The following is a 57,671-nucleotide window of genomic DNA, read 5'->3' as shown; positions in this document are numbered from 1 at the left end:
ACCAAGTTCCAATCGACATCAGGACCAAGATAAAGAGTGTCGATTTAGCAACGATGTCACCTTCACGCCATAGTGCTTCTAAGCCATACGGGTTATAGACTTCTTTGGTTGCTGTAGGCATTGGTGGCGGTGCAGGTGTATTTGTTGTATTCGTAGTTTCTACTTGTGTTGTTGCAGTATTTGCAGATTCTTCAGCAAATGCAGCTTGCAGTGGGAGTAATGTACTTGTTACTAAAACTGTAGCAGATGCAAAAATACGTGCAGATTTCATCATTTTATTCATTCATATTCTCCAAATTTTTGTAGATTTATTAATCAAGTTTAAATTCGTATTCAAGTTCATACCAATCTTCAACTGGCTCACCATTTTTGAGTGCAGGTTTAAAAGTACATAAGCTGAATGCTTTACTTGCGGATTTATCTAAAGATTTAGTACCACTCGATTTTTTAACCTTCACTTGCTTTGCACTTCCATCTGTACCAACAAGAACAGAAATATGGACTGTGCCTATTTCTCCAGCCATTTCGGCCTCACGTGGATATGGTGGTTCTTTACATCCAACACTTCCTTCAGAAGCACCACGTGTTTCTCCAGCAGGTTTGGGTGCAGGCGCAGGTGCTGGAGCTGCTGCAGCTACAGGTGCTGGTGCTGCCACAGGACTAGGAGATGGGGAAGCTGTAGGCGTAGGTGTTGAAACGGCTTTAACTGTTTGAGTTGGTGCAGCTTTTTCAACGACCTTTTGTTCAGGTTGAGGGTCTGGTGTTTTGAGCACTTCCTTAACGAGTTTTGGTAATTCAGGTGGTTTTTCAATTGGTTTCGGTTTTTCTGGCTCAGGTTTTTTATCTTGAATAATGATTAATTCAACAGGTTCTTCTACAGTTTTCTCACCTTTTTTGGAAAGGCCAGTAATTAATCCGTAGAGTACAATGAGATGCAGAAGAATGACTGCCCCAATTCCGATCAGGCGTTTGCCGGAATTATTTTCTAATTCGGAAAAGCTTTTGCCCATTACTACTCCTGAAATGTGAGACAAACAATCAATAGTGAAATTGGCACTTGAGATATAAGTGTTTTTTGCATTTTTTATGTTTGACTAATTAATTAAATAAATAGTGCAAGTACGATTCCTATTGGAATCGTACTTGCAAATTTAGCTTTTAGAACTTGTAAGTACCGCGGACATAGAATGTACGACCAGTAGGATCGCTATAACGTGGGTCATAGCCATATTGGAAGTTATCTAAAACGTTCGATGCTGCAGGTTCTTCAGCAAAGATATTTTTGATACCACCAGTGAGCTCTAAGTTTTTAAATCCACTGTAAGTTGTTGCAATGTTATAAAGGGTGTAGTCAGGAACACGATGTTTGTCGAACTGTGCTTTCCCAGTTTGGTTTTGGTCGTCATAACCACGGAAGAACTGTTGTTCAAAAATCATTTTCCAGTTTTCATAACTCCAGTTTAGATTTGCTGTGTGTTTCCAACGTAAAACAGCTGGATCGTCATACACGCCAACTAAGCCTTCCCAAGCACCATCTTTTTCTTCTTGATAGTCATTTTTGATGACATAGGTACCATTAATGCCAAAGCCGAAACGACCTGTCGCGGTTAATGGTGAAAGATAATCTAAGCTAATGTCGATACCTTGAGTTTTAATACCCCCTGTATTCATTAGAATGGTATTGATGTATTCAATACGACCATCGGCACCACGCACGAATAATGAAGCATATTTCTCAGGATCTTCAAAAATTGAAGTTTCACCCACTTGGCCAACTAATTCTTCAATTTCAATGTTGTAATAATCAACAGCTAAAACTAAGTTTTTAATTGGTTCGTAAACAAAACCAGCGGTAAATGTTTTAGATTCTTCTGGCTGAAGATCTGGGTTACCACCTTGCATACGGTAGAACTGAGTATTACATTCGGTTTGATATTGAGTTGAGGTTGGTTTACCGCCTGGGCAAAGGACAGGGTCGTTATATTTTGCGCCAGTGTAGGTTTTACTTTGTTGCGCATTAATTTCCCAGAGGCTTGGAGCACGGAAACCAGTACTGTAGGTACTACGGAACATAAGTTGCTTCATTGGTTCCCAACGAATACCGACTTTTGGATTGAAAGTGTCGCCAAAATCGCTGTAGTCGTCATAACGTGCTGCAAGTTGAGCTTCAATTGTTTTGGTAATTGGAATTTGAAGCTCAGCAAAAGCGGCAGTAATATCTCGGTCACCTTTACTCAGAGGTTTGTCAGGGTCAATACCACTACCTGGTACAAGGCGTACTAACTCAGAGTTTACTTTTGCTTCCCAATCTTGAGTTGTAAAACTTCCACCAAATGCAAAACCAACATCACCAGCTGGTAAGGTGTAAATCGGGCGGCTCACGGTAAAGTCAAATGTTGTGGAATCAAGTGTTGCTTCGTTTGTTGTACCACTCACATTTAATGAGGTCCAAACGTTAGCATCTGCAGATGGACCAAATGGGTTGATTGTGCCGTCATTTAATCCTTCTTGTAGTTTGTTACGATTTAAGTATCCACTAACAAAGCTATCTGATGCTTCGCCTTTTGCGTAAGTTACGCCACCGTTGATATCCCAACCGTATGCTTCACCTTCAAGTCCAGCAAAAATACGATGAGATTCATTGATAGATTGTGAAACACGGTTGCCCGCTTGAGAGCGTAAGTAAAGTTGTAATGGATCACCACTTAGACCATCAACACCAGGGGTAATACCCTCGCCTGGATAATATTGACTGCTTTTAGGAATCGTGACAGAGCGACTATATACGTCTGGAGCAATAGAAGTCGTCACTTTGCTTTTTGCATAGACATATTCACCAATAGCGTTGAAGTTATCGCTAAGTTTGATGGTTGCACGACCAATTGCAGACAAGTCCTCAGTTTCTGGCTGAATACCAATTAAAGCTTGCGTATTGAGGAAGCAGAGTCCGCCATCTTCAGTGACATTGGTTAAATTATTACAATTCGCTGCACCACCATACGGGTTCGCTAATACACCTTCAGGATTTCCGTCAGCATCTAAAGGCCCGCCGTTTGGATCAAGAAAGTTAGCAGGGAAGCCATTTGCTGAACCTGCATCGATACCTAACTCAGGTAGAAGGCCACCACGACGGCTGACTTTACGGTCTTTTGCCATAATTTCTTTGGCTTTACGGTAGTCAATTGCGCCATAAACGTTAAAACCTTGTTCATCTAAGTCGCCATAGCCACCAAAAATCGAAACATCGTATTCTTCGCCGCCTTTATCCTCAGGTTTGAGCAAGCCACCGCTAATACCTAAACCTGTGTATTGCTTTTTGGTAATAAAGTTAATTACACCTGCGATTGCATCTGCACCATAAATTGCAGAGGCACCATCACGTAAAACCTCAATACGTTCAACCATTGCAAGCGGAATAGTATTTAAGTTGGTCTCAGATGTACTAAATGGGCTATAAGCCAAACGACGTCCATTAAGTAAGACGAGGGTTTTATCTGATCCTAAGCCACGTAAGTTCGCTGTTGAGCCTGACGTATTACTTGCACCAACGTTTTGCGCTGTACTGTAGCCCGCTTGGTTCGCACTAATTTTAGTTAAGGCTTCTTCAGTCGTTGTAACCCCTTGTTTAGTTAATTCTTCAACTTTAATCACCGTAATAGGTGAAGAACTTTGAGCAGAAACCCCTTTAATGGATGAACCAGTCACAGTTACTTTGGCTACTTTCGTTGGCTTTACTGTTTCTTCTTCATTTGTTTCTGCTGCATGCGCTAAAGATAAACACAGCATACTTAAACTAAGAGTACTTAATTTAAGTATTGTTTTGCTAAATGGTGTGCCCCCCACTGATTTAGCATTTTTTTTCTCTTTCATAGTAAAAGTATTCCTTTTTGTTGTAGTTAGCGATATTGCTTGATTCTTTTTAAGCAATTCAAGTGCCAAATTTATATTTAAATTTTATTTTCAAATATAAAATACTGATAAATATCTACATTATTGAGTTTAAAGTGGAGAACTTTAAGATGAACGGTAAGTATATTTTTTTTAAAGTTATCCTTTTAATTAGGTTTTATCAGGAATTTAACTTTTGATCAAAATTTTTTTTAAAAAACATGATTAGATGCAAATTAAACCTTAAAAAGTGTGAATTAATTCATATTTATGTGTTTGATTTATAAGATTAATCAGTGAAATAAATAAAAAATAAAAACATATAATTCATTGGTTTATATGCTGATGACTTGTCATTTCATCTGAAGGTGATCCATTATGAATCAGGAATGTATTATATTTGTGCAAAATATGCTTGGATGCGTTCAACAACAAGAGTTGAATTTTTGATAAAAACGAGCTTTACTCGGAAAGTCGCTATTAGTATAAATTTATCTTAAAAAATGAATTTAAAAGGATATTTAATTCAGATAACTTTCAACCAAGGAGTGGTGGCATGAATTTCGCTTTATATTAATTACTGTATTAAGTTCTACGTTTAAAACTTAATTTAAACTGGTTCATTTTATTTTAGTAAAGGTGGCTTTATTTAAAGTCTGCTTGCGGCTTTGTATTATTAAAAAATCATCAGAAAGGAAAAGGTTTGGAAACTAGAAAATTTAAAATAGCGCTCCTTGCATTATTAATTTCAACAGGGATGATGGCCGAGGTTCAAGCTTCTGCACAATCGAATAAAGTTTTAAATATTGCATTTGAAGCACCGGATGATGGTTTTGATATGGTCAAAACCTATAATTATTATAGTGGCAATATTGCGGAAGCCATTTTTGAACCCTTATTGAAATATGACTATCTAGCACGTCCTGTTGTTCTTGTTCCAAATACTATTGAAGCGATGCCAAAGATTGAACAAGAAGGAAAAGTCTATACCTTCAAAATCAAACGAGGCATCCATTTTTCAGATGATCCAGCCTTTAAGGGAAAAAAACGCGAGCTAGTTGCGCAAGATTACATTTACGCGATTCAACGAATTTTAGATCCAGCTAACCGTTCTCCGACCTATTCATTTATTGATGGCAAAATCTTAGGCGGGGATGCGGTCGTTGCGGATGCAAAGAAGTCAGGAAAATTTAATTACAATGCGGCTATTGCCGGCCTAAAAGCGATAGATCCTTATACTTTGCAAATTACTTTGACGCGCCCTGACTATAATTTTCAATATATTTTGGCCTATGTTACGTTTGGTGCAATTTCAAAAGAAGTTGTTGAATTTTATGGCAATAAAATTGCACAGCATCCTGTGGGAACAGGACCGTATCAGCTCAGTAAATATGTTCCACGTAGCAAGATAGAATTGGTTGCAAACCCGAATTATCGTGGTTTTGTCTGGAATTTTAAATCGACAGGCACCGCTTGGGACAATCAGTTAGTCAAAGAAATGAACGGGAAGAAAATGCCACAAATCGGCAAGGTTTCCGTCAGTATTATTGAAGAAGAACAGTCACGGTGGTTAGCATTTAAAACAGGGCAGCTAAATTTTGATAAATTGACCTCAAATGCTGTCCCACAAGCCTTAGATTCTCAAAATAAACTTAAGCCTGATATGCAAAAGCTCGGCATTAAGCATTATCCAAATAAAGACGCTGAAATCACCTACAGCATGTTCAATATGCAAGACCCGCTTGTCGGTGGTCAAAGCCTTGAAAAGATCGCTTTACGCCGTGCCATCAGCATGTCATACAATCAAGCTGAATCGATTAAACAGTTATATCAAGGGCAGGCCGTAAAGGCTGAAATGTTTTTACCAGAAGGCGTGAGTGGCTTTAATCCAAAATATCGCAGTAGTTTGGGATATAACCCATTGCTGGCCAATAAATTACTGGATCGATTTGGTTATAAGAAAGGTGCTGATGGCTATCGAACCTTGCCCGATGGTAAAGCGTTGACCTTAAAAATAAATACTGAAAATAGCTCTAAATCGGTGATTCAATCTGAGTTGTGGAAAAAAAATCTCGATGCCATTGGAATACGGGTACAGTTTAAGGTCAGTAACTTTGCTGATAATTTAAAAGAAGCAATGCAATGTAAATATATGATGTGGTCAGGAGCGTGGATTGCAGATTATCCTGAAGGGGAGAACTTTGCTCAATTACTATATGGGCCAAATTCAGGACAAGGGAATTTAAGTTGTTATCAATCTAAAGCTTATGACGCTTTATATAAACAAGCAATTGTGTTGAAACCTAAAGATCGTGAACCTTTTTATGAAAAAATGAACCGTCAAATTGAAGCGGATAACCCTTGGATTATCCATTCTACACGGATTCGTAATTGGTTAATTCACCCTGAAATTCAGGGGTATAAAACACATCCAATGATGAACACCAGTTGGCAATATCTCGATATTCAGCCTAGTAAAAAATAATTGAGTCAGGATTACAATGAAGCGAAATTCGAATTTTACGCTAACCAAATTTGCTACAGCGTGTTTGATGGGGGGAGTGTTGTTCAGTGCGATGCCGACATTAGCATTGGCAAAGAATCCAGCAGATCCAAATAAAGTTTTACGTCATATTTTCCCTGTCGCAGAAACAGGTTTTGACCCAGTTGGCGTGCATGATCTGTATTCTGCACATGTGAATACATCAATCTTTGAAACCTTATATACCTATGACTATTTAGCATCGCCGGCAAAGTTGGTTCCTAAAACGGCTGCTGCGATGCCAGAAATCAGTGCTGATGGTTTGACTTATACCATTCGCCTGCAAAAAGGCATTTTTTTTGCTGATGATCCTGTATTTAAAGGCAAAAAAAGAGAATTAACCTCGGCTGATTATGCATATACCTTTAGACGTTTAGTCGATCCACAACTTCGTTCACCAAACAGTTGGCTACTTGATGGTCGTATTTTAGGGATGGAGAAGGTTTTAGAAAAGGCAAAAAAAACAGGTAAGTTTGATTATGATGCGCCCATTGAAGGCATACAAACCCCTGATCGGTATACCCTTGTCATTCGTTTAAATTCTCCAGATCAAAACTTTCCAATGTTATTGGCTCATCAACCTGCCTCGGCCATGGCACGTGAAGTGGTCGAAAAATATCGAGACAAAGCGGGTTTTGTGATGGGTAAACCTGTGGGCACAGGGCCATATATTTTGACACGCTGGACACCTGGTTCACGAATTATTTTAAAGGCCAATCCAAACTATCGTGGCTTTGTCTGGGACTTTAAAGCATCAGATGCCAAAGATGAAAAGATTGTAAAAGCCATGCAAGGCAAAAAAATGCCGCAAATTGGCGTGATTGATATTCAGGTGATGGAAGAATCACAATCACGTTGGTTGACCTTTGCAAAAAATGAAGCGGATTTGTTGGTACTCGATGGAGATTTGTCGGTACAAGCCTTAAAAGATGGAGAGCTAAAGCCTGAGTTGGCTAAAAAAGGCATCCAAATGTCGCGGATTTCTGACCCCTCTATCGACTATCACTATTGGAATATGCAAAACCCTGTGGTTGGAGGTTTTAGTAAAGAAAAAATTGCATTACGTCGTGCAATGGCGATGGCTTATTCAGCAGATAATCAAATCAAAATTTTGATGAATGGTGATGCACAAAAATTACAAAGCCCAATTCCACTCGGCGTTGTCGGCTATGACCCGAATTATAAGTCGAGTATTCCATACTCAGTTAAAGCGGCAAATTTATTGCTCGATCGTTATAACTATAAAGTCGGCGCAGATGGCTGGCGTACTCAACCGAATGGTAAACCGCTAACGATTGAAATGACGATATCGGGCAATAGTAGCCGTAGTCAGCAGTTGGGTGAATTTTGGAAGAAAACTTTAGATAGCATCAAAATTAAAATGACAACAAAGTCGATGCCATTTGCAGAAGCTTTAAAAGCCGAAAAACAGTGTAAAACCATGTTTAAAGCATCTGCATGGATCGCAGACTATCCAGATGCAGACAATTTTATGCAATTGTTCTACGGCAAAAATATCAATGTCACCAACAACGGCTGTTCAAAAATTCCTGAATACGACCGTTTATATGAACAGACGCAGCGTATGAAACCGGGACCGGAGCGTGATGCAATCTATCGGAAAATGTCACGCATATTAGAAGTGTACATGCCTGTCCAAATTAATTATGCACGTTACCGTAGTGTGTTGTCGCAACCACGCGTGATTGGTTATAAAAAGCATCCAATTTTGGCAACAGAATGGATGTACATCGATATTGACCCGAAAAAATAAAATGGAACAAAACTGGAGAAATTATGAAAAATAAAGCTTTGAAACTCACCACCCTCAGTATGTTGATGATCGGCGCTAGCCAATTCGTTCAAGCCGAAGATTCAATACGGAGTACTTTGCCAAAGTTCCAAGCCAAAGAAATACCTGCGCTGTGTGATGCCAAAATTCAGCAAGTGAAAACAGATTTAGCGGCATTTGAGCAAAAAAAGATAAAAAATAATGCAAAAGCAGCACCTGTTTTGGCGGAGTGGGATCAAATTTTTGCCAAATTTGAAGATTTTTATGGACCAATCGGACTATATAGCAACGTCGATCCTGATGAGGTTTTACGTAAGGCTGCGGAAGATTGTGAAATTAAAATTATGGAGTTTCAAACTTCGGTTTATCAAAATCCAAAACTTTATGAGCAAATTAAAAAACTCAAAACCAATGACGAAATTGATAAAAAAATGCGTCAAGACATCTTGGATGGTTTTGAAAATACAGGGGTACAATTTACACCTGAAAAACGTGCTCGTTTGAAAGCTATCTTTGATGAATTAGCAAAAATTGAACAAGAATATGCGCGTAATGTACGAGATAATAAAGAAAAACTGGAGTTTACACCGGCGGAGTTGAAAGGCTTGCCAGACAGCTATATTTCGGGCTTAAAGAAAAATGAAAAGGGCAATTATTTGCTCGGTTTTGAATACCCAGAATACCGTCCATTTATGGAACTAGCAGAAAGCGATGATGCGCGTAAGCGTTACCAAACTGCATTCACGCGTCGTGGTACTGAGAAAAACTTAGTATTGTTAAAGCAAGCAATGGATTTACGTTATGAAATTGCGCAGCTCTTTGGCAAAAAAAGCTATGCCGAATGGGTGTTGCAACACCGTATGGCAAAAGACCCTGAAACAGTGAATAAGTTCTTAGCCGATGTTCATCAAACGGTGGCACCTTTAGAGAAAAAAGAAGTTGAGACTTTACGTGAGTTCAAAGCGAAAAGCCTGAAAATTCCACTCGAAAAAGCTGAAATCAATCGCTGGAGTGAGAGTTACTGGAGTGAAAAACTTCGCAAAGAAAAGTATCAAATCGATCAAGAAAAATTGCGTGACTATTTCCCAACCCAAGCATCTCAAGAATGGATTTTTGCCATTTCATCTGACCTTTATGGTATTGAATTTAAGCCTGCGAAAGTCGATGTTTGGCAGTCAGAAGTTGAATATTACGATGTAAAAGATAAAAAGACCGGTGAGTTGCTTGGTGGTTTATATATCGATAAATACCCACGTGAAGGGAAGTATGGTCATGCGGCTGTTTGGGGCGTAAAAGGTGGTAGTACCTTGACTAAGCGTAAACCGATTTCTGCTTTGGTGACCAACTTTAACCGTAAAGGTTTAAATAGTGATGAACTTGAAACCTTTGTTCATGAGTTTGGTCATGCCTTACACGGTATTTTGTCCAATACACGCTATGCATCTCAATCGGGGACTTCTGTAGAGCGTGACTTTGTAGAAGCACCTTCACAAATGTATGAAGAGTGGGCGCGTCGTAAAGAAACTTTATCTACACTCGCAAATTACTGTAATCCAGCGTGTCCACCTGTAGATGATGCACTGATTAATAAATTAAAAGCAGTTCATAGCTATGGACGTGGTTTGCATTATGCACGTCAAGCCTTGTATGCAAAATATGATATGGCACTTCACTCATCAGATGCTTTGAGTGTTAAACCCTTAGATGTCTGGAAGAAAATGGAAGGCGAGACAGCTTTAGGCTATGTCCCAAGCACTGAATTCCCAGGACAATTCAACCATATCATGGGCGGTTACCAAGTTGGCTATTATGGCTATATGTGGTCTGAAGTGATGGCACTCGATATGTTGTCTGCTTTCGGAGATAACCTAAATAACCCTGAAGTGGGACAACGCTACCGTAAAACGATCTTATCGCAAGGTGGTCAATATGAAGCCGAAAAACTGGTGCATGATTTCTTAGATCGTAAACCTGATAACAAAGCTTTCTTTGATGAAATTACTGGGCAACGAGTGAAGTAAGGACAACTTTATGCTGGCATATATCATACGGCGTATATGGCAGATGATCCCAACGATGTTGGGGGTTGTTCTGCTCATATTCTTCTTATTTAACTGGGTAGGTGGAGACCCTGCATATATTCTAGCAGGCAAAATGTCGAACCCAGAGCAAATTGAAAACATCCGACAACAGTTGGGGGTTGATCAACCCTACTATGTCCAATTGTGGATTTTCATTAAGCAGATTTTAACTTTTGATTATGGAATGAGTTGGAGTACAGGTGAGTCGGTGTCAGATATTATTTTGACCCGTCTAGGACCGTCACTGACGATTTTAATTCCTTTAACCATTTTGCAAACGATCATTTCAATTGGTTTGGCACTTGCTGTGGCTTCAGTTCGTGGCACATTAACCGATCGTATGATTATGATGCTTTGTACGATTGGTATGTCGATCAGTATTTTGGTTTATATTATTGTTTTTCAATACGTTTTTGCATATCAGTTGAGTTGGTTCCCTGTTCAAGGCTGGAGTGATCACTTTAGCGAAAACTTATTTAAATACGGTTTACTGCCTATCTTAATTATGTTGGTGGTAAGTATTGCGCCAACTTTGCGCTTATACCGCAGTTTTGTATTGGATGAAGTCAATCAAGACTATGTTCGAACTGCGCGCGCAAAAGGTGTGGGTGAAAGCCGTATTTTAGGTGTACATGTACTGCGTAACGCCTCAATTCCAATTATTACCGATGTCATGTCGAGTCTACCGGCACTGCTGATAGGCGCTTTCCTGATTGAACGATTCTTTGGTATTCCGGGTATTGGTCGTGAAGTCATTATTGCTGTTGAACGCAGTGACTTCCCTGTCATTAAGGCGATTACGGTCTACGTTGCAGCGGCTACAATGATTTTTAACTTAATCGCGGATTTGATTTATAAACTTGTCGATCCTCGCGTTCAGTTGAAGTAGGTGGCCTATGCTAGGAATATTCAATAAGACCAAAGCAACGGCATCAACACCTGCATCGACTGGCTTGTGGAAGTTGGCGATGCGACGCCTAAAAGCCGATAAATTAGCGATGGTGTCGTTGTTCGTTGTACTGTGTTATTTCGTGGTGTTGCTATTGTCGATGACAGGCTTGGTTGCATCCAATTGGAATAAAGAAGTGGCTGTGAGTTATGCACCTCCAAGTTTTATTGGGGCGGAACTTAATGAAACAGCCAAAACCAAAGCATCAGCAGAAGATATGGCATTGCCTGAAAATCCTGTTGATCCTTTAAAAGATGTAATTGCTGAACTGAATGCAGAGATTGCGACTGAGCAAGGTGGTACCAATGCAATTGACTACTATGGCGTTGTAGATCCATTAGCAGAAGATATGAAAGCGATTGATCAGCAATTGGGTGGCCATTTGTTAGATCAACAAAGCGAGCTAAAACAAACTTTACCGTTTGGTGCGGATAAATGGGGGCAGGATGTCCTGCAAAAAACCATTAAAGGTGCTGAAACATCTATTATTGTTGGCGTGGTAGCTGCATTACTTGCTGTCGTGATTGGGACAATTTTAGGGGCAATTTCTGGCTATTTCGGTGGTTGGGTCGATGATATTTTAAACTGGTTCTATAACATTTTTACCTCGATTCCGTATTTGCTCTTGGTTCTTGCGATTGCAGCTGTACTACAGCAAAAGGGGATCTTATCGATTGTCCTCATTCTAGGACTTACTGGGTGGACGGGGGTGTATCGTCTGATTCGTGCAGAGTATATGAAACATACTTCGCGTGAATATGTGCTCGCTGCCAAAGCGATAGGGGTGAGTCATTTCCGACGCATCTTTGTGCATATCTTTCCGAACGTCAGTCATATTGCATTGGTGCAAATCTCGATTTTAGTGGTGGCCTTTATTAAGTCGGAAGTGATTTTGAGCTTCTTGGGATTTGGTGTTCCTGTTGGGGTTGTGTCATGGGGCAGTATGCTTAATGAAGCACAAAGTGAATTGATTTTAGGTAAATGGTGGCAGCTTATCGCAGCATCTGTAGCGATGGCGGTTTTGGTTACAGCATTTTCGATGTTTACTGATGCATTGCGTGATGCATTAGATCCAAAATTGAAATAAGGAGGAGTAAAGGATGACGGAACAAAATCAAACTGTTAAACCAACGCTCCTCAGTGTTCAAAACCTGAAAGTGAGCTTTAAAGCCGAAGATAAAAGCTATATCGAAACGGTCAAAGGAATATCTTTTGACATTCCTGCCAATACAACTGTGGCACTTGTGGGAGAATCTGGCAGTGGCAAGTCGGTGACCTCGTTGGCAACTATGGGGCTGTTGCCACGTGATCAAAGCCGTATAGATGCAAGTAGTAAAATAGTTTTTGAAGGGCAGGATTTACTGAGTCTGTCTCCAAGAGAAATGCGTAATATCTGTGGTAAAGATATTGCGATGATTTTTCAGGAACCGATGTCGTCACTCAATCCAGTCTTTACGGTGGGTGATCAAATTGCCGAAGTATTACGACTTCATCTAGGTATGGGACGTAAGCAGGCAAGAGCACGGACTTTGGAATTATTGAAGGAAGTGGGTATTCCTTCTCCTGAAACGAAAATTGATGCCTATCCTAGCCAAATGTCAGGTGGTCAACAGCAACGTGTCATGATTGCTATGGCGATTGCATGTGAGCCGAAGTTATTGATTGCCGATGAGCCGACCACGGCACTTGATGTGACGATTCAAAAGCAAATTTTAGATTTACTTGAAGCCTTGCAAAAGAAACGTGAGATGTCGATGCTATTCATTACGCATGATTTAGCATTGGTAAGCGAAATTGCCGATCAGGTGATTGTTATGCGTCATGGAGAAATCCGTGAACAAGGCTTGGTCAATGAAGTGCTGGATCATCCTAAAGATATCTACACTCGAGCTTTGCTTAAGTGTCGTCCACAGATGTCAGAGCGTCCTTATAAATTACCGATGATCAGTGATTTTATGCGTCAAAATGGTGATGAGCTGATTGAGGATGTGCATTTATCTGAGGAAACCCGTAGACAACGAACGCGTGGTCTTACGGGTAATGAACAGATTATTTTAGATGTCAAAGACCTGAAAAAATCGTTCTATAGCCGCAAGGGTTTATTTGGTAAGGATGAGTATCAGGCGGTCAAAGGTGTCTCGTTTCAACTGGCGAAAGGTAAAACGCTCGGGTTGGTTGGAGAGTCTGGCTCAGGTAAAACCACAATTGGCCTTTTACTGATGCGTCTACAGGAAGCGACAGGTGGTCAGGCGCTGTTTGAAGGTCATGATATTTTGGCGATGAGTGACAAAGAATTTACTCAATATCAGCGCAAAATACAGATCATTTTCCAAAACCCATATGCTTCGCTCAATCCACGATTTACTGTGGGGCAAATTTTGATGGAGCCGATGCAAGTGCATCAGATAGGGAAGGATGATGCTGAACGCGAGCAAATGGCGTTTGATTTGCTTGAACGTGTCAGTTTGCCTGCCCAAGCATTTTATCGCTATCCACATGAGTTTTCTGGTGGTCAGCGTCAACGTATTGCCATTGCACGATGCTTGACCTTAAAGCCAGAAATTTTGATCTGTGATGAGTCTGTCTCTGCCCTAGATGTTTCGGTTCAAGCCCAAGTTCTGAATTTATTGCAAGATTTACAAGATGAATTTGGTTTGAGCTATATCTTTATTTCACATGATTTATCTGTGGTGAAATATATTTCTGACCAAATCATGGTGATGAACCATGGTGATATCGTTGAAATTGCAAACTCGGATGAGCTGTATCGATCACCACAGCATGAATATACCAAGCGTTTGCTGAGTGCGATTCCACAAACCACTGAACAATTTATTTAGTGTTGGTATAAAAAAACCGCTCAAATGAGCGGTTTTTTTATACTTAAGAAATTAAAATTTCTTAAAGCCTTTGTTGTTTCCGCTAAATGCACGACTTGGCACAGAGTCATTACGACGCTCACGATTGCCAAAATTGTCGTTACGACGTTCACGGTTACCGAAGTTTTCACTGTTGCGATCATTACGGTTATTGTTGAAACCGTCGTTGCGACGCTCTGAACGATTAAATCCATTGCCTTGGAAACCACCTTCAGTACGACCAGTACGACGTTCGCCACGATTGTCTTGATAACCATTGCTTTGTTGTGGCTGGTTTTCGTCACTGTCACGACGTTGTTGGCGTAAGTAACCACCACGACGTGCTGCCATTGGTTTGTCTTGCATACGTTCAGTACGACGTTTCGCCATACCAAACAGGCCAGTACCTTGACGTGGTTTAAGTTCAACTGACTTGGTTAAATTGTCGATATCTTGTTTATCTAGCTCGATCCAGCGACCAGTACGCAGTTCGCGTGGCAGAATTACTGAACCATAACGTGTACGTAAAAGACGACTCACTTTTAAACCTTGAGACTCGAAAATACGACGAACTTCACGGTTACGACCTTCTTTTACGACCACTTGATACCAACGGTTAATACCGTCACCACCAATTTCAGAGAATGACTCAAATTTTGCAGGGCCATCATCTAAAACAACGCCTTGTAACATGTTGTTTTTTAATTGAGGAGTAACTTCACCCATGACACGAACGGCATATTCACGTTCGATTTCGCTAGAAGGGTGCATTAAACGGTTCGCCAGTTCACCGTCATTCGTGAACAGCAATAGACCTGTAGAATTGATATCTAGACGACCCACCATCACCCAACGATCACCTGTAATTTGAGGTAATTGTTCAAATACCGTTGGACGGTTTTCAGGGTCATTTCGTGAACAAATTTCGCCTTCTGGTTTATAGTAAATCAACACACGGCGACGAATTTCGTCTTCAATTTGGAACTGAACTTTACGACCATCGATGCGAAGCTCATCACCCGGTTCAATACGTTCACCCACTTGGGCAACTTGCCCATTTACGCTCACACGACCAGCGGCAATGACTTCTTCCATATAACGGCGAGAACCCAAACCAACGCGTGCGAGCACCTTTTGCAATTTTTCACTCATGACAGCATAACCTTAGAAATTATCATCAACAGTTCACCTATTTATGACTTCGGTGCATTCGCATCGAGGGCCATAAAAGCTTCCTTGGCATCCTGCAGGGGAGGCAATTGGCCCAAAGAGGTTAGACCAAAAGCATTTAAAAATTGAGGCGTTGTAACTAACAACGCGGGTCGTCCTGGGAGTTCACGAAAACCAGATTCTTTAATCCAGTTCCAGTCAAATAACGTACGTAAAATTTGACTATTGTTGGTCACCCCACGGATTTGCTCAATATCTGCGCGGGTTACCGGTTGATGGTAAGCAATGACAGAAAGAGTTTCGAGCAAGGATGGCGATAAACGAGTTGGTCGTTCAGGCCAGGTCTGTGCAATAATATTACGATATTTTGCACGTACTTGAAAACGGAAACCTTGAGCGGTTTCAACAAGTTCAATTGATCTGCCGTGTTGCAGCATGGAAAGCTGCTGCAAATATTGGCGTAATTCGGTTTTACTGAAACGGTCTTGGAAAGCCTCTTTTAAACGGGCAATACTCACCGCCGCTTCACTGGCAAAAATAATGGCTTCAAGCTGCATCAAAATTTCATGCAGATTATCTTCTGAAGACACCGCAGTCATTTGTTTAAGTTCAGTGTTCATGCACGTGCTCCCTGAATTGCAAGCGGTGCTTCTACACCTGATGCGACAATTTGAACTTTTTGTTGGCGTGTCAGTTCCAACACGGCCATAAATGTCACGACAACACCCATGCGGCCTTGGCTTGGCTTGAGTAAGTCTTCAAAATCTAACACTTCACCTGACTCAAGCTTAGTTTCAATATAAGCAATACGTTCTTCGAGTAAGACAGGCTCTTGCAAAATTTGGTGGGTAACCGGTTCTGGTCGATTAAAAACACAGAGTATGGCATCACGAAGTAATTGAATGTCATAGCCATCATTGGTTTCGACAATCGTTCCTAAACTGACATTGGTATCGAAAGTATCTCGATCCAACACTGACATTTGACCTAATCTTTCCGCAGCTTGTTTGATGCGCAAATACGTTTCTAAACGGTCAATCAATTCTTGTTTAGGATCTTGTTCATGTGCCGCGGCCGATTTAGGTTTTGGCAATAATAGACGCGATTTTAAATCGGCCAATAGGGCTGCCATCACCATATAGTCTGCGGTTAATTCAATATCTAGCGATTTCATTGCATCCATATAGGACAAATATTGGGATGCAATCGGGGCAATATCGACTTGTAATAAGTCGAAGCCATTTTTTTGAATCAGGTAAATCAGAAAGTCGAGTGGTCCTTCGAAATGCTCTAATAGAATTTCAAATGCAGCGGGTGGAATGTACAAATCTTCTGGAATAGCTTCTTGCCACTCATCCAAAACGCGAATGTGTGGAGCATCTTCCATAGAATTATGGACAGTTTGGTTCATTGCAATTATAGGCCACGCGAATTTTCAAAGGCATGCAGACAGCTTTCGCTTCGATCTCACATCGAAAGTAAAAGCACAAAAGTTATAGGGAATAGTGTAATGGAAAAATGCGTTTAAAGAAATTACTGAACGGTTGAATTGGGTAAAAAACTTAAAATTTATAGGGAATAGGCTTTATTTATACATATGTAAAATTTTAAAGCTGTGATATCGATCACATCTTGTGTTAATTGTAAAAAATACACTCATCAATCCATGAACTCATTTAAGCTGTGATATCAGGATGATGGGCGTCCAGCATGAAATGATTTGAATGAATTGACTAAAAGAATATTTGCTATGCCACAACAATATAATCAATGGGGTCAGGCCGTAGGGATGACGTTGGCGCAGTTTGAACCTTGCCAGTTCAGGTGTAAAACCGAAGAGGGGCAATCTGTTCGACTTATTCCGATGTTGCCCGATCAGCTTGATGACAGTCTTTTACAGCGGCTATGGCAGACAGTACAACAAGAACCTGATGAACGCTGTTGGACGTATTTGCCTAATTCTCAAATTCAAAGCATGCAGCAATTGCGTGATTATTTTCAGCAATCCTTTCATTTTGCCGGTTCGATGCATTATGTCATTGAGGTTGGTGATGCCATTGTAGGATGGGTTGCTTTGCTTAATGTACGCCCAGCACATGCTGTCATTGAAATTGGCAATGTCTATTTTTCAAGTTTAATGAAGCAATCAACCGCAGCAACAGAAACTATTTATCTGTTGTTAAAAGCATGCTTTGCAGCGGGATATCGACGGGTGGAGTGGAAGTGTGATGACTTGAACACGCCTTCGAAAAATGCTGCCTTACGTTTTGGCTTTCAATTTGAAGGGTTGTTTCGTCAACATGTGATAGTGAAAGGTCGTAATCGTGATACCGCTTGGTTTGCGATGTTAGATCAGGATTGGCCAATGTTGTCTCAAGCATATGAAGCTTGGCTCAATACAAATAATTTTGATGAGCAGGGACAACAAAAAATTCACTTAAAAGAATTTATGCAGCTTTATTGCGCTTGAGCAAAAGTACACGATCAAGGCTTTGAACCTGTTAGTAAGACCCTTTGTTCAAGTGCAAATTCTATGATGAGTTGGCACTGTGCTTGCGAGCAGAGATTTTGACTGGATCGTCGTTTAAATAGCGATTTCACAGTTGATGTATGTAGAAAATAATGAAAAGCCTGAGGTGGTGATGTTGATGAAATTAAATTTTTATCAGATGCTGCCCTTAGTTGAGCCTTGGATTCTAAAGTCCAAGGCTCAGTGGCATATATAGCAAGATGATTAAGATTGTTTTGCTCGGAGACACTGAGGTCTATCGCATTTTGGAGCTTGAGTAAAATCTGAAATAAAGTCATCAGGTCGATTCCTTTATCGAAAGGTGCTTTAACCGCGTTTTGAGCAAATGACCTTTACATGCTGTGCCTCTGATAGGTAACAGCATACATTTTACAGTACATGCTATTCAAAGGCACTGACATCACCGACACCGCGGCGAATCACTTCAGGGTATTCACCTGCAAGGTTTACAACGCTAGTGGTATTTAAAGTACCTAAACCGCCATCAATCAATACATCTATTCGTTTGCCGATTTGCAGTTCAATTTCGTAAGGATCATCAATCGGTTCTTTTTGGCCTGGTAAAATTAAGGTCGATGTTAATAAAGGCTCACCGAGTTCTTTGAGTAATAATTGGCAAATCGGGTTGCTCGGAATACGCAGTCCAATGGTTTTCTTTTTAGGATGCATTAAACGGCGAGGAACTTCACTGGTCGCAGGCAAAATAAAGGTGGTGACAGCAGGGGTGTTATTTTTCAATAGACGATACATGGCATTGTCGACTTTGGCATACGTGGCAATGTCAGATAAATCTGCACAAATAATCGCATATTGATGTTTAGCATCGAGCTGACGAATTTGGGCAATGCGTTCCATGGCATTTTTGTTCCCAATCTGGCAACCGATGGCATAGGCGGCATCTGTAGGATAAACCACCACATCGCCGGCACGAATCCGTTCAACGGCCTGCGTAATTAAACGGGGCTGAGGATTTTCCGGATGTATTCTTAAATGCAACATGTCGTTTTCCTCTTATTATTAAAAGCTCTTGCCATTATGTCGCGGTCTATTTGCTTTGTGCAATGCGAAATGCAGTCAAATTGTATAATTTAATCAAGCATTTCACGTTGAAATTCATTCGCCTGTAACATTTTGCCAGCACGTGTACAGTGACAAATGCATTGGATAAAGCGCCAAGCATCGCGTGGAAGTTTGGCTTCGCCCTTAAAATAAGCCTGTAATTGTGCATAGACATTATCTTTAAAGCTGCTGCCATCTCCTCCTTCACCAGTGAGGTTATCGAGTGATACACGAAACTTACGTCCAAAGGCTTTGGCAAATAACCATTCGATCGCTTGGGGCTTAATCTCCACTTGTTCAAAGAGGGCTTGTTGCTCTTTGCTGCGACCATCTGGTGCATACCAATAGCCTAAATCGGGAAGTAAACGGCGTTGCTCGCCAGCAATAGTCCAATGACTAATTTCATGCAAGGCGCTATTGAAATAACCATGAGCAAATTGAATGCGGGCAGGGCCGTTTAAATCGGCAGGAAAGTACTCGGGCTCACAGTCACCTTTCACTAAGCACACATTCAGGTGGGAAAACCAATGATTAAAGTGTAAGATGAGCCAATCGACGTGTTCTGTTTCTGTGGAAAGTTTCTCCCAAGCCGAGAGTTGCACTTGGTCAGTTGAAATGTCAGAATCAAGCGTTGAAATTGTGCTCATAAGTGATGAAACATTCACTTCTGTTTGCGGCTGCAACAGATGCATAACTTAAGTTACCCAAATGGTCTGTCTAAATAAGTACAAAATTGTATCTTAATCTTTGACAGAGTACTGATGAATTTGTAGAATTGCCGCCTTAATTATGTCAGCAAATACCTTTCCGGCACAGATTGAGCCGTTTAAATGGGCTGAACAGGGCTTTAAATGGTCAGGAACACTGCCATTATCTCGCTTTGTTCGTATTGCTCGTGAAGCTGTTGGATCAATTGATGATCAATTGATTAACATAGACTGTAAGCTATCAATGGATGCTTATCATCGCATTGTATGGCTAGATGGTCATGTTGAAACAAATGTTCCAATGGAATGCCAGCGTTGTCTGGATACTGTTGAGATCCCACTTGTTTCAAGTTTTCATCTAGCTCTTGTAGATGACGAGTCACTGATAGAGCGCTTGGATGAGGATGCTGATTTCATCGTTTTAGGTGAAAGTGAAGCAACAACCAAAGGTTCATATGATGCGCCTGCGACTGCTGATTTACTCTCACTGATAGAGGATGAATTGTTATTGTTGATGCCTTTGTCACCTAAGCACGACGCTTGTGAACATAAGCATCAACCTGCCGCTGAAGAGCTTGTTGAAGAAAAACGGGACAACCCGTTTGATGTTTTGGCAGGTTTGAAGGGTAAACTTAACTAATTTTTGTGTTATACTCTTGAGTATAAGACAATCGAATTTGTTCTGATCCATTTTTTCGATCTTTGTAAGGAGCCATCATGGCCGTTCAGCAAAACCGTAAAAGTCGCTCTCGCCGTGACATGCGCCGTTCACATGACGCTTTAACCGAGAATGCATTAACTGTAGACCAAGCTACTGGCGAGACTCACCGTCGTCACCACGTATCTAAAGATGGTATCTACCGTGGTCGTCAATTATTCGCTAAAGCATCTGCTGAATAATTGGTGATGTATTAAGCGTCAAGCTTAGTAGAAAAAATGGGAGCGTTAAGCTCCCTTTTTTTGTACCGATTTTTTGTTGCATTTGGCAATTACCAAGACAAAAATTAAGTGTTAAATTTCCGTCCCTGAAACAAGCTTACATGGGATTGTGTTGAATAAATGTCCAAATAGCATAAATTCACCAGTCTTGATAAAGGATTTTTTTATGTCTGCTAAACAACTCGAGCAAGCAGCTCAAGCTACTAAAACTGCATTCGTGTTCCCGGGTCAAGGGTCACAGAAAGTCGGCATGCTCGCTGAACTTGCAGAACAGTTTAGTAGTGTGCAAGCAACATTTGCAGAAGCATCAGAAGCAGTTGGTTTTGATCTTTGGCAAATTGCTCAAAGTGGTGAAGGGTTAAACCAAACAGAATTTACTCAACCTGTACTCCTGACTGCCAGTATTGCTTTATGGCGTGTGTGGTTAGAGTTAGGTGGTGTTGCACCGAAATACCTTGCAGGTCACTCATTAGGTGAATACAGCGCCTTGGTTGCTGCAGGTGCGATGAGCCTAGGTGATGCCGTTAAATTGGTGAATCTACGTGGTCAGTTAATGCAAAGTGCTGTACCTGAAGGTCAAGGTGCAATGGCGGCAATTTTGGGTCTAGATGATGCAAAAGTCATTGAACTTTGTGCTCAAGCAGAAGGCCCAGGTTCAGTAGATGCTGCAAACTACAATGCACAAGGTCAAGTTGTCATTGCGGGCGATAAAGCCATGGTTGAAGCGGTTATGGCTGCTGCTAAAGAAAATGGCGGTAAGGCAATCGCACTTCCGGTTTCTGTGCCATCGCATTGTGCATTGATGAAACCTGCTGCTGAACAGTTTGCGACAGCATTGGAACAAACTGCCATTGAGCTGCCTACTATACCTGTAATACAAAATGTAGGCGCTGAAATCGCGACTGATGTAGCGCAATTACGTCAGGCGTTAACTGCACAGTTATACCAATCTGTACAGTGGACAAAGACCATGCAGTATTTGCAAGACCAAGGTATTCAGTACATTGCTGAATGTGGTCCGGGTAATGTCCTTGCGAATCTCGCAAAACGTTTGCCAAATATTGAAAAAGCATTCCCACTCGACACGAAAGGTCGTATGGAAGATGCACTGAATGCCATTTTAGTGGCAGAAGGGAAAATTGCATGACACAAGAACGCAAAGTTGCTTTAGTAACAGGTGCGAGCCGAGGGATTGGAGCAGCAATTGCTCAGCAATTGATTCAAGACGGTTATTTTGTTGTAGGTACTGCAACTTCAGAAGCGGGTGCGGAAAAATTATCTGCTGCTTTTGCTGAAAATGGTGCGGGTAAAGTTCTAGATGTACGTGATGCAACTGCAATTGATGCATTGGTATCAGACATTGAGCAAAACTTTGGTTCAGTATTGGTTTTAGTGAACAATGCTGGTATTACCAAAGATAATTTGTTACTTCGTATGTCAGAAGATGATTGGGATGACATTCTCAACATTCATTTGAAAGCCGTTTATCGACTTTCTAAACGTGTTTTAAAGGGTATGACCAAAGCACGTTTTGGCCGAATTATTAATATTAGTTCTGTGGTTGCACATTTTGCTAACCCAGGACAAGCAAACTATTCTGCTGCAAAAGCAGGGATTGAGGCCTTTGGTCGCAGCCTTGCAAAAGAGATGGGAAGCCGCCAAATCACTGTAAATGCAGTGGCTCCGGGCTTTATTGCAACAGAAATGACAGAACAGTTAAGCGAAGAAATTCGTAAAAAGATGAGTGATCAAGTGGCCTTAAACCGTTTAGGTGAGCCGCAAGATATCGCAAATGCCGTAAGTTTTCTTGCTTCTGAAAAGGCAAGTTACATTACCGGAACTGTATTACATGTAAATGGTGGTTTATACATGAGCTAAGCGCTCAAGTATAAACTTTCAAAACGATTTAGATTCAATTAAACTAACGGCATTAAAAACGCCACAAGCAATGAGGAGAATTCCTGTGAGCGATATCGAACAACGCGTAAAACAAGCAGTAGCTGAACAACTTGGTCTTAAAGCAGACGAGATCAAAAACGAAGCTTCTTTCATGGATGACTTAGGTGCAGACTCTCTAGACCTAGTTGAATTAGTTATGTCTTTCGAAAACGATTTCGACATCACTATTCCTGATGAAGATTCAAACGAAATCACTACTGTACAATCTGCAATTGACTACGTTTCTAAGAAACTAGGTTAATTTTAGATTTCAGCGATGCTGATTTAAAAAGCCACCATTCGGTGGCTTTTTTATGCCGAATATTTTGTTTTTACATTAGCTTACGTTTCTGTCACCAACAACAACTCAAAAGCGGTTATTTTTTAGCTATAAGAATAGAGTTTGAACAATAGTTAAATGATTTAAAACAGTAAAAACAACGGAGAAAAATATGGGTCTTTTTGATTTTGTAAAAGGTATTGGTAAAAAAAATACAGCGCCTGCGGAACCTCAAGCAGCGCCAGCAACACCTTCTGAACCATCTGCACAAGAAATTGCCAATAAGTTATTGGGTCATATCAAAGCACTGGGCTTGCCTGTAACTGGTTTGTCTGTGAGTTATAACGGTACTTCAGATCTAGCGACAGTGAAAGGTCAGGTACAAAGCCAAGCAGATCGTGAAAAGATTATCTTGGCAGTAGGGAATATTGATCATGTGGCGCAAGTGGATGATCAGTTAACAGTGACGAGTCCTGAGCCTGAAAGTAAGTTCTATACTGTTAAGTCGGGGGATAACCTGTCTAAAATCTCTAAAGAATTTTATGGTGATGCAAATCAATACAATAAAATTTTTGAAGCAAACCGTCCTTTGTTAAAAAATGCCGATGACATTTTCCCAGGGCAAGTGCTGCGTATTCCTGCATAAATATTTGTGTTTACAGTAAAAAAAGCCATCTTGTGATGGCTTTTTTTTTGTTTTGCTTTTTTAAAGTTAACGCAGTAAACGTTGTATTTCACTAAGTAAACATGCAGGGTTAATTTGCTGGTGCGGTAAGCTTAGTGTGCGGTAACCGTCTTTACGCATTTTGCGGTCTATTTCAAACAGAATGTGTGTTTGCTGTGCTTCTGTGACAAAAGAAATCTAAACTTTATTAATTCCAGCCCCCCCTCATTGCTGTTGGCGGAACTCTAACTCTTGGTAGTAACTTAGAGTAGAGCGAAAATGCCCGCCATTAAATTGTCCGCGTTCAACATCTGCTGAGCAGAGGATATAACCGCATTGCTTGAATAATGCCTTGCATGAGAGGTGTTAGATAGGTTTGGATATAATCACGATCACTGGCATCTAAGCCCCAATCGACATCTAAGTGTGTATGCAGCCAAACATGTGTGCTGTTTCGTGCGCACTGTAACTGTGTCACTGGGGTTCAAAGGGTAGCTGGATGTTGAATGGCAATTGATGTGACTGGTTTGCTAGGAATTGAAATGCGCCGCTTATATGCCATTGTGCAATACAAAGCTCTTGCTTATGTTCATGGTCACCAGATTCGACTTCTGCTTGCGTCATCAGCTGCAGGTAAATGCCATTAATATTTTTATTGCTGGATGCGCCTTGGAAATTAATTTGGCCTTACAGGCTTTGACCGGGGTAAAGCCGTGATGTGTAGAGATGGGTGTCAATTTTAATGCCTTGCAGGCTAAGATTGGATAACACTTTATTGAGCATGAAATTTAAAGATATAAGAGACTGGGAAATATTGAAATTATACAAAGAGAATATTACGGTAAGGTGTTGTTTTGGTATTTTATTTTGAGCTTTGGGGTGAATAAATTTGCTTTGTCATGGTGTGAGTGGCATAAGATGCAAGGCTGTTGAATAGAATAATGAAAACTAAATTAAGCAGGGGTTTATGCGATTATTAAAAGGTATTTTCGGATGTTTTTCTGTTTTGGGTATTTTATCTTGCGGTTTTGTTTATGCGGGTGAATATCAAACTAAATGTATTTCAGATAGTACTCAGCATAACGAGATTGGCTTGTTATATGGAAGAATTTGAGCAGGTGGATCAAAAACTGAATCAGATTTATCAGGTAAAAATCCATTCATTATCTGCGATTAAGGCAAAAGCTTTGCGAGAGTCATAGTGTCATTGGCTGCATTTAAAAGAGCAGGCGTGTATTGCAGATGAGGAGCAGTATGGTCGAGAAAGTCATTTTGATGCAATGCAATGTGAGATTGATTGGGTAAGCGAGAGGATTTTATTTCTCGAGAAGCAATAATGGATAGTAACAAATAAATAAAAGCCCCGAATTTTCGAGGCTTTGTGTATTTGGCTTAGAAGCTTGGCTTCACCACAACTAAAATAACCACCGCAAATAAAATCAAAGTTGGCATTTCATTAAAATAACGCCAGAATTTATGCGACTTATAATGTGCATTTTCGATAAGCTTTTTACGGTAATAACCACAAACAAAATGATAAATCACCAATAGTCCAACCAATCCAACTTTTAAATAGAACCAAAGCGCTTCATGGTAGTGTCGTGTTGCATCACCCCAATCGACGAGGAAGTGCGCCGTGATCAGTGTAGCAATCATTGCAGGCCACATAATGCCGCGATATAGCTTGCGTTCCATGATTTGAAAGCGCTGATGACTCGTAGCATCATCACTCATGGCGTGGTAGACATAAAGGCGAGGGAGATAGAATAGCGCTGCGAACCAGCAAACAACTGCGATGATATGCAATGCTTTTACCCAGAGGAAAGCATCTGATGGAGCATCCATATATTAACCCTTAAAAGGGCGGTGGGTATGTGCTTTGGCACCGAAGCGCCAAAGCAGCAAACTTTATATTATGCTTCCCATTTTTTGAAAACGAGGCAAGCGTTTACACCGCCAAAACCAAAACTGTTACTCATCACAGTATTCAATTTTGCATCACGTTTTTCAAGTACGATATCAAAAGGTTTTGCACCTTCGTCAAGTTCAGTCACGTTGATATTTGGTGCTATAAAGTCATTTTGCATCATTAAAATAGAGTAAATCGCTTCTTGTACACCTGCAGCACCCAGACTGTGACCGGTCATCGATTTGGTCGAGCTGAGCGGAGGAACTTGCCCTTCACCGAAGGCACGCTCCATCGCTTTAAGTTCAGTGACATCGCCTGCCGGAGTAGATGTACCGTGTGTATTAACATAGTCGATGGTATGCACACCATGTTGTTTAGCTTCTTCTAAAGCCATAAGGATACAACGCGTCGCACCTTCGCCCGATGGTGCAACCATGTCTGCGCCGTCAGAATTTGCTGCATAGCCGACAACTTCAGCCAAAATGTTTGCACCACGTGCTTGAGCATGTTCAAGTGACTCTAGTACAACGAAGCCACCACCGCCTGCGATCACGAAACCGTCACGGTCAGCAGAGTAAGGGCGGGAAGCAGTTTCAGGAGTGTCATTGTATTTTGAACAAAGTGCACCCATTGCATCAAATAAAAGACTTTGTGACCAATGGTCTTCTTCACCACCACCAGCAAGCATTAAGTCTTGTTTGCCTAATTGAATCAAATTGTATGCATAACCAATGGCATCTGCAGATGTTGCACATGCGCTAGTAATGGTGTGTGCAATACCTTGCATTTTAAATGCAACACCCACGTTTGCAGTAATGGTGTTGGTCATATTACGTGGTACAAAGAATGGACCAACTTTACGTGCACCTTTGGTGTCTAGAAGTTCTTTCATTTCAACAACAGATGCAGTTGAACCACCACCTGACCCACCCGCAATACCGTAACGTGGATTACCACCGATTTGTTCTGCTGTTAAGCCTGCATTTTCTACCGCAGCCAAAGCTGAGTTGTATGCATACATTGCGCATACGCCCATAAAGCGTTTTAAACGGCGGTCAATACCGTCAAAGTTTTGTTCTGCAGCCGCACTGACATGACTTTTAAAATTAAGTTCAGCATAACTTGGGTTGAAACGTGTTCCAGAAATCCCGTTTTGCAAAGAATGAGTGACATCTTCTAATGTATTACCAATGCATGAGTTGATGCCCATACCAGTGATTACAACACGTTTCATCTACAGATCCTTTATAGGTAGTGTGTGAGCAAGCTATAGAAAGTATACGAAGGAAACTTTCTAAATAGGCGAACTCATATATTTTGATTGGAATAATGATAGCAGAAAGCTTTTTGAATTCTTATGGCAAATCCTATGCCTATTGTTGACTGAGCTAATTTGCAACTTTGCAGCAAAAAACTTAACTTAAAGATACATATTCAAGTTGTGATAAAGTTTGACTACACCTAGTATTTATCAATAATTTCAAGAATAGTTTTAATGAGGTAGGGAATGGTGAAAACGAATAATAAACCAACGGCAGGTCTACTCTCAAACGCCTTTGGAGTGGCTAAAAAGCTCAGTTCTACTGGGGTGTCCATCATTAATCATGTCGCACCCGAATCCGTAACTAAGGTCATTCAACCTCAAAAAAATGGTCAAACCTTGGAGGGTCAGTCAAGGCAAGCGGGCGTATTTGATGTAAAAAAATATGATAATCCTCAGCAAATCTTACGTGAACACGTTCCAAATGTTTCTAGACAATTATTCGGTCGACATTTTAATACTGTAAATAATGTGGCTAATTTTGTTGCTCCTCAATTTAGTGACAAAATTTCTGATTATTTATTTGAGCGACTTAATCATTTTAGTTCGGATATTTCATCTGTAGATGCTGTACTGGATGAAGCTGGGGTACGTGATTTAGAAGAGTTGACACAAGATGTCGATCGTTCGCGTCGTATTAGTCAGGCTCTGGGTGAGCAAAATAAATGGATTGCTTCGATTCAAGGGGCTTTAACAGGTGCGACAGGTGTCATTGGTTCAAGTATTGATATCCCTGCTTCACTGATTATGACTCTGCGAGTGATTTATCAAGTTGGACGTTCTTATGGTTTCGACTTAAGCAAAGAAAGTGACCAAGATATTGTTCAGTTTATTTTTAAACAGGTCGACTTGAGTTTAATTGCAGAAAAACAAACTTTGCTTATGGCAATAAAAGCTCTGAGTAGTACGCTACAAAATAGTGATTTACATCAATTGCAGCAATTGGTGGGTTCAGATACTGATGCAGCAGCATTGAAAAAATATGTACTAGATGAAAATGGTCAGTTTAAGTGGGCATGGCTCAATCAAATGCCAAAAGTTTCATTGTTAAATCAGCTATCACGATTATCTCCTGTGGCGAGTGTTGGTGTAAGTGTAGTGTATAGTCGCCGTTTAGTGGATGAAGTGAATCAGAAGGCACAGCAAGTCTTTTCTAATGCGCGCCAATATATTTTGCAGCATCAGGATATTAGCTTGTCACCTTTACATGCCTATGAGCGTTCTCTTGAGTTGCTTGCTCAAGCAACACCTAAATTACTAGAAGGTATTAAGGCGAAAGATATTGATTTGGCTGAGCCGGTACTAGATCAGACCATAGATGTTGCAGGTCATGAGAGTATCCGCGCAGTAAAAGTCATCAAAAAAGCACAAGTTAAAAACTCTGATGCAGCCGAAGTGGAAGTAGAGCAGGAACAAAAAGTCTCAGAAGGTTTGGAGGCACTTGCGGAGAAAGTTGTTGAGCCTCATGCACTCGGGGCTGCGCAAAAACCTGCTTTAGCTGAAAAAGATGAGTTTGAGGTGTTGGAATCTGTACAGCAGGAGGATGTCCCAGTGGAAAAAGCTGCACCCAAAACTAAGCCGCGTAAAGCCAAAACAGCAGCCGTAGATAAAGTTACAAAAAAATCAGCAGATTCTTCTGAAAAATAAACTATTTATTTGTGGGTGAAAAATTGCGCAACTCATGATGAATAAATGTTTTCGATGATCGTATATTGTTGACCAATTTTAAGTCTTCGCTTACAATTGCATGCCCTCAAAAAGTAGTATTTTTTGGGGCTTTTTATTAACGGGAGAATTGCCAAATGGCAACAACAAATCAGTTGATCCGTAAGGGTCGTACAACTTTAGTTGAAAAATCTAAAGTTCCTGCGTTGAAGGCTTGTCCACAACGTCGTGGTGTTTGTACACGTGTTTACACAACTACACCTAAAAAACCTAACTCAGCAATGCGTAAAGTTTGCCGTGTTCGCTTAACTTCAGGTTTTGAAGTTTCTAGCTACATCGGTGGTGAAGGCCATAACCTACAAGAGCACAGTGTTGTTCTTATCCGTGGTGGTCGTGTTAAAGATTTACCAGGTGTACGTTACCATACCGTTCGTGGTTCTTTAGACTGTGCTGGTGTTAAAGATCGTAACCAGTCTCGTTCTAAATACGGTGCTAAACGTCCTAAGAAATAATCTGAAAAGATTGGCTTCTTAGTTCGTTAGAACTGCAATCCTTTATCGTCTCGCTTGTCTGATTTCTGCATTTTTTGTGAAAATTCCAAGCGACGTATAGTAAGGCCAGCGAAAGCACATGACACTTTGTGCACCTGCTGGAGTAACCTGAAGTGTCATATTTATTAGGTGTATTAAAATGCCAAGACGTCGCGTAGTTGCTGCCCGTGAAATCCTTCCGGATCCTAAGTTCAGCAGCCAAACAATCGCTAAATTCATGAACCACGTAATGCAAGATGGTAAAAAATCTATTGCTGAAAGTATCGTTTACGGTGCTTTAGACCGCGTTCAAGAAAAATCTAAAGTAGACCCAGTTGAATTTTTCGAGACTACTCTTGAAAAAGTTCGTCCTATGGTCGAAGTAAAAGCACGCCGTGTTGGTGGTGCTACATACCAAGTGCCTATGGAAGTACGCCCATCCCGTCGTACTGCCTTGGCTATGCGTTGGTTAGTAGATGCTGCTGCTAAGCGTTCTGAAAAAACTATGGCTTTACGTCTTGCTGGTGAGTTGCTTGATGCAGCTGAAGGTAAAGGCGCAGCGATCAAAAAACGTGAAGATGTGCATCGTATGGCTGAAGCCAACAAAGCCTTCTCTCATTACCGTTTCTAAGCGGATAAAACAGCCCCTATTCAGGAGGGTGATAAATCAGTTGTCACTGTTTTGTCATCGAATCGCTTTAAGTTGCTATGCAGCTTAAAGCGTCCTGTTTTAAACAACAAAATTTAGGAATGCTAGAAATCATGGCACGTCAAACCCCAATTTCTCGTTACCGTAACATTGGTATCTCTGCGCACATTGACGCAGGTAAAACAACCACTTCTGAACGTATTTTGTTCTACACAGGTGAGAGCCACAAACTAGGTGAAACTCACGAAGGTTCAGCAACAACTGACTGGATGGAACAAGAGCAGGAACGTGGTATTACCATTACTTCAGCAGCTGTAACATGCTTCTGGAAAGGTATGGCTAACCAGTTCGACCAACACCGTATTAACGTAATTGACACCCCGGGACACGTTGACTTCACAATTGAAGTTGAGCGTTCTATGCGTGTTCTTGACGGTGCGTGTATGGTTTACTGTGCTGTGGGTGGTGTACAGCCTCAGTCTGAAACTGTATGGCGTCAGGCGAACAAATATAAAGTGCCTCGTATTGCGTTCGTAAATAAAATGGACCGTACTGGTGCGAACTTCTTCCGCGTTGTTGAGCAAATGAAAACACGTCTTGGTGCGAACCCAGTGCCAATCGTTGTTCCAGTGGGCGCGGAAGATACATTCACAGGTGTTGTTGACTTAATCGAAATGAAGTCAATCATCTGGGATGAAGCTTCTCAAGGTATGAAGTTTGAATACGGCGACATTCCTGCTGATCTGCAAGATACAGCTGAAGAATGGCGTACAAACATGGTTGAAGCTGCTGCTGAAGCATCAGAAGAACTCATGGACAAATACCTGGAAGAAGGCGATCTTTCTAAAGAAGAAATCGTAGCTGGTCTTCGTCAACGTACTTTGGCTGGTGAAATCCAACCAATGATGTGTGGTTCGGCGTTCAAAAACAAAGGTGTTCAACGTATGTTGGATGCTGTTATTGAGTTCTTGCCAGCGCCAACTGACGTTGAAGCAATTAAAGGTATCTTAGACGACAAAGACGAAACCGAAGGTTCTCGTGAAGCGTCTGACGATGCTCCGTTCTCTGCTCTTGCGTTCAAAATCATGAACGACAAATTCGTAGGTAACTTGACATTCGTACGTGTTTACTCTGGTGTTCTTAAAGCGGGTAGCCCGTGTTATAACCCAGTAAAAATGAAACGTGAACGTGTTGGCCGTATCGTACAGATGCACGCAAATGACCGTCATGACATCGAAGAAATTCGTGCAGGCGACATCGCGGCGTGTGTAGGTCTTAAAGACACAACTACGGGTGATACACTGTGTGACGAAAACAACATCATTACACTTGAGCGTATGGAATTCCCAGAGCCAGTAATTCAATTGGCTGTTGAACCTAAGACTAAAGCTGACCAAGAAAAAATGTCAGTTGCGCTTGGCCGTTTAGCGAAAGAAGATCCATCGTTCCGCGTATTCACAGACGAAGAATCTGGTCAGACTATCATTGCTGGTATGGGTGAGCTTCACCTTGACATTATTGTTGACCGTATGAAACGTGAATTCAACGTTGAAGCAAACATTGGTAAACCAATGGTTGCTTACCGTGAAACGATTAAGAAAACGATTGAACAAGAAGGTAAATTCGTTCGTCAAACAGGTGGTAAAGGTAAATTCGGTCACGTATACGTACGCTTAGAACCACTTGCTGAAGATGCTGGTAAAGACTACGAGTTCGCTGAAGAAGTTGTTGGTGGTGTAGTACCTAAAGAATTCTTCGGTGCAGTAGACAAAGGTATCCAAGAACGTATGAAGAATGGTGTCCTTGCTGGTTACCCAGTTGTTGGCATCAAAGCGACATTGTTCGATGGTTCTTACCATGATGTCGACTCTGACGAATTATCGTTCAAAATGGCGGGTTCTTATGCCTTCCGTGACGGTTTCATGAAAGCAGATCCTGTTCTTCTTGAACCAATCATGAAAGTTGAAGTAGAAACTCCAGAAGACTACATGGGCGATATCATGGGTGACTTAAACCGTCGTCGTGGTATGGTTCAAGGTATGGACGATCTTCCTGGCGGTACTAAAGCAATCCGTGCTGAAGTTCCACTTGCTGAGATGTTTGGTTACGCGACTCAAATGCGTTCTATGTCTCAAGGTCGTGCGACTTATTCTATGGAATTCGCTAAATACGCTGAAACACCACGTAACGTGGCTGAAGGCATCATCGCTAAGTTCCAATCTGGCGGTAAAAAAGGTGACGACGAGTAATCTTTCGATTACTATAAGCCCAAACTAATTCATAGTTAAAAACCAAATGCTCATGCAGTATCCCTGCATGAGTAGTTTAAAAAGGAAGATCTCATGGCTAAGGCTAAGTTCGAACGTAATAAGCCACACGTTAACGTGGGTACAATTGGTCACGTCGACCACGGTAAAACTACTTTAACAGCTGCAATTGCAACTGTATGTGCAAAAAAATTCGGTGGTGAAGCGAAAGATTACGCTGCAATCGACTCTGCACCAGAAGAAAAAGCACGTGGTATTACAATTAATACTTCACACGTAGAATACGATTCTCCAATCCGTCACTACGCTCACGTAGACTGTCCAGGTCACGCCGATTATGTTAAAAACATGATCACTGGTGCGGCTCAGATGGACGGTGCGATCCTGGTTTGTTCAGCGACTGATGGTCCTATGCCACAAACTCGTGAACACATCCTGCTTTCTCGTCAGGTAGGTGTACCTTACATCGTTGTGTTCTTGAACAAATGTGACATCGTTGATGATGAAGAGCTAATTGAACTAGTAGAAATGGAAGTTCGTGAACTTCTTTCTACTTATGACTTCCCAGGCGACGACACTCCAGTAATCCGTGGTTCTGCTCTTGCAGCGCTTAATGGTGAAGCTGGTCAATACGGCGAAGATGCTGTAGTTGCTCTTGTTGAAGCTCTTGACTCTTACATCCCAGAACCAGAACGTGCTATCGACCAAGCATTCCTTATGCCAATCGAAGACGTATTCTCAATTTCAGGTCGTGGTACAGTAGTAACTGGCCGTGTTGAAACTGGTATCGTGAAAGTAGGCGAAGAAGTTGAAATCGTTGGTATTAAAGATACAGTTAAAACAACTGTAACTGGCGTAGAAATGTTCCGTAAACTTCTTGACGAAGGTCGTGCGGGCGAGAACTGTGGTGTTCTTCTACGTGGTACTAAACGTGAAGACGTTCAACGTGGTCAAGTACTTGCTAAACCAGGTACAATCAAACCGCATACTAAATTCGACGCAGAAGTATACGTACTTTCTAAAGACGAAGGTGGTCGTCATACTCCATTCCTTAACGGTTACCGTCCACAGTTCTACTTCCGTACAACTGACGTAACTGGTGCGATCTCGCTTAAAGAAGGCGTTGAAATGGTTATGCCTGGTGACAACGTAGAAATGTCAGTAGAATTAATCCACCCAATCGCAATGGACGCTGGCTTACGCTTCGCGATCCGTGAAGGTGGTCGTACAGTTGGTGCGGGTGTAGTTTCTAAAGTAACTGCATAATCACTAAATGTGTGTAAAAAAGCGCCTCTTTGAGGCGCTTTTTTTATGCTTATTCAATGTGATAGGGAAATTGTCTGACAATATTTTTTAAAGCTGTCCTTTAGTGATAATTCACTGTCCTTAACTGAAATAATTACGCGTCAATAAAACCGTAATATGAACTCAAGAAAACCAATAAAAGTTTGAGTATTTCATAACTCAAAAAGGAGTTAGGCATGAACGCTAAAGTAAAGATTACTAATCGAGCAGGTGCAAGTTTCCCTGTACGTCGCATGAATTTTGATTTTGATGCGGTACCAGAGTACTGGATGAATGGCTCAGCAGGTTTGACACATTTTATGACCGCATTGTCTGCTTTATTTCCCGCGGGTGAAATGTTCTTTATTGATAGTGTGCGTGCAGTACGTAAACACCCCGCGATCACAAATAATGAAGCCCTACAAAAAGAAATTAGTGCTTTCATTGGTCAAGAAGCAATGCATACGCAAGAGCATGAGGGTTTTAATGCTTCTGCACAAAAATACGGTCATGATGTCGAAACACTTGATAAGGCAACGGGTCGTGTTATCCAAGGTGTACGTAAAGTCTTTGCACGTATTGGTAAACCTGTTGGTATTACTCAAGAAATGGTGGATCTTACTGCAACTACGGCACTTGAGCATTTCACTGCAACGATTGCTTCACAGTTATTGGTAAACCCACATATTCAAGCCTTAATGACTGATGAAACCATGAAAAATATGTGGTTATGGCATGCGATTGAAGAAAATGAGCATAAAGCCGTAGCTTATGATGTATTTGAAGGTGTCTTTGGTCAGGGAATAAAGGCCTACGTACTCCGTACAGGTTCATTGATTGGCGCAATGGTGACTTTATTCTTCGTACAAAGTTATTTTGTCGCTCGTTTATTAAAAGAAGATAACAAGCTTAATTTTGAAGCATTAAAAGATATTTATACCTATGGTTATAGCCCTTCAAAAGGCATCATCACTGGTATGCGTAAAGAAATGCTGATGTATTTTAAACCAGGTTTTCACCCGAATGATTTAGATACTTCTGGTTTGTTAAAAACGTGGAAAGCATATTTGGGTCTCTAATCACAGCGCTGTGGTGACTTTTTCAGAAGGGCGATGTAAATCGCTCTTTTTTTTATTCAACTTTATAGACAAACTTTTTATAATGCGCATACCCTAGCTATAGAAAGATAAACGAAGATGATTCGTTTGATGCAAGACGCTGATGTCCAGCAGGTTTACGATATCGAGCGCCGCGTACAAAGCCATCCTTGGACCATAAAACAATTTCAAGAATCGATTGCTGCCTATCAAAGTACGGTGATTGAGCGACAAGGAAAAGTTGTAGGTTTTTGCATTTTACAACCCGTTTTAGATGAAGCAAATTTATTGTTAATGGCGATCGATCCGAGCCAGCAAGGCAAAGGATTAGGTTTTCAATTACTCGATGAATCTATTGCCTTACTCAAAAATAACCCCATTCAAATCTTCTTAGAAGTGCGAGAAGGTAATCAACCAGCGATCCGTTTATATGAAAAAGCGGATTTTCATCAAATCGATTTGCGAAAGAATTATTATCCAAATGCCGATGGAACTCGTGAGCACGCCATTATTATGGTGAAGACTTGTGGTGATGATTTTGCAGCTTTATTTAAATAAAAGCGGTGAAGCATAATCAGATTTAAAGAAAGCATTCGTGAATAAACGGATGCTTTTTTATTGAATATCTTTTGTTTGATCCCGTTTATTTAATAATAGGATTGTTCCAACCGGAAGGTAGGGTGGTCATCAGGGAATCCCCCAGTTGGCTGATTTCTTCTTGGGTCAGTGGTCGGTTGAGTCGACGCCATTGTCCATCAAGCAGAAGTTCCAGTGGAATGTACTGAGATTTATAATTCATTTTTTGCGAATCGGGCACCCAATAGCCCAAGTAGACATATTGCAGTCCAAGTTTTTGTGCATGCTCGATTTGTTTCAGAATGGCAAAAGTCCCTAGGGAGCGACGGCTTTCATCAGGATCAAAAAAGGTATATACCGCTGAAATACCATCATCAAGTGGATCACAGGTAGATACACTGATCAGTTGCTCATCCAACCACAGCTCTAAAAAGAAACTGTCAGTGCAGCTATTGATTAAAAATTTTTCAAATTGATCTTGGCTAGGTGGGTACATATCACCATCAGCATGCCGTTCATTGATATAGCGTTCGTACAGGGCATAATGCTTTGCATCGGCATCTTGAGGGCGGCTAATTTTCACCGTTAAATCTTGATTCCGTTTCCACGCTTTTTTTTGCACGCTGTTCATTTGAAATTCATGCACAGGCACACGTGAGGACAGACATTGGCGACAAAGATGACATTCAGGGCGGTAGACAAAATCCCCACTACGACGAAAACCCATGCGGGAAAGTTCAGATAACGTGACCACATCAATACGATGGACAGGATCAAGAAAGACCATCCGGGCAGATTTATTTTCTAAGTAGCTACAATTATGCGGAGGTGTGATGTAGTACTGTAATTCGTTCAACAGGGACTTCGGTTGATAGGAATTCATCGTAATATCCCTCTTTTATTGTCATGCGCTGAGACTTGCCCATTGCGCTATTGTTTTACTTGAAAATACACTGTCCTGATACTTTTTCCAATCGATAGAGGGTTGTTTAACAACATCTTGTAACGAATTAAGGTATTGTTGGCGAGAAAGTGTACTCGCACCTAAGCTTAAGAGGTGATCGTTGACCAATTGGCAATCAATCCATGGTAGTTGATTCTCTTGCCCGATGAGCATTAAGGTGTAAAACGCCATTTTAGAGACATCTGTTCGTGTACTAAACATAGACTCGCCAAAGCAGCCATGACCAATATTAACGCCATAGAGGCCACCGACAACGATCTCGTTTTCCCAAACTTCAATGCTATAAGCATAGCCTGCGTCAAACAGCGCAGAATATCCCTGAATAATATCTTCTGAAATCCATGTTTCATTGGCATAACTACGCGGCAGTGAACATGAGCGAATCACAGTTTCAAACGCATGATTAATGGTGATCTTATAGTCCATTTTTTTCATGCTGCGTAATAACGATTTGCTCGGATGATAGTCCTGCGGTTGAATAATGCAGCGGGGTTCAGGACACCACCAACAAATCGGATCACCTTCACTGAACCATGGGAAAAGACCGTGACTATAGGCTTCAAACAGTGTGGAAGGGGAGAGGTCAGCACCGATGCAAATTAAGCCTTCACCTTCGGGATCGCATTCAACTGGATCGGGGAAAGTAAATTCAGAAGGAGGGAGTATCGGCATGCCAAGCTTCTTATTGAGGTACACGGATATTTATCATACATAAAAAAGCCGACCATCAGGTCGACTAATTTTTAAAACTATTTAGCTAAGCAAATGAATGAAGCAAAAGATTATTCGCCGAGTGCATCAAGGTATTTTTCAGCATCGAGTGCAGCCATACAGCCTGAACCTGCAGAAGTAATCGCTTGACGGTAGATACTATCGGCAATATCACCCGCAGCAAATACACCCGGAATAGACGTTTGTGTTGCGTTACCCGCTGTGCCACTTTGAACTTGGATGTAGCCGTCACGTAAGTTTAATTGGCCTTCAAAAATACCGCTGTTTGGTTTGTGACCAATAGCCACAAACATACCAGTGACATCAACATTTTGAGTTGAATCATCTTGCGTAGATTTAATACGTACAGAAGTCACACCGGTGTTATCGCCAATCACTTCATCCACTTGGTGATTCCAGATGATGCTGATTTTACCTTCTTTTTCTTTTGCAAAAAGATGATCTTGCAGAATTTTCTCTGATCGTAAAGTGTCGCGACGGTGTACAAGAGTGACATGAGAAGCAATGTTTGAAAGATACAGCGCTTCTTCCACAGCAGTATTACCGCCGCCGACAACCATAACTTTTTGGTTTTTGTAGAAGAAGCCGTCACATGTTGCACATGCACTCACGCCTTGACCCATGAAAGCAGCTTCTGATTCAAGACCTAAATATTGTGCAGTTGCACCTGTACAAATAATCAATGCATCACAAGTAAACTCTTCCATATCGCCTTTAAGCACGAACGGACGAACATTGAGGTCCACTTCGTTGATATGGTCATACACAATTTCTGTACCAAAACGTTCAGCATGAGCTTGCATTTGTTCCATTAGGGCTGGGCCTGTTAAACCTTCTGCACCACCTGGCCAGTTGTCTACTTCTGTCGTTGTAGTCAATTGACCGCCTAATTGAATACCTGCGATGAGTGTCGGTTTCAGGTTCGCACGGGCAGCGTATACCGCAGCGCTATAACCTGCAGGACCAGAACCTAAAATAATTAGACGTGAGTGACGAGCGCTCATCCGTAGAATCCTTTTTTTATATGATAATTTGTGGAATTATACGTCAAAGTTTGAAACGATTGTGTGAGATTAAAGTCGATATTATTGATCATCGAAATCGTTTTGAGCTATATAGAATAAAGTTAACAACTATACTTAAATTATCTTGCATCTTTTTTATTGAACAGGTGCATAATAACAGGTTTAGATTCAGCCCATTTTTGTTGTGGGTAATGACAAAAACATTCATGAAGAATTGGTTACAGGAACGTATATGACAGCGGTGTCGGGTGCATATGCACAGCGCTTAATAATGACTTTATTCCTTGTTTCATTTGGGATATATCTGTTCCTTGCAACAGTCACATATACGCCATTTGATCCGGGATGGATGCATTTATCCAGTGATACTCAGCAAGTTTCAAATGCCAGCGGCGTCGCAGGTGCATGGATCGCTGATTTACTCTATGGATTTTTAGGTTGGGCAAGTCTGCTGATACCTGTCTATTTATTTCTCGAAGCAATTCAAGTGTGGTGGCCACGTAGTTTTTTAAACCGTCCATTTCGTTATGCCGCTCAGTTCTTTATTTTACTGGCAACTTCAAGTTTACTTTTCCTATTTTGGAATGTCCCTGAAGATACTTTAGAAAATGCATCGGGCGGGATTATTGGTTATGAACTGGGTCAAAGTCTTGAACAAATTTTAACGGTCTATGGTGCAGCAATATTTCTTATTGCATTTTGGATCATGTTGTTCACTTTGGCCTTTGGCATCAAGTGGAATAAGACATGGGCAACCATGAAATCGACACCAGCTTATCTCCAAGATTTGTTCTATCGCAATGTGCCTGAAGGCGACACCGCATTTGACCGTACAGTACCAACGACTAAAAAAGAGAGTGCTGCTGCGCATGCATCAAAAGTGGTTGCACCAGTTACACCCGCCCATGAGCATCATGCTGTAGAGGTTGACCCAGTAGTACGTGATCGTGTTGCTGAGCGTTTATTTGATGATATTGCTGATAAAGAATGTGCAGACAAAGAAGGCAATGCACAGCATTTATCTACGGTAAATTCGCCGGAGACTGCTACACCATCCGATGAAGATTTTGAACATACTTTGGCGAAAGTGCGTCAGCTTGAGCAAGATCAACAACGTGTTGTTGCGACGGGAGAGGTTTGGCGTGCCTTGCATTCAAATGATGACCAACGGCACAAACAAGATATTGATGCTTTACTGAAAGCTGCAGAAGAAGAGCAGCCTGCCAATCAAACTGAATATTTCAACAAAGCAGCGGATGTGCATTCGACTTCTCCGACAGAAGCGGTGCAACCTGCTAAAAAATCAGTGGATTGGGATGATGATGAAATCTTCGATGAGCTGTTAGCGGCTGTCCCGAATGGTAAAACAGCGACGGATGTGCATAGCCCATTTAATACATCGCAAAATGAAAGTCTAGCAACGCATTCAAATGATTTTGCAACAGGTACTGCTGCAACTGTTGTAGGATTAGGTGTGGCAGCTGCACAAACGACAACGCTAACCACACCGAAAAATATCAGTGCTGAAGCTGAATTTAATGATCTCGATGATTTGCTGGTTGAAGAAGCAGAGCGAGCGATAGAACAGGCACAGCCAGTTCGTACAACCAGTAGTTATGCGCAATCTACGCCTTTGGTTCGTGCTGAAATCAATACACAGCCGCAGACTTTTGTATCTGATGATGAAAAAGCCTTAATCAGCTCGAATAAAGATGCATTCCGTGAAGTGTGGCAAGAAACGGCGGGTAAACCTGAAGACATCGATTTAGATCTCGAAGATGATTTTGACTTTGATGCGCCTTTAACCGATGCTTCTGGTCGTCCAATGTCTCGTGCGATGCAAGTGGCACAAAAACGTTTGGATTTACCGACTTTGCCGGGATTGGAAATATTAGATCCTGTAGATCCGAATAAGAAAGTTAATTTCACTGCAGAGCAATTGTCTCGCTTGTCTGAACTTTTAGAAATTAAGCTGCAAGAGTTTAATGTCAAAGCTAAAGTTGTAGAAGCACAGCCGGGCCCTGTCGTGACACGTTTTGAACTAGATTTGGCACCCGGTGTCAAAGCGTCGAAAGTCACCAATATTTCACGTGACTTGGCGCGTTCAATGTCTATGGCCTCTGTACGTGTGGTGGAAGTGATTCCAGGTAAGCCCTATATCGGGATTGAAGTTCCGAATAGTTCACGTGAAATGGTTCGTCTTATTGAACTGTTAGAAACGCCGGCATACCGTGATCCAAATGCCTTACTTAGTATGGCGATGGGTAAAGACATTTCCGGCAATCCTGTCTTGGCAGATTTGGCGAAAGCACCGCATATGTTGGTGGCAGGTACTACGGGTTCTGGTAAGTCAGTCGCAGTAAATGCCATGTTGCTATCGATGTTGTTGAAATATACACCTGAGCAATTGCGACTTATTATGATTGACCCGAAACAGTTGGAACTTGCCAACTATAACGATATTCCACATTTATTAACGCCTGTTGTAACTGACATGAAAGATGCGGTGAGTGCATTGAACTGGTGTGTCAATGAAATGGAGCGTCGTTATAAGCTGATGTCTTTAATGAAAGTGCGTAAGCTGACTGACTTTAACCGCAAAATTGAAGAAGCAATGGCCAATGGTGAAGATCTCATCGATCCAACTTGGAAGCCAGATGACTCAGCAACGCAAAGTCGTGCGCCACGTTTACAGCCTATGCCGTTGATCGTAATTGTTGCCGACGAATTTGCCGACATGATCATGCAAGTGGGTAAAAAAGCTGAAGAAATGATTACCCGTCTTGCACAAAAATCACGTGCGGCAGGGATTCATTTGCTGTTGGCGACGCAGCGTCCAACCGTAGATGTAGTGACAGGTTTGATCAAAGCCAATATTCCAACGCGTGCTGCGCTACGTGTGAACAGTAAACTGGATTCACGTACTATCTTAGACGCTGGTGGTGCGGAAGACTTACTGGGCCATGGTGATATGTTATTCCTCGGACCGGGGAAAATTGAACCTGAACGGGTACATGGCGCGTTTATTTCAGACGATGAAGTGAACCGTATTTGTGATGCATGGCGTGAGCGCGGTGAACCGAATTATGTCGATGAAATCCTCACGCCTTATGATGAAGAGCCGACATCTCGCGGTTTTGAAGATGGTGATGGCGGATCAGATCGAGATGCTTTGTATGACCAATGCGTTAGCTTTGTACTGGAAACTCGTAAAGCTTCTACTTCTTCGCTGCAACGTAAATTTAGCCTCGGTTATAACCGTGCTGCACGTATCATCGACCAAATGGAAGAAAATGGTATCGTAAGTAGTATGGGACCAAATGGTAAACGAGATATCTTGGTCTAAGTCCTAAAACAAAAAACCTGCTTCGGCAGGTTTTTTTTATTTTTAGATTGAGAACTCATCTTGGTAGAACATGGACTGGGCCAATTCGATAAAGGCTTTGCAGGCAGGGCTCATGAGTTTTTGATTTTTTACGGCGAGTCCAATTTGCCGTTGGGTATTTGGAAAGAGTGGACGTTTAACCACATGTGGATGTAGCGCCAACAGCTCAGTAGGCATCGCCATATCTGCAACGATAGCAATCCCTTCCTGTAAATTCACCATGTTTAAAATGGTTAACAGTTGCGACATTTGATAGGTAATTTTAGGTTGTATTTGGTGTTGTTTAAGCAGTTTTTCGACATGGGACTGGCTGCCTGCACGGGTCATAATAAAGGGGTAGTTTTGTAGGTCTTGGATATTTAAATGACTGTGTTTGGAAACTGAATAACTATCTGGAATCAAGGCAATGAAAATATCTTGGATTAAGGGGAAGGTGAACAGTTGCGGCTTGGGGAGTACGGCAAAACCAACATCAATCTGACGTTCAGAAATCCAACGAGACACTTCTGCATCAGTACCTTCTTCGACATAGATCTCAATGTGTGGATAGCGCTCTCTATATGCCTTTAATAGCTCTGGAAGCAGATGAATCGAACTAGAAGAACCAAAAGAGCCAATTCTCAGCGTTCCTTGTTGAATACCATGTGCGGCATGCACTTCTTGTTGCATAATTTGTGCGGTATTGATGACTTCTTTGGCATGTAGCAATAACTGCTGACCAATGTAAGTCAGGCTAATTTCGCCTTGTTCACGGCTAAATAAGCTGATATTCCAATGTTGCTCTAAACTTTTTAAGGCATGAGAGACAGCTGACTGAGTAATTCCCAGCTGTCGAGCAGCGAGAGTAAAGCTTTGTTGTTCTGCGACTTTAATAAAAATTTCAAGCTGAGAAAATGTCATTGCCATGAGTAATTACTCATTTTGTTATGAGTCTAGATGAGGATTATATTGTGCTACATAAATGGTTAAAGATGAAATAGCTTGTTTATTTCAAGGCGTACAGCATGAATATCGTCGTCGCATTGTTTCCCCTCGTTGCATTAATCGTGATGGGCTATGTGCTTAAATATACACAGTTTGTTCAGGATGAATTTTGGGCAAATTCAGAAAAACTCAATTACTACGTTTTATTTCCTGTGCTGCTATTTTTGAATGTATCAGCCGTGCAATTGGATATGAACACTGTTTCACGAATGTTGACAGTACTGGTTGCGGGCACCTGTTTGATCAGCATCGTGTTGTGGGGGATCAAGCAGTTTATGCATATCCCCGTGCAGCGATTTGGCGTGTATATCCAAAGTCATATTCGTTTTAATACCTATATTGGTTTGTCGCTCATGGGTGCTTTATTTGGCTCCACAGGCATGCAGATGTTTGCCATGTTAATTGCCGTTGCCGTCCCTTTAGTGAATATTATTTCAGTCTTGGCGTTTTCAAATTTAAGTGTGAAGCAATTAGGGCAGACCTGTCAGTCCATCGCAAAAAATCCCTTAATTTTAGGCTGTGTTGCAGGGGTATTGTTTAATTTATTAGGCTTGAGTCTGTTTGAAGGCTTACCTGAACTATTAAAAATCTTGGCAGCCATGAGTTTACCGCTCGGACTACTTTCTGTTGGGGCAGCATTACAGTTTCAGCAAATGCGCGCCGATCTACGTCGTTTAAGTTTAAATACGATAGGGCGTCTCATGTTAATGCCATGTATTGCTTATCTATTGAGTACTTGGATGGGTCTGACTGATTTTGAGCGAATGATTTTAGTGGTCTTTTTTGCTTTGCCAACTGCATCATCGTCTTATATTTTGACACGCTATTATCAAGGTGATTCACAACTGATGGCGGCCATTATTAGTGTACAAACCATTGGTTTTGGCTTGATGTTTCCATTGCTTATGTTGATCGTGCATTAATCATGCTGAAATACAATAACGCTGATTTTAAATAAGATAAAAAAAAGCCCGCATGATGCGGGCTTTTTTTTATTACTCGAAATTAAGCAAATTTTGCCAATACTTCGAGGAAACCTGCGCTTTGACGTGGGTATTGAGCAATCACGTCATGAATACGCTGACCTTCAGGATTAGTTGCGTTCACATCACGGCCATCGGCAACGAATTGAGTCAAAAGACGCTCATAGTCATTTGGACGCATATGTTTGAAAGCATGGTAAAGCACGTGAAAGTCGCCATTCACTCCTTCAGGAGGAAGCTGAGTAAGGTAGGCAAATACACGCTCATCTGACCATTCTTCGTTGAACGTTGCTGGCTGAGATAATGCCATCGCAATCTCCTTGCTGGTTTAAAAATACAAAAAGGCAAAAATGAGTACGCAAGTAAAATGGTTTTATTCGCCATCTCTAAGTTAAGCGACTCATTTTATGGTTGGATCAAAAGTTATTTTTTTATCCCGTTTACTCGAAGCAAAGCTTTTGATCTAACAAAGGAATAAAACTAATCCAGCCCACTCGAAGCAAAGCTTCTCGTCTTGCGGCTGGGTAAAGCAGCGCTTTACTGATCCAGCCTCACATTTTGCCTTGATTCAATTTACTTGGCTAATCAGAATTCAGATTAACGTTCTTCAGGCAAATTGATATTCATTTCAAGCATTTCAATATTCGCTTCAGAACGAACAGACATTTGAATATGTTGCTCATCTACACCACGAACATAGCGATTTACCACTTGCATGATTTCTTTTTTCATCATGTCTATTTTGTCTTGGCTGAGGCGTTTACCTAAACCATTTTCAGATGCCACGATGACTTTTAAACGGTCTTTTGCCGTTTGTGCGCTTGAGGGTTTCTCGTCGCTGCTAAAAAGTTTGCTCCAAAATCCTGCCATGATTACGCTCCAAATAGACGTGCTAACCAACCCTTAGGTTTTACCGTAATGTTACGGTAAGGGCGTTCTTCACCAAGGAAACGTGCAACAAGGTCATCATACGCTTGGCCAGCCGCTTCTTCTGTAAACAGAATCACTGGTTTACCTTCGTTCGATGCTTGTAAAACGCTTTTACATTCAGGAATAACACCTAAAGTCGGTACGCGTAAAATATCTTTTGAAATGTCATCAATCGTCAACATCTCTTGTTTATCTGCACGTTCTGGATTGAAACGTGTAATACATAGATGCTTACGGATACGACCTTCGTTTTGTTCTACTTTTTTGGTTTTGCTGTCGAGCATACCAATAATACGGTCAGAGTCACGTACCGAAGAAATTTCTGGGTTCGTCACAATGATCGCTTCATCAGCATGATACATTGCTAAAATTGCACCACGTTCGATACCCGCAGGTGAGTCACAAATAATGTAATCGAACTCTTGAGAAAGTTCGTCCATTACACGTGCTACACCTTCATCTGTTAACGCGTCTTTATCACGTGTTTGAGATGCTGGCAAAATGTAGAGATTTTCAATATCTTTATCGCGAATAAGCGCTTGTTGTAATCGAGCTTCGTTATTCAATACGTTTACAAAGTCATATACAACGCGGCGTTCACAGCCCATGATCAAGTCAAGGTTACGTAAACCCACATCAAAGTCGATCACAACAGTTTTGTGGCCGCGAAGGGCTAAACCTGTTGCAAAAGATGCGCTTGTAGTTGTTTTACCTACGCCACCTTTACCTGATGTTACGACAACAATTTTCGCCACCGAATCCACTCCTGTTATGGTTTAAATCCCCTTTTTTAATTAGGGGTTTGGTGATTATTTATACATTAAAATTGCAAAGCTTCAAATACTAGCTCTTGCTGGTCATTCAAATAAATATGTACTGGCTGTTTGACCACATGAGGTGGAATGTCATCAGCGACACAGTAAGTCCCTGCAATTGAAACCAATTCAGCTTCTAATGAATGGCAGAAAATACGTGCAGCCGTGTTCCCACCAGCTCCGGCAATCACTCTACCACGAGCACTACCATAAATATGTATATTTCCTGAAGCAATTACTTCTGAACCGCTATTAATACCAGCATTAATAATGATATCGCCATGGTCTTGGACTAAACATTGACCTGTACGTAAGATTTCATTGTGATACGACGTAGCATGACGAATGGTCGGTACTTCGACTGCAGCAATTTTATCTTCGGTTTTTTCTTCTGCAGGCGCGGGCTCTTCAACCACTTGTTCGCGTGTCGGTTTAACTTGTTGTAGTTTGCGATCCGCAGGAACTACGGGAAATTGGATAGCACGTGCTTGGTCCGATAGCGGACCTTCAGTGACACCAATCGGTTGAATTTCAATACTAATAAGTAGTTGAATCAGTGCAATTAGTTCTTGATCAACCGTACTTTCAATCACGGCTAATGTTCCGGGTGGAAAAGCCTTTTGGAACATTGGAGTAAGTTGCTGGCGGATCGCATCATGATCATTGGTATCGAGGTGAATGCGAATCGCATTGACCATTTTGCCTTTTATCCGTATATCAGCCATATTGAATCCTTGAGACTTCTAACTATTACTTTTGTGCCGAAGTAGTTATGTTGTAAATAGAGCAAATCCTAGAACAATTTGCATGAATACTCTAGCGGAGTTCGCAATTATTTTTGACTAAGTGTTTATTCTGTAGCTTGGTCCTGTTCCTGCATAATCTGCTGCCACTGTTTTACTTTCACTTGCTTACGAATAGCCTCTAGACTTTCAAAAACCGCAGAGCGAACCAACTCATCCAGCTGGGCATTATTTTCGATTTCAATACGGCTAACACGCTGTGAAATGTCTAAATATAGATTGGGTTTTTGAGCCGTCGATGTATTGGGATAAGCCAATGGGGAAATTAAACCTTGGGTAATATTTTCACCTAAACGTTGCCCGATACTTTGAATCTGCTGTTCAATGCGGCTGCCAACGATTGGCACTAAACGCAATAGCTGCGTGAGTTCTGGAGTGTCTTCGATGGCCTGACTGACGATTTGTCCGACATTTTTGGCGATCAATTCACGTTCAGTACGGAGTTCTTTGCTTAAATTTTCTTGCAAAATCTCAGCTAAAACTTGGGTGAACATCTCACGGTGATGCTGCACAAGATTACTAATTAGGTCTTTATGGGTTGTACTGGTATTGAGCTCATGCTTAACACCATCTAACACGGTAAGTACCACACGATCTGACAGTTCTTCCATCACGACTCGATAGTAGAACAATGCCTTTTTCTGCCATGCCGATGGCACGATCTGATAACCCATTTCATATAGTCGATAGGCAATCACGCCCGCGCGAAATAAACGCAGGAAACGTAAATGCGGCACAATGGCTAAAATTTCGTACCAATGTATAAACGGGAAGAAGAACCAGCGCTGATGGTGCTTGTTGATGATAGCAATCGCCCAACGTACCAACAGTTCTACTATCAAAAAGATAATAAACCACGCTTCGGTGGTAATCACCCATGGATGCAAATGTTCACGGTAAAAAGTCAGCACATCGGGCAGGTGGATACTGTTAAAGAACCAACTGCCAAGATTGCTCATGAGGAAAAAGTTCATGCACAGGCAGAACAAGTTAAAAACAATAATAAACACCATGAATATGTCATAAATCAAAAACAGTTTGAATGACCAACTGTCTGGATTGACATGATGATATTTAGATTTCTTGTTTTGCGGCATGCTGTTCTGCGACATAAAACTTCTTCTTAATTATTCAGTAACTGAGTATTTAGCTTTCATACGAGTAATGAGTTGGTCTTTCTCCGTCCACAGCTCATCTACCCAATGCTGAAATTTTTCACGGAATTCTGCATCATCTTCATAGTTGCCGCCATGCACCCACGTTGGAATTTCAATTTTACGTAAATCCACGGCGATACGTGGAACTTCACCGAGCCAAAATTCGCCATAACCTGGTGCACCATTTGGATAGACGATGGTCATATCCACGAGGGCATCAACTTGATTCCCTAAAATATTGAGTGCCAGTGCTAAACCACCCGCTTTCGGCTTAAGAAGGTTTTGATACGGTGATTGCTGCTGCACATGTTTTTCAGGGGTAAAGCGAGTGCCCTCCAAATAGTTCAGCAGGGTAAAAGGCTGGCTCAATAACTGTTCACAAGATTTACGCGCTTCTTCCATATCTCGATATTTAAGTTCAGGATTTTTCGCGATTTGTTCTTTGCTATGTCGTTTCATCATTGGGAAGCCTAAAATTTTAAAAGCTTGTCCAACAAATGGAATGAAAATGAGTTCCCATTTGGTAAAGAAACGCGTCAGTGGCATACGGGTTAAACCAAAATATTGGTTGACTGTCGTATCGACCCAACTCTGATGATTACAGGTCATGAGATAGCGACCATGCAAATTTAAGTCGAGGCCTTCATCGATGGTGATATCCCATTTTGTGTTGGGTAAAACGTGATCAATTAACCAGTTATTGACCGTGAGCCAACTGTTGGTAATTTTTATGTTGGTTTCATCAACCTTTTTTGATTTTTTAAAGAGTTTGGTTAGACCAAGGGCTAAAACAGGAGGACCATGAAAAAAAGTACTGCCTGTCATAACAGAACCGACGGTAAGTCCTTTGCTAATTTTTTTTAGTGTCGGTTGCTTATTTGTTTGAGATGACATATAAAAAGTCCTAGCGGAAATTGTCCAAATAATGATTGATTCTAGTAAATATAGTTCGAGTTGATTAAATAAAAAAGGGCATCTGCTGAACTGTGAAGAAATTGTGATGGAATTAACAAATAAATCTCGTATTCATATTACAAATTGTAACTAAACGTTTTATTATTAACAAAAAATCAATGGTTCAGCCATTTGTTTTACTTCATCATTTCAACCATACAACAAAACACAAAGAAGGAGGCATGCAATGCGTGCACTAGTAATTTCGGCAGTAGTTGGGGCAATGGCACTTACTGGTTGTCAAAACATGGAATATGACAAAGCAGCAATCGGTACTGGTCTAGGTGCTCTTTTAGGCGCTGGTATTGCTTATTCTAATGCTGATAAAGACAAAATGGGTCAAGCAGCTGCAATTGGTGCTGTAGTTGGTGGTGGTGCAGGTCTTCTTCTTGATAAGAAAGAAAAACGTCTTAAACAAGAATTGGCTGGTACTGGTGTTGACGTAGGTCGTAATCCAGATGGTTCAATCAACCTTGTTATGCCATCAGTAACTTTCGCAACTAACTCTTCAACTATTCAATCTCAGTTCCAATCTGCATTGAATGATGTTGCTAAAGTATTGCGTGAAGACGGTACTGCAAACAAACTTGCAATCGTTGTACACGGTCACACAGATAACACTGGTACTGATGCGATCAACAACCCACTTTCTCAAAACCGTGCAAACTCAGTGAAAAACTACCTAGCGTCTCAAGGTATTTCTTCAACTCGTATTACTGCACGTGGTTACGGTTCAACTTCTCCAGTAGCGGATAACTCAACTGCTGCAGGTCGTGAACAAAACCGTCGCGTAGAAATCTCAGTTTACGAAACTAAATAAGTTTTAGTTCGAAACGAAAGGCCACCCTCGGGTGGCTTTTTTTATGGCATTTTTAATGACCGATAAAATACATTTTGCATTAGGCAAGATCGTTTCAGATGACTATAATCATCCTCGAATTAATAAGAGGAAAGACTATGTCACTGGCAAGTCAGTTGAACGACAAGCAACTTGAAGCAATGAAATACACTCAAGGACCCTTGTTAGTACTTGCAGGGGCAGGTTCAGGCAAAACATCGGTGATTACCCGTAAAATTGCCTATTTGGTGAAGCATTGTGGTATTCCTGCGCACCGTATCACCGCGATGACCTTTACCAACAAAGCTGCGCGTGAAATGAAAGAGCGTGTGACGAAGCTGATGAGCCGTGAAGAGGCAAAAGGGCTGTCGGTTTCTACATTCCATAACTTCGGGCTAAACATGCTCCGTTTGGAATTAAAAAATACACCGCTAAAAAATAACTTTTCTATTTTAGATGCAGATGACTGCAAACGCATTTTGATGGATTTAATGCATCGTGACAATTTATCCGGTGCAGAAAGTAAAGAGCTGATTGCCAAAGCCATGAAAATGATTTCAGATTGGAAAAACGATCTGATTCCACCTGAGCAAGCGCATACCACCTGTGAAACAGCAGAAGACGTTCAGTTTGCGCATCTGTATCAACTGTATGAGCGTAATTTACGTGCCTACAATGCTGTGGATTTTGATGATTTAATTGTCATGCCGACGCGCTTATTACAAGAAAATGCAGAAGTGCGTGATCGTTGGCAGAATCGAATCCGCTATTTATTGGTCGACGAATATCAAGATACCAACACCGCGCAATATATTTTGGTGAAATTACTCGTGGGTGTCATGGGACAGTTCACCGCGGTAGGTGATGATGACCAATCGATTTATGCATGGCGTGGTGCTAAGCCTGAGAATATGGCTTTATTGAAGGAAGATTTCCGTAATCTGAAAGTGATTAAGCTTGAGCAAAACTATCGCTCGACCAGTCGTATTTTAAAAGCTGCCAATACAGTTATTGGCAATAACCCACATATTTTCGATAAAAAGCTTTGGTCAGATAAAGGCCATGGTGAAGTGATCCGCGTGATTACTTGTCGTAATGACGATGATGAATCAGAACGCGTCGTAAAAGACTTGATTACGCACAAGCTGATGAACGGTAAAAATTGGAAAGACTACGCCATTTTATACCGTGGTAATTTCCAAGCGCGTGCTCTAGAGACACAGCTACGCCAAATGCAGATCCCGTATAAATTATCGGGTGGTCAGTCTTTCTTCGCTCGTGCTGAAATTAAGGACTTGATGAGCTACTTACGTTTGATCATCAACCCAGAAGATGACAGTGCATTTTTACGAATTATCAATACACCAAAACGTGCGATTGGTCCTGTGACTTTGGAAAAGCTTGGTCTATTTGCGCAGGAAAGTAATTTGTCTTTGCTCAGTGCAGCAGGGGATCAGCGCTTGAGCATGGCGATTCCGAAAAAAGCTACAACCCAATTGGCTGAATTTGCAGACTTTATTTCGACCTTTACCCGTGAATTATTAGAAGATGATGAGCCTGTTCCCATTATTCGTCGCATGATGATTGAAGCAGGTTATATCGACTATGTTAAAGAATCTGCAGCTACTCCTGCGCAGGAAAAAACCAAACTGGATAATATTGAAGTGCTATATAGCAGTATTCAAAGTTTGATAAACCGCGCTGAAGATGTAGATGAAAAGAACATTGAAAGTGTGATTCGTAAAATGGTGCTGCTCGATATGTTAGAACAGCAACAAGAAGAAGAAGACACCGATAAAGTCAATTTGTTAACACTTCATGCGTCGAAAGGTCTGGAATTTCCATTCGTTTATTTGATTGGTCTGGAAGAAGAAATTCTACCGCATAAAAACTCCATTGCTGCCGACACGGTTGAGGAAGAACGTCGACTGATGTATGTGGGGATTACTCGTGCACGTCAAGGTTTAACCATGACTCTTGCAGAGCAGCGTAAAGCCGGTGGTCAAATGCGACAAATGACACCAAGCCGTTTCTTGGACGAACTGCCACAAGATGAATTGGAGTGGTTAGGGCGCAAGAAAAAGCTGGCAGGGGATATCGATCCTAAACAGCAAGCACAGCATTATTTAGAAAATTTACGCGCGCTGATTAAGCGTTAAAGCTTAATGCGTAGAATATTTTATTTATTTTTTGAAATTCGTTTTATTGAAACAGGAATGAACCATGAAAGTTCAAGTTAAAGTTCTCGACACACGTTTAGGTACGGAATGGCCAATGCCAACTTATGCCACAGCAGGTTCGGCAGGTCTTGATCTCCGTGCATGTGTAGAAGAAACCACCGTAATTGAACCGGGTCAAACTGTTCTGGTAAAAACAGGCCTATCGATTTATATCGAAGACGCTAACTTTGCAGGTTTAATTTTGCCGCGTTCAGGCTTAGGTCATAAACACGGAATCGTGTTGGGTAACTTGGTCGGTTTGATTGATTCTGACTACCAAGGTGAATTGATGGTATCTGTTTGGAACCGTAGCCAAACGGCATTTAGCCTAGAGCCGGGTGAGCGTTTAGCACAATATGTTTTAGTGCCAGTTGTACAAGCTCAGTTTGATATTGTGGATGAGTTTGAAGCCACTGAACGAGGAGCTGGCGGTTTTGGTCATACAGGTAAAAACTAATCAGCGCAAGACTTTTGCTCCAGTGTGTTGACAAGTAAATGCCTAAAATCACGTAGCGAATAAAAAACCATCCTCGTGATGGTTTTTATTTATATCATTTTATTTAAATTTTTATTTATTCAAATTCAAATCTATATTTAGAGTATTTTGGATCTTATCAGGATTTTTAATTCTGATGAGTTTACTTGGTTTATATTTTAGGGGTGAGGGTAAAGAATAATTAGAATTTTGTGTATTGGTTTAAATTTGATCGATTTACTATATTTATACACATTTGAATAAATAATCAAAAATATTTGAAAAGTAAAATATTTAAAACTGAATGATAATTTGATATTTTTATTAATGTAAAATATTGATTTTATTTTAAAAATAAATTATTGGATAATTGTGAGTGTAATTTTTAGATCAGTATTTAAATATTATTAATTGATTGTTAACTAAATTTGTTATAAAAAAAGCTACACTTTTTTTCAGGATTTTATCCTTTAATTAAAAGCTTAAATTCTCAATAGAATTTTAGATTTTTTAATTAATAAAGATGTAATTAGAAGAACATAGTATGGGTTCACTGTTTAGTCACTTTCCGCAACATATTTTTCGTGCATATGACATTCGCGGGAAAATATCGCTCTTAAATGCTGATTTAGTTCAGTCAATTGCTTGTGGCTTAGTCAAACAATATTTAGATGTAGGGCAAAAGAGACTTGCCATTGGCTATGATGCGCGTTTAACCAGTCCAACCTATGCAAAAATAATTCAAAAAGTCTGCCATGAGGCTGGCCTTGAAGCGGAAATTATTGGCTGCTGCTCAAGCCCGATGTTGTATTTTATTGCGGGACAATTTCAAGGCAATGGCATTATGGTGACGGCGAGCCATAATCCAAAATCAGATAATGGTATCAAGTGGATTATCAAAGGTGAGCCACCTTGTCCAGAGATGATTCAACACGTTGCAGTCGAAGCACGAAATTGTTTTTCATCGGAACGTGTGCATTTGATGACTGAACTTGAGCCACACGAAATCAAGCCTGAATATTGTTTGGCCTATCAGAAATTTATTTTAGATGACATTCATTTACAGCAACCGCTTAAAGTTGTGATCGATGGCATGCATGGTTCAGCTGGGTATTGTGCAGCCTTATTATTAAATAAATTAGGCTGTGAAGTTTTGGCATTACGTTGCCAAGCTGATGGACATTTCCCTGATCATGCTCCAGATCCATCACAGCTCAAACATTTAACTCACCTTCGCCAAGCTATAAAGCAACAACAAGCCGATATTGGCATTGCTTTAGATGGTGATGGTGATCGTTTAGTGTTGATTGATGAATCTGGCAAAGTGGTTTCTGCAGATCGATTATTGTGTTTATTTGCTGAAATTTGTTTGACTCAAAAACCACATGCAGAAGTGGTATTTGATGTGAAATGTTCAACAATGATTCGAGATACCGTGTGCGATTTAGATGCGCAGCCTGTCATGATTCGAACGGGCAGTAGTTTCTTGCGAAAATATATTTCCCAATCTAAAGGCAAAGCGGTTTTTGGTGGTGAATACGCAGGGCATTATGTTTTTAATGACGGTCGTGGTGGTGGCTATGACGACGGTCTATATGCTGCCTTAAGGGTCTTAGAATATATTCAAACTCAGGGGCTGACATTGTCAGAAGCTTTGGCGAAATATCCGGAGCGCTTTAGTACCGAAGATTTATATGTCAGTACACATCAGCATGATCCAGCGGAAGTTTTAACGCAGGTTGAAGCCAATTCTGCGCGAATTCCAGCACAAATCAGTAAAATTGATGGAATACGCCTTGATTTTGATGATGGATTTGGCATCATTCGAGCATCGAATACAGGTGAGTATTTCACTTTACGCTTTGATGCCAATTCATCAGCACGCTTAAAAGAAATACGAGATCTGTTTGTTTCTATGTTAGTTGAGCACTATCCAGACATTGCTCATGACATTCCAGATGCTCAATAAGGAGAGGCAAATGCCACATCAACATACTGGCATCGACAAAGCACAAATCCTGACGGAAGCTTTGCCGTATATTCAACGTTTTGCGGGTAAGACGCTGGTAGTGAAGTATGGTGGTAATGCCATGACCGATCCTGAGCTTGAGAGCTCATTTGCACGTGATATCGTGCTGCTGAAAACGGTTGGTTTAAACCCGATTGTGGTGCATGGCGGTGGTCCACAAGTCGATTCATTCCTCAAACAATTAGGCCGTGAGTCTGATCGTATCGACGGTATGCGCGTGACTGATCCTGCAACGATGGAAGTTGTCGAGATGGTCTTGGGCGGCAGCGTGAACAAATCGATTGTGAACTTAATCAATAAACACGGTGGCCGTGCAATTGGTTTAACGGGTAAAGATGGTAATTTGATCCGTGCGCAAAAATTATTGATGGAAAAAACTGCCGAAGATGGTTCAGTAAAACAGATTGATTTAGGTCTAGTTGGCGAAGTGGTTGGTGTGAAAACTGACGTACTTGAAATGTTTACCCAAAGCGATTTTATTCCTGTGATTGCACCATTAGGTGTAGACGAAGACGGCAATACCTATAACATCAATGCTGACTTGGTTGCAGGTAAAGTGGCGGAAGCATTGGGTGCGGAAAAGCTAATTTTATTGACCAATATCACGGGTGTTTTAGACGAAAATAAAAATCTGTTGACTGGGTTAACCACCCAAGAAGTCGATCGTTTGATTGAAACTGGCGTGATTTACGGCGGCATGATTCCGAAAGTTGGCTGTGCATTAGATGCAGTCAAAGGCGGCGTAATCAGCGCGCATATCGTTGATGGTCGTGTACCTCATGCAACATTACTTGAAATCTTTACAGATCATGGTGTCGGGACTTTAATCACCAATCGAACCAATGTGAAAAAAGCTTAAGATAATTAGCATTTTTTGATATAAAAAAGCCTCTTTTGAGGCTTTTTTATTATTTATCAGTTGGCTAAGTAACTTTTGAAAAGATCAAATAATGTATTTGCCCTGTTGGATTATAAAAACTCTTATAATGGCGGCTATTTTAGATTTACAACAACTAAAACTGTCATGCACAATAGAGAAATCATAGATTTACTGCAGAAATGATCGATATGTGCCAGCTGCTCGGAATGAATTGTGCGACTCCTACCGATATTACTTTTTCGTTTCGGGGATTTTCGCAGCGAGCAGGAATTACCTCAGATCATTGTGATGGCTTTGGTATCGCTTTTTTTGAAGATAAAGCATGTCGTTTATTTGTCGACAATCAATCTGCTGTAGAGTCTCCGATTGCCGAGCTGATCCGAAACTATCCGATTAAATCTCGCAATGTGATTGCACACATTCGTAAAGCGACACAAGGCAAAATTAATCTTGAAAACTCACATCCATTTAGTCGTGAATTGTGGGGCAGACAGTGGATTTTTGCGCATAATGGCGACCTACATGGCTTTCAGCCTGAGCTCACGGGGCGCTTCAGCCCTGTTGGCAATACCGACAGTGAATTGGCCTTTTGCTATTTGCTCGAGCAAATGGTGAAACGTTTTGGTTATACCGAACCTACACTCGATCAGGTGTTTGATCTGTTATTAGAAATTTCTCCGAAAATTGCAGAACATGGCACCTTTAATTTTTGTTTGTCGAATGGGCAGGCGCTATTTAGTTATGCGATTACCAAGCTGCATTGGCTGGTTCGAGAGTTCCCATTTCAGCCTGCACAGTTGATTGATATTGATGTTGAAGTCGATTTTAGTGAAGTCACCACGCCTGAAGACCGTGTTGCCGTGATTACCACGGAACCCTTAACGCAAAATGAAGTTTGGACAGCATTTGAGCCGGGTGAAATGATTTTATTTCAATATGGTCGTCCAATACGTGCTGCAAAGACGGTTGTTGAACGTTTAGAACGTGAGTGGCTGGACCCATCTTTAAAACGTGTCACACGTGCAGATCAGTATTAATTTTGAATGAAAGATATTCATTATAAAAATGAATATCTTACACTTTATTGAATTAGGCGTATTTTATAAGATATTGAATTGATTAAAAAATATCTTAGCTTTATACTCGGGATTAAATAAATTAACATAATAAAAACAATTGATTACATTATAAATAGCAGTATTTCAATTAAAACCAACCTTTTTACTTCATTTTTATTTAAGTCCTTTAATTATATGATGAAATTTACGTGATAAGTCCTTCATATTTATAGGTGGTCGTAATGAAAATGAAATGGGTTCCAGAATACAATACTGGTATCGATGTGATTGACGATCAGCACAAACGGATTCTTGACTACATCAATGAAATTGATGGCATTGACGCAAATACAGATCGTGATCGTGTAAAACAAATTCTGGAGAACATTATTGATTACACGCAATCACATTTTACCTTCGAAGAATCTTTACAAGAAGAAGCGGGTTATAAATATCGTGTGCCACATAAACGCGTACATGATTTATTTATTAAAAAAATTGAATCTTACCGCGACCGTTTTGAAATGGGTCATGCGATTGAAAATGAATTACATGAAGTGCTTTCAAAATGGCTGATTAACCATATCCAGCACGATGATGCTGATTATGTCGGTGCTGTTAAAGAAAATATGATGGGTATCATCAAAGAAAAAGAAAAGAAAAAAGGTAAAAATTGGTTTGCACGTTTCTTTTCATAACCTCAAAAAATGAAATAAAAACAATTAAATTCTAATAATATCATTTGCGCAGCAAATCACCTTTAAGGTGATTTGCTTTTTGTTTTTGATTTTCAAGGCACAGCAAGGCAAAATAGCGCTAGAATTTTCAAAGGAATTTGTCATGCAGGACAATGCGATGTCGAAATGGTTATCGCCACTGATGGCGTTCTGTTTATCTTTTATCATTATTGCAACTTTAGCACCGGTAACAGGTATTCAAATTGAACGTCAGCTAGATTTCTGGCTGTTGTGGCTAGGTACAATGCTTATTTTAGCTTTACCGCTATGTTATTTGGAAATTGCTTTAGCAAAACGTTCAAAAACCACAGCAGTCCAAGCGCTGTCTTCGCTGACACGTGATGCAGATGCTTCGCCAAAATGGCGTATAGTCGGTTGGCTTGCCGTAGTATTTATTCCATTTTTAGCAGGTGCCATGCTTTCAGCCGCGTCGCAATATGTGGCAATTTTTACAGCTAATGGTTTTGCTTATAGCATGATTTTGGCCGTCCTTGCGGTCATTGCATTTGCATTGTCGTTTGTACCACGCCAATTTTTAGTGATCTTGACGGCTATTGGTGTGATTGCTGCAGTGGTCTTGGCGAATGTTATGGGAACGGCATTGCCAGAATGGAAAATGACTACACTCGAATTTAGTGAGTGGGGCAATGCAACTGTCTTGGCGCTCGTAGCAAGTGGTTTGGGGATGGGCTTGTACTGGCAGTCAAGTTTGCCAGCCGTGAAGCAACAAGAGATTGCAAGCAAAACGGTATTTCCAATTTGGATCGCTCAACTCTTGGCAGTGATTGCTTTTGCTTTTTTCGCAGCAAAAACACAAGTACCTGCTTTAGCATTGGTTGTGGGTTTGGTTGCTGCTTCAGCATTGCTGATTCAAATGGCACGTGAACAATTACAACAACGCCAATTGGCCGTAGTGGTGCAATGGGCGATTTTATTGGTTGCGGTTTTTGTATGGGCACTGAGCACTGTTGTTCCAGTATTTAATATTGCCTTGTTGATTTGGGGCTTAATTATTTGTCTGATTTATGCGATTTTCGCAGGTTGGATTATGAAGATTAGTCATCTACGTAAGTCAATGAACTTCAGTCATGAAACCTTTTATAATATTTGGCGTATTGCCGTACGTATCGTCGTGCCCTTGTCAATAATATTGGCATTGGTGGCTGTGATTGGGCAGTTATTCTAATGACCGCTCAGTTACAAGTATGGGTCGCTTATGCGAGCGTGGAACAGCAGATATTAATTCCGCTGAGCTTTAATCCCGGTATGACGGTTGAAGATGCTATTGTGCAAAGTGGAATTCGAAAACAAGTGGATTTACCCGAAGAATTAACACTAGGAATCTTCGGGGCGCGTGTAAGCGATTCATCTCAATTACTTGAAGCAGGTGATCGCGTCGAAATCTATCGTGCATTAACCATTAATCCGAAAGATATTCGTCGTAATCGCGCCAAGAAAAATCCCGTCGGCCGTTATTGTCGAGGCAATCGTTTCAAGCAATTGTACTTATAAAAAAAACCCCTAAATTTAGGGGTTTATTTTTATCTTAAAGCGACTATAGTGGTGGCGCAGTTAAAATCGCTTCTTTAGAACCTGGTAAGCCCGGTTGAGACTCTGGAATGGTTTCTAAGCCTTCAATTTTTTGAACGATACCGTTTTGGTCAAAGAAGATTTTTAAGTGTTGACCATGTGCAGCAGGAATCTTGGCTTTTTTAGCATATGTTCCTGGGGTATACTTATAAATGTAGTCCCAACGTAACGGATTCATTGGATCGGCAACAGTTGGACTACCTAGCAAAAAGCGAACTTGTTGGTGGCTCATTCCCACTTGAATTTTAGCCGCTTGTGCTTGAGTTAAAGGTGTACCTTGTGGAATATCAACTTTATAAACGCCCAAGGTTGAACAGCCTACGAGCAATGAAGTGACGAATAACGTCAGCATGATTTTTTGCATTTTGCTAAACTATCCCAAATTAATTATGATGCATTTGATCCAAGGATAGATCAT

The 57,671-nt window shown here is 41.0% G+C and carries 52 protein-coding genes and 1 pseudogene (1 of these 53 running past the window's edge); 31 read left to right on the top strand and 22 right to left on the bottom strand.

Translation table 11 applies throughout. The annotated features are described in order from the left end of the window. The 3 genes from FTU22_RS01200 to FTU22_RS01190 all read right to left on the bottom strand — a co-directional run. On the bottom strand, positions 1-283 hold the 5' portion of the coding sequence (locus tag FTU22_RS01200) for a MotA/TolQ/ExbB proton channel family protein (RefSeq protein WP_078194237.1). 581 nt of this gene lie to the left of the window's left edge; the window shows 283 of its 864 coding nt (coding positions 1-283); its start codon is at positions 281-283; its stop codon lies off the left edge, out of view. A 28-nt stretch (positions 284-311) separates the two neighbouring features. Beyond that, positions 312-1,010 carry an energy transducer TonB gene (locus FTU22_RS01195; protein WP_078190072.1) on the bottom strand — a complete coding sequence of 233 codons (699 nt, stop codon included), beginning with the start codon at positions 1,008-1,010 and terminating at the stop codon, positions 312-314. A 148-nt stretch (positions 1,011-1,158) separates the two neighbouring features. Next, positions 1,159-3,870, bottom strand: a complete 2,712-nt coding sequence (locus FTU22_RS01190; protein ID WP_180092476.1) for a TonB-dependent receptor — start codon at positions 3,868-3,870, stop codon at positions 1,159-1,161. Positions 3,871-4,645: 775 nt separating this feature from the next. On the opposite strand from FTU22_RS01190, the gene FTU22_RS01185 reads away from it, so the two are divergent. From FTU22_RS01185 to FTU22_RS01160, 6 genes are all read left to right on the top strand, one after another. Continuing rightward, positions 4,646-6,373 (top strand): ABC transporter substrate-binding protein, encoded by a 1,728-nt coding sequence (locus FTU22_RS01185; RefSeq protein ID WP_180092587.1) that lies wholly within the window; start codon positions 4,646-4,648, stop codon positions 6,371-6,373. Between the two features lie 67 nt (positions 6,374-6,440). Then, positions 6,441-8,204, top strand: coding sequence for an ABC transporter substrate-binding protein (locus FTU22_RS01180; RefSeq protein ID WP_373683697.1), 1,764 nt, complete (start codon positions 6,441-6,443; stop codon positions 8,202-8,204). 23 nt (positions 8,205-8,227) lie between these two features. After that, positions 8,228-10,243, top strand: a complete 2,016-nt coding sequence (locus tag FTU22_RS01175; RefSeq protein ID WP_180092473.1) for a M3 family metallopeptidase — start codon at positions 8,228-8,230, stop codon at positions 10,241-10,243. Between the two features lie 10 nt (positions 10,244-10,253). Continuing rightward, positions 10,254-11,192, top strand: a complete 939-nt coding sequence (locus FTU22_RS01170) for an ABC transporter permease (protein ID WP_078190067.1) — start codon at positions 10,254-10,256, stop codon at positions 11,190-11,192. A 7-nt stretch (positions 11,193-11,199) separates the two neighbouring features. Then, positions 11,200-12,339, top strand: coding sequence for an ABC transporter permease (locus tag FTU22_RS01165; RefSeq protein WP_180085375.1), 1,140 nt, complete (start codon positions 11,200-11,202; stop codon positions 12,337-12,339). 13 nt (positions 12,340-12,352) lie between these two features. After that, positions 12,353-14,092 carry an ABC transporter ATP-binding protein gene (locus FTU22_RS01160; RefSeq protein WP_180092470.1) on the top strand — a complete coding sequence of 580 codons (1,740 nt, stop codon included), beginning with the start codon at positions 12,353-12,355 and terminating at the stop codon, positions 14,090-14,092. Between the two features lie 51 nt (positions 14,093-14,143). Here the strand turns inward: FTU22_RS01160 and rluB are convergent, their stop codons facing one another. From rluB to FTU22_RS01145, 3 genes are read right to left on the bottom strand one after another with little or no spacing between them, the layout of a single operon-like run. Then, a complete protein-coding gene (gene rluB, locus FTU22_RS01155) occupies positions 14,144-15,262 on the bottom strand; it encodes a 23S rRNA pseudouridine(2605) synthase RluB (RefSeq protein ID WP_078194228.1) in 1,119 nt (372 codons plus the stop codon). A 41-nt stretch (positions 15,263-15,303) separates the two neighbouring features. Then, positions 15,304-15,900 (bottom strand): SMC-Scp complex subunit ScpB, encoded by a 597-nt coding sequence (gene scpB / locus FTU22_RS01150; RefSeq protein WP_078190063.1) that lies wholly within the window; start codon positions 15,898-15,900, stop codon positions 15,304-15,306. Beyond that, positions 15,897-16,691 (bottom strand): ScpA family protein, encoded by a 795-nt coding sequence (locus tag FTU22_RS01145; protein ID WP_180092467.1) that lies wholly within the window; start codon positions 16,689-16,691, stop codon positions 15,897-15,899. The genes scpB and FTU22_RS01145 overlap by 4 nt, the downstream gene beginning before the upstream one ends. 339 nt (positions 16,692-17,030) lie before the next feature. Between FTU22_RS01145 and FTU22_RS01140 the strand changes: the two genes are divergently transcribed. Further along, the gene (locus FTU22_RS01140) at positions 17,031-17,750 is read left to right on the top strand and encodes a GNAT family N-acetyltransferase (RefSeq protein WP_180092464.1); all 720 of its coding nucleotides are present in this window, start codon (positions 17,031-17,033) and stop codon (positions 17,748-17,750) included. Between the two features lie 441 nt (positions 17,751-18,191). Here the strand turns inward: FTU22_RS01140 and FTU22_RS01135 are convergent, their stop codons facing one another. Further along, on the bottom strand, positions 18,192-18,809 hold the full coding sequence (locus FTU22_RS01135) for an L-threonylcarbamoyladenylate synthase (RefSeq protein WP_078190059.1): 618 nt from the start codon (positions 18,807-18,809) through the stop codon (positions 18,192-18,194). Positions 18,810-18,898: 89 nt separating this feature from the next. Beyond that, positions 18,899-19,561: an elongation factor P hydroxylase gene (locus FTU22_RS01130; protein WP_078194224.1), complete on the bottom strand. Its 663-nt coding sequence runs from the start codon at positions 19,559-19,561 to the stop codon at positions 18,899-18,901. A 97-nt stretch (positions 19,562-19,658) separates the two neighbouring features. On the opposite strand from FTU22_RS01130, the gene FTU22_RS01125 reads away from it, so the two are divergent. From FTU22_RS01125 to lysM, 6 genes are all read left to right on the top strand, one after another. Next, the gene (locus FTU22_RS01125; RefSeq protein ID WP_078194223.1) at positions 19,659-20,216 is read left to right on the top strand and encodes a DUF177 domain-containing protein; all 558 of its coding nucleotides are present in this window, start codon (positions 19,659-19,661) and stop codon (positions 20,214-20,216) included. 77 nt (positions 20,217-20,293) lie between these two features. Continuing rightward, on the top strand, positions 20,294-20,476 hold the full coding sequence (rpmF, locus tag FTU22_RS01120; RefSeq protein ID WP_004279227.1) for a 50S ribosomal protein L32: 183 nt from the start codon (positions 20,294-20,296) through the stop codon (positions 20,474-20,476). A 205-nt stretch (positions 20,477-20,681) separates the two neighbouring features. Further along, positions 20,682-21,662 (top strand): ACP S-malonyltransferase, encoded by a 981-nt coding sequence (gene fabD, locus FTU22_RS01115; protein WP_168379587.1) that lies wholly within the window; start codon positions 20,682-20,684, stop codon positions 21,660-21,662. Continuing rightward, positions 21,659-22,393, top strand: a complete 735-nt coding sequence (gene fabG, locus FTU22_RS01110) for a 3-oxoacyl-ACP reductase FabG (protein WP_078190055.1) — start codon at positions 21,659-21,661, stop codon at positions 22,391-22,393. The genes fabD and fabG overlap by 4 nt, the downstream gene beginning before the upstream one ends. A gap of 85 nt (positions 22,394-22,478) precedes the next feature. Further along, complete coding sequence (gene acpP / locus FTU22_RS01105) at positions 22,479-22,715, top strand: acyl carrier protein (RefSeq protein ID WP_078190054.1); 237 nt, start codon at positions 22,479-22,481, stop codon at positions 22,713-22,715. 190 nt (positions 22,716-22,905) lie between these two features. Beyond that, positions 22,906-23,379, top strand: coding sequence for a peptidoglycan-binding protein LysM (gene lysM / locus FTU22_RS01100; protein ID WP_078190053.1), 474 nt, complete (start codon positions 22,906-22,908; stop codon positions 23,377-23,379). A 322-nt stretch (positions 23,380-23,701) separates the two neighbouring features. On the opposite strand, the pseudogene FTU22_RS16450 reads toward lysM, so the two are convergent. The 3 genes and pseudogenes from FTU22_RS16450 to FTU22_RS01085 form a co-directional block, all read right to left on the bottom strand. Next, a pseudogene (locus tag FTU22_RS16450) lies at positions 23,702-24,024 on the bottom strand (sporulation protein). A 765-nt stretch (positions 24,025-24,789) separates the two neighbouring features. After that, on the bottom strand, positions 24,790-25,242 hold the full coding sequence (gene hemJ, locus FTU22_RS01090) for a protoporphyrinogen oxidase HemJ (RefSeq protein ID WP_180022661.1): 453 nt from the start codon (positions 25,240-25,242) through the stop codon (positions 24,790-24,792). Between the two features lie 68 nt (positions 25,243-25,310). Further along, positions 25,311-26,540, bottom strand: coding sequence for a beta-ketoacyl synthase N-terminal-like domain-containing protein (locus FTU22_RS01085; RefSeq protein ID WP_180092462.1), 1,230 nt, complete (start codon positions 26,538-26,540; stop codon positions 25,311-25,313). Positions 26,541-26,813: 273 nt separating this feature from the next. Between FTU22_RS01085 and FTU22_RS01080 the strand changes: the two genes are divergently transcribed. The 7 genes from FTU22_RS01080 to rimI all read left to right on the top strand — a co-directional run bounded on the left by FTU22_RS01080 (position 26,814) and on the right by rimI (position 34,677). Continuing rightward, the gene (locus FTU22_RS01080) at positions 26,814-28,274 is read left to right on the top strand and encodes an EcsC family protein (protein ID WP_180092459.1); all 1,461 of its coding nucleotides are present in this window, start codon (positions 26,814-26,816) and stop codon (positions 28,272-28,274) included. Positions 28,275-28,429: 155 nt separating this feature from the next. Further along, positions 28,430-28,804: a 30S ribosomal protein S12 gene (rpsL, locus tag FTU22_RS01075; protein ID WP_000246374.1), complete on the top strand. Its 375-nt coding sequence runs from the start codon at positions 28,430-28,432 to the stop codon at positions 28,802-28,804. A gap of 178 nt (positions 28,805-28,982) precedes the next feature. Next, complete coding sequence (rpsG, locus tag FTU22_RS01070) at positions 28,983-29,453, top strand: 30S ribosomal protein S7 (RefSeq protein WP_005011815.1); 471 nt, start codon at positions 28,983-28,985, stop codon at positions 29,451-29,453. Positions 29,454-29,584: 131 nt separating this feature from the next. Further along, positions 29,585-31,720, top strand: a complete 2,136-nt coding sequence (gene fusA, locus FTU22_RS01065; RefSeq protein WP_078194215.1) for an elongation factor G — start codon at positions 29,585-29,587, stop codon at positions 31,718-31,720. 93 nt (positions 31,721-31,813) lie between these two features. Continuing rightward, positions 31,814-33,004 (top strand): elongation factor Tu, encoded by a 1,191-nt coding sequence (gene tuf / locus FTU22_RS01060; protein WP_180077405.1) that lies wholly within the window; start codon positions 31,814-31,816, stop codon positions 33,002-33,004. 215 nt (positions 33,005-33,219) lie between these two features. Then, positions 33,220-34,101, top strand: a complete 882-nt coding sequence (locus FTU22_RS01055; RefSeq protein WP_180092456.1) for a metal-dependent hydrolase — start codon at positions 33,220-33,222, stop codon at positions 34,099-34,101. 117 nt (positions 34,102-34,218) lie between these two features. Next, a complete protein-coding gene (gene rimI, locus FTU22_RS01050; protein ID WP_111885277.1) occupies positions 34,219-34,677 on the top strand; it encodes a ribosomal protein S18-alanine N-acetyltransferase in 459 nt (152 codons plus the stop codon). Positions 34,678-34,762: 85 nt separating this feature from the next. On the opposite strand, the gene FTU22_RS01045 is transcribed toward rimI, so the two are convergent. The 3 genes from FTU22_RS01045 to trxB form a co-directional block, all read right to left on the bottom strand. Further along, the gene (locus FTU22_RS01045; RefSeq protein WP_180092453.1) at positions 34,763-35,578 is read right to left on the bottom strand and encodes an arginyltransferase; all 816 of its coding nucleotides are present in this window, start codon (positions 35,576-35,578) and stop codon (positions 34,763-34,765) included. A gap of 21 nt (positions 35,579-35,599) precedes the next feature. After that, positions 35,600-36,331, bottom strand: coding sequence for a leucyl/phenylalanyl-tRNA--protein transferase (gene aat / locus FTU22_RS01040; RefSeq protein ID WP_078193114.1), 732 nt, complete (start codon positions 36,329-36,331; stop codon positions 35,600-35,602). A gap of 110 nt (positions 36,332-36,441) precedes the next feature. Then, on the bottom strand, positions 36,442-37,395 hold the full coding sequence (gene trxB / locus FTU22_RS01035; protein WP_180024006.1) for a thioredoxin-disulfide reductase: 954 nt from the start codon (positions 37,393-37,395) through the stop codon (positions 36,442-36,444). 253 nt (positions 37,396-37,648) lie between these two features. Between trxB and FTU22_RS01030 the strand changes: the two genes are divergently transcribed. Then, the gene (locus tag FTU22_RS01030) at positions 37,649-40,762 is read left to right on the top strand and encodes a DNA translocase FtsK (protein WP_180092450.1); all 3,114 of its coding nucleotides are present in this window, start codon (positions 37,649-37,651) and stop codon (positions 40,760-40,762) included. A gap of 42 nt (positions 40,763-40,804) precedes the next feature. Here the strand turns inward: FTU22_RS01030 and FTU22_RS01025 are convergent, their stop codons facing one another. Next, the gene (locus tag FTU22_RS01025) at positions 40,805-41,701 is read right to left on the bottom strand and encodes a LysR family transcriptional regulator (RefSeq protein WP_180092584.1); all 897 of its coding nucleotides are present in this window, start codon (positions 41,699-41,701) and stop codon (positions 40,805-40,807) included. A 104-nt stretch (positions 41,702-41,805) separates the two neighbouring features. On the opposite strand from FTU22_RS01025, the gene FTU22_RS01020 reads away from it, so the two are divergent. Beyond that, positions 41,806-42,708 (top strand): AEC family transporter, encoded by a 903-nt coding sequence (locus tag FTU22_RS01020; protein ID WP_180092447.1) that lies wholly within the window; start codon positions 41,806-41,808, stop codon positions 42,706-42,708. 82 nt (positions 42,709-42,790) lie between these two features. Here FTU22_RS01020 and FTU22_RS01015 read toward each other — a convergent pair whose 3' ends face one another. The 6 genes from FTU22_RS01015 to FTU22_RS00990 form a co-directional block, all read right to left on the bottom strand. Further along, a complete protein-coding gene (locus tag FTU22_RS01015; protein ID WP_067766167.1) occupies positions 42,791-43,078 on the bottom strand; it encodes a PA4642 family protein in 288 nt (95 codons plus the stop codon). Between the two features lie 287 nt (positions 43,079-43,365). Beyond that, positions 43,366-43,638, bottom strand: coding sequence for a cell division topological specificity factor MinE (minE, locus tag FTU22_RS01010; protein WP_078190039.1), 273 nt, complete (start codon positions 43,636-43,638; stop codon positions 43,366-43,368). A gap of 2 nt (positions 43,639-43,640) precedes the next feature. Continuing rightward, on the bottom strand, positions 43,641-44,453 hold the full coding sequence (gene minD, locus FTU22_RS01005) for a septum site-determining protein MinD (RefSeq protein ID WP_180092443.1): 813 nt from the start codon (positions 44,451-44,453) through the stop codon (positions 43,641-43,643). Between the two features lie 65 nt (positions 44,454-44,518). Beyond that, positions 44,519-45,238 (bottom strand): septum site-determining protein MinC, encoded by a 720-nt coding sequence (gene minC, locus FTU22_RS01000; protein ID WP_078193110.1) that lies wholly within the window; start codon positions 45,236-45,238, stop codon positions 44,519-44,521. A 125-nt stretch (positions 45,239-45,363) separates the two neighbouring features. Beyond that, the gene (locus tag FTU22_RS00995) at positions 45,364-46,428 is read right to left on the bottom strand and encodes a preprotein translocase subunit SecA (protein WP_373886227.1); all 1,065 of its coding nucleotides are present in this window, start codon (positions 46,426-46,428) and stop codon (positions 45,364-45,366) included. Between the two features lie 15 nt (positions 46,429-46,443). Continuing rightward, positions 46,444-47,367 carry an acyltransferase gene (locus tag FTU22_RS00990; protein WP_180092440.1) on the bottom strand — a complete coding sequence of 308 codons (924 nt, stop codon included), beginning with the start codon at positions 47,365-47,367 and terminating at the stop codon, positions 46,444-46,446. A 247-nt stretch (positions 47,368-47,614) separates the two neighbouring features. On the opposite strand from FTU22_RS00990, the gene FTU22_RS00985 reads away from it, so the two are divergent. The 9 genes from FTU22_RS00985 (at position 47,615) to FTU22_RS00945 (ending at position 57,175) form a co-directional block, all read left to right on the top strand. Further along, positions 47,615-48,247, top strand: a complete 633-nt coding sequence (locus tag FTU22_RS00985; protein WP_078193108.1) for an OmpA family protein — start codon at positions 47,615-47,617, stop codon at positions 48,245-48,247. 137 nt (positions 48,248-48,384) lie between these two features. Then, positions 48,385-50,424 carry a UvrD-helicase domain-containing protein gene (locus tag FTU22_RS00980; protein ID WP_078193107.1) on the top strand — a complete coding sequence of 680 codons (2,040 nt, stop codon included), beginning with the start codon at positions 48,385-48,387 and terminating at the stop codon, positions 50,422-50,424. Between the two features lie 64 nt (positions 50,425-50,488). After that, positions 50,489-50,941 (top strand): dUTP diphosphatase, encoded by a 453-nt coding sequence (dut, locus tag FTU22_RS00975; RefSeq protein WP_180008222.1) that lies wholly within the window; start codon positions 50,489-50,491, stop codon positions 50,939-50,941. 562 nt (positions 50,942-51,503) lie between these two features. Further along, a complete protein-coding gene (locus FTU22_RS00970) occupies positions 51,504-52,928 on the top strand; it encodes a phosphomannomutase/phosphoglucomutase (RefSeq protein ID WP_180092437.1) in 1,425 nt (474 codons plus the stop codon). Between the two features lie 10 nt (positions 52,929-52,938). Continuing rightward, positions 52,939-53,847 carry an acetylglutamate kinase gene (argB, locus tag FTU22_RS00965; RefSeq protein WP_078190033.1) on the top strand — a complete coding sequence of 303 codons (909 nt, stop codon included), beginning with the start codon at positions 52,939-52,941 and terminating at the stop codon, positions 53,845-53,847. Positions 53,848-54,056: 209 nt separating this feature from the next. Beyond that, entirely contained in the window at positions 54,057-54,905 is an 849-nt protein-coding gene (locus FTU22_RS00960) for a class II glutamine amidotransferase (protein ID WP_180092434.1), read from the top strand. A gap of 263 nt (positions 54,906-55,168) precedes the next feature. Further along, positions 55,169-55,624, top strand: a complete 456-nt coding sequence (locus tag FTU22_RS00955; RefSeq protein WP_078190032.1) for a bacteriohemerythrin — start codon at positions 55,169-55,171, stop codon at positions 55,622-55,624. A 142-nt stretch (positions 55,625-55,766) separates the two neighbouring features. Beyond that, positions 55,767-56,849, top strand: coding sequence for a hypothetical protein (locus tag FTU22_RS00950; protein ID WP_180092431.1), 1,083 nt, complete (start codon positions 55,767-55,769; stop codon positions 56,847-56,849). Beyond that, positions 56,849-57,175 carry an RnfH family protein gene (locus FTU22_RS00945; protein ID WP_111885267.1) on the top strand — a complete coding sequence of 109 codons (327 nt, stop codon included), beginning with the start codon at positions 56,849-56,851 and terminating at the stop codon, positions 57,173-57,175. Before FTU22_RS00950 ends, FTU22_RS00945 begins: the two co-directional genes overlap by 1 nt. 43 nt (positions 57,176-57,218) lie before the next feature. Here the strand turns inward: FTU22_RS00945 and FTU22_RS00940 are convergent, their stop codons facing one another. Then, entirely contained in the window at positions 57,219-57,617 is a 399-nt protein-coding gene (locus tag FTU22_RS00940) for an outer membrane protein assembly factor BamE (RefSeq protein WP_078193102.1), read from the bottom strand. Positions 57,618-57,671 lie beyond the last annotated feature (54 nt).

Source organism: Acinetobacter sp. YH12076, from assembly GCF_013419525.1.
Taxonomy (GTDB): Bacteria; Pseudomonadota; Gammaproteobacteria; order Pseudomonadales; family Moraxellaceae; genus Acinetobacter; species Acinetobacter amyesii.
The sequence above is the reverse complement of the archived record's forward strand: the minus strand, read 5'-3'. Positions and strand labels throughout refer to the sequence as shown.

What these genes read in the sequence shown, in the direction of transcription:
- FTU22_RS01055 (WP_180092456.1), top strand. Translation starts at nt 33,220, where the DNA reads ATGAACGCTAAAGTAAAGATTACTAATCGAGCAGGTGCAAGTTTCCCT.
- FTU22_RS01170 (WP_078190067.1), top strand. Translation starts at nt 10,254, where the DNA reads ATGCTGGCATATATCATACGGCGTATATGGCAGATGATCCCAACGATG.
- FTU22_RS01190 (WP_180092476.1), bottom strand. Translation starts at nt 3,870, where the DNA reads ATGAAAGAGAAAAAAAATGCTAAATCAGTGGGGGGCACACCATTTAGC.
- hemJ (WP_180022661.1), bottom strand. Translation starts at nt 25,242, where the DNA reads ATGGATGCTCCATCAGATGCTTTCCTCTGGGTAAAAGCATTGCATATC.
- aat (WP_078193114.1), bottom strand. Translation starts at nt 36,331, where the DNA reads ATGCCGATACTCCCTCCTTCTGAATTTACTTTCCCCGATCCAGTTGAA.
- argB (WP_078190033.1), top strand. Translation starts at nt 52,939, where the DNA reads ATGCCACATCAACATACTGGCATCGACAAAGCACAAATCCTGACGGAA.
- FTU22_RS01175 (WP_180092473.1), top strand. Translation starts at nt 8,228, where the DNA reads ATGAAAAATAAAGCTTTGAAACTCACCACCCTCAGTATGTTGATGATC.
- FTU22_RS01135 (WP_078190059.1), bottom strand. Translation starts at nt 18,809, where the DNA reads ATGTTGCATTTAAGAATACATCCGGAAAATCCTCAGCCCCGTTTAATT.
- dut (WP_180008222.1), top strand. Translation starts at nt 50,489, where the DNA reads ATGAAAGTTCAAGTTAAAGTTCTCGACACACGTTTAGGTACGGAATGG.
- FTU22_RS01085 (WP_180092462.1), bottom strand. Translation starts at nt 26,540, where the DNA reads ATGAAACGTGTTGTAATCACTGGTATGGGCATCAACTCATGCATTGGT.
- FTU22_RS01030 (WP_180092450.1), top strand. Translation starts at nt 37,649, where the DNA reads ATGACAGCGGTGTCGGGTGCATATGCACAGCGCTTAATAATGACTTTA.
- FTU22_RS01185 (WP_180092587.1), top strand. Translation starts at nt 4,646, where the DNA reads ATGATGGCCGAGGTTCAAGCTTCTGCACAATCGAATAAAGTTTTAAAT.
- FTU22_RS01080 (WP_180092459.1), top strand. Translation starts at nt 26,814, where the DNA reads ATGGTGAAAACGAATAATAAACCAACGGCAGGTCTACTCTCAAACGCC.
- FTU22_RS01025 (WP_180092584.1), bottom strand. Translation starts at nt 41,701, where the DNA reads ATGACATTTTCTCAGCTTGAAATTTTTATTAAAGTCGCAGAACAACAA.
- rimI (WP_111885277.1), top strand. Translation starts at nt 34,219, where the DNA reads ATGATTCGTTTGATGCAAGACGCTGATGTCCAGCAGGTTTACGATATC.
- tuf (WP_180077405.1), top strand. Translation starts at nt 31,814, where the DNA reads ATGGCTAAGGCTAAGTTCGAACGTAATAAGCCACACGTTAACGTGGGT.
- FTU22_RS00950 (WP_180092431.1), top strand. Translation starts at nt 55,767, where the DNA reads ATGCAGGACAATGCGATGTCGAAATGGTTATCGCCACTGATGGCGTTC.
- FTU22_RS00985 (WP_078193108.1), top strand. Translation starts at nt 47,615, where the DNA reads ATGCGTGCACTAGTAATTTCGGCAGTAGTTGGGGCAATGGCACTTACT.
- FTU22_RS00980 (WP_078193107.1), top strand. Translation starts at nt 48,385, where the DNA reads ATGTCACTGGCAAGTCAGTTGAACGACAAGCAACTTGAAGCAATGAAA.
- FTU22_RS00940 (WP_078193102.1), bottom strand. Translation starts at nt 57,617, where the DNA reads ATGCAAAAAATCATGCTGACGTTATTCGTCACTTCATTGCTCGTAGGC.
- rluB (WP_078194228.1), bottom strand. Translation starts at nt 15,262, where the DNA reads ATGAGTGAAAAATTGCAAAAGGTGCTCGCACGCGTTGGTTTGGGTTCT.
- FTU22_RS00960 (WP_180092434.1), top strand. Translation starts at nt 54,057, where the DNA reads ATGTGCCAGCTGCTCGGAATGAATTGTGCGACTCCTACCGATATTACT.
- lysM (WP_078190053.1), top strand. Translation starts at nt 22,906, where the DNA reads ATGGGTCTTTTTGATTTTGTAAAAGGTATTGGTAAAAAAAATACAGCG.
- FTU22_RS00995 (WP_373886227.1), bottom strand. Translation starts at nt 46,428, where the DNA reads ATGTCGCAGAACAGCATGCCGCAAAACAAGAAATCTAAATATCATCAT.
- rpsL (WP_000246374.1), top strand. Translation starts at nt 28,430, where the DNA reads ATGGCAACAACAAATCAGTTGATCCGTAAGGGTCGTACAACTTTAGTT.
- FTU22_RS01045 (WP_180092453.1), bottom strand. Translation starts at nt 35,578, where the DNA reads ATGAATTCCTATCAACCGAAGTCCCTGTTGAACGAATTACAGTACTAC.
- FTU22_RS00990 (WP_180092440.1), bottom strand. Translation starts at nt 47,367, where the DNA reads ATGTCATCTCAAACAAATAAGCAACCGACACTAAAAAAAATTAGCAAA.
- FTU22_RS00970 (WP_180092437.1), top strand. Translation starts at nt 51,504, where the DNA reads ATGGGTTCACTGTTTAGTCACTTTCCGCAACATATTTTTCGTGCATAT.
- minE (WP_078190039.1), bottom strand. Translation starts at nt 43,638, where the DNA reads ATGGCAGGATTTTGGAGCAAACTTTTTAGCAGCGACGAGAAACCCTCA.
- trxB (WP_180024006.1), bottom strand. Translation starts at nt 37,395, where the DNA reads ATGAGCGCTCGTCACTCACGTCTAATTATTTTAGGTTCTGGTCCTGCA.
- FTU22_RS01125 (WP_078194223.1), top strand. Translation starts at nt 19,659, where the DNA reads ATGTCAGCAAATACCTTTCCGGCACAGATTGAGCCGTTTAAATGGGCT.
- FTU22_RS01015 (WP_067766167.1), bottom strand. Translation starts at nt 43,078, where the DNA reads ATGGCATTATCTCAGCCAGCAACGTTCAACGAAGAATGGTCAGATGAG.
- fabD (WP_168379587.1), top strand. Translation starts at nt 20,682, where the DNA reads ATGTCTGCTAAACAACTCGAGCAAGCAGCTCAAGCTACTAAAACTGCA.
- FTU22_RS01195 (WP_078190072.1), bottom strand. Translation starts at nt 1,010, where the DNA reads ATGGGCAAAAGCTTTTCCGAATTAGAAAATAATTCCGGCAAACGCCTG.
- FTU22_RS01145 (WP_180092467.1), bottom strand. Translation starts at nt 16,691, where the DNA reads ATGAACCAAACTGTCCATAATTCTATGGAAGATGCTCCACACATTCGC.
- FTU22_RS00945 (WP_111885267.1), top strand. Translation starts at nt 56,849, where the DNA reads ATGACCGCTCAGTTACAAGTATGGGTCGCTTATGCGAGCGTGGAACAG.
- FTU22_RS01020 (WP_180092447.1), top strand. Translation starts at nt 41,806, where the DNA reads ATGAATATCGTCGTCGCATTGTTTCCCCTCGTTGCATTAATCGTGATG.
- FTU22_RS00955 (WP_078190032.1), top strand. Translation starts at nt 55,169, where the DNA reads ATGAAAATGAAATGGGTTCCAGAATACAATACTGGTATCGATGTGATT.
- scpB (WP_078190063.1), bottom strand. Translation starts at nt 15,900, where the DNA reads ATGAACACTGAACTTAAACAAATGACTGCGGTGTCTTCAGAAGATAAT.
- fabG (WP_078190055.1), top strand. Translation starts at nt 21,659, where the DNA reads ATGACACAAGAACGCAAAGTTGCTTTAGTAACAGGTGCGAGCCGAGGG.
- FTU22_RS01130 (WP_078194224.1), bottom strand. Translation starts at nt 19,561, where the DNA reads ATGCATCTGTTGCAGCCGCAAACAGAAGTGAATGTTTCATCACTTATG.
- minC (WP_078193110.1), bottom strand. Translation starts at nt 45,238, where the DNA reads ATGGCTGATATACGGATAAAAGGCAAAATGGTCAATGCGATTCGCATT.
- rpmF (WP_004279227.1), top strand. Translation starts at nt 20,294, where the DNA reads ATGGCCGTTCAGCAAAACCGTAAAAGTCGCTCTCGCCGTGACATGCGC.
- rpsG (WP_005011815.1), top strand. Translation starts at nt 28,983, where the DNA reads ATGCCAAGACGTCGCGTAGTTGCTGCCCGTGAAATCCTTCCGGATCCT.
- FTU22_RS01165 (WP_180085375.1), top strand. Translation starts at nt 11,200, where the DNA reads ATGCTAGGAATATTCAATAAGACCAAAGCAACGGCATCAACACCTGCA.
- FTU22_RS01140 (WP_180092464.1), top strand. Translation starts at nt 17,031, where the DNA reads ATGCCACAACAATATAATCAATGGGGTCAGGCCGTAGGGATGACGTTG.
- FTU22_RS01160 (WP_180092470.1), top strand. Translation starts at nt 12,353, where the DNA reads ATGACGGAACAAAATCAAACTGTTAAACCAACGCTCCTCAGTGTTCAA.
- FTU22_RS01180 (WP_373683697.1), top strand. Translation starts at nt 6,441, where the DNA reads ATGGGGGGAGTGTTGTTCAGTGCGATGCCGACATTAGCATTGGCAAAG.
- fusA (WP_078194215.1), top strand. Translation starts at nt 29,585, where the DNA reads ATGGCACGTCAAACCCCAATTTCTCGTTACCGTAACATTGGTATCTCT.